Genomic DNA, 57,671 nt, shown 5'->3' with positions numbered 1-57,671 from the left:
CAATGCCCCCGGCAATGCCGCCATCTGCCGGCCAGGCCGAAAATAAGCCCGCATCAAACAATGAAGAGATCGTTAACGGTCCGAGCGCGAAAAATGCGAAAATCCGCATTCAATGGCAAGCTCAAGATCAGAATAATGACAAACTGAGATATGGCCTGTTCTTCAGAGGGGACGGCGAGCAGAAATGGAAGCCGCTGAAAAAAGACATCAACGAGAGCTTGTACGATTGGGATACTGAAACCGTTCCCGATGGCGAGTATCAGGTGAAAGTTGTCGCCTCAGATCAACCGGCCAATCCGGAAACTCTCGCCTTGGAGGACGAACGAATGAGTGACTTTTTCACCATCGATAATACCTCCCCTCAAGTTGAAGGATTGACCGCCGGCAAAGTGAAGGCTACAAGACGCTACCGCGTCTCCGCCAGTATCTCAGATCGTATCAGCCCCCTCAATGCTGTCCATTACAGCATCGATGCGGGTGAATGGCGGCCGGTCTTCCCCGAAGACGGAATTTTCGATTCCTCGGAAGAAACGGTTGTCTTTCAAACGGATGAACTCGAAGAGGGAGAGCACACGGTGGTCTTGAAAGCTGTCGATTACTACGGCAATATCGGCGCAGGCAAAATCACTTTCATCGCACAATGACAGCAAGAACAAGCAAAGAGCGAGGCAGAATCCTGGTCGTGGACGACGACCTGATTAACGCCGAGCTCTTGCAAACCAAGCTTGCCGCCAGCGGATATGATGTCGCAGTCGCCCATACCGCCGAAAAAGCCTTTAGCGAAGACAGGCGATTCCAGCCTCACCTGATCCTGCTGGACGTGGTGATGCCGGAGATGAGCGGGTTCGAATTGTGCAGACAGATCATGAAAATCCACGAGAACAAATACGTGCCCATCATCCTGGTCACCTCAATGGACGATCTCAGGAGTAAAGTGAAGGGACTCGAAAGCGGCGCCTACGATTACGTGACCAAGCCCTTCGATTCACAGGAGCTTCTGGCTCGCGTCCGCTCCGCCATGCGAACCAAGACGCTGTATGATGAGCTCAGCGCCACCCGCGAGAAACTCACTGAAGCCGAAAAACTCGCCGCGCTCGGCGAGATGGCTATCATGCTTCACCACGAAATCAACAACCCGCTTCAGGCCGTCGTCCTTTCCGCCGAAAATATGCAAAGCGACCTCCAGGAGGGTGTTCCATTATCCGGGGAAGATATCGAGATCATTCTCAAGAGCTGCAGCAGGATTCAGGAAGTGCTCCAGCGCATTACCCGCCTGAAGCGCGTGCGCTCAGCTCCGTATGTCGGACAAATGGGAATGCTTGATCTGGGCAAATCAACGGATGAGGAGAAATCTGAATAGACACTTATCGACATCACCGTCATAATTTCCTGCCGGACCGCTTGAGCAGTAGCGAATTTGTCACCACCGATACCGATGAGAGCGCCATCGCCAAACCCGCCCAGCGCGGCTCCAGAAAACCAAGAGCCGCAATCGGAATGCCTATCGTATTGTAAATCATCGCCCAGAACAGATTCTGCTTCACCTTTCGCAACGTGAGCCGGCCCAACCTGATTGCTCGAACCACATCCATCAGGTCGCTCTTCACCAGCACGACGTCGCCCGTCTCCTTGGCGATGTCCGTGCCCGATCCAATCGCGATTCCGATGTCCGCTTGCGCAAGCGCCGGAGCATCATTGATGCCGTCACCAACCATGCCGACCCGCTGATTATTCGATTGGAACTTCCTGATCGCCTCTATTTTTTCCCCCGGCATCACTTCCGCCTCAACCTCTCCTATTCCGAGATCGCGCGCAATAGCGTCGGCCGCCCTTCTGTTGTCACCGGTGATCATGCACGTCTTCAAGCCGAGCCGGCGCAGTTCGTCAAGCGCGCGGGCGGCATTTTGTTTCGGCGCATCGGCGAGAGCCACAAGGCCCCTGAGCTTGCTTCCCGAAGCCACATATACTATCGTCTTGCCGTCCGCCATCAGATCGGCCGCCGCCTCCTCTCCCCGGCCCATCTCAACGGAATATTGGCGCAGCAGCTTCAGGTTTCCTACAATTAACTCGGCATCGGCTCCATTATTCAGCCTGCAAATAATCCCTTTCCCGCCGGCTTCTTCACACGCCGACGGCTCCTCGATATGCAGGCCAAGTCTCTTTGCCTCTTCGGCTACGGCGCGGGCCAGCGGATGCGACGACTTGCTCTCCGCCACCGCCGCCAGCTCCAGCAACCCCTTCTCATCGAGCGATCCATCGAGCGCAACGACATCAGTCACACGAGGCGCGCCTTCGGTGAGCGTGCCGGTCTTATCGAAAACGATCGTCTGCAGCCGCGAGATGTTTTCCAGCACCGACGCCCGCTTGAAGAGGATGCCGCGATTGAGCCCGATTCCGCTTCCGACCATGATGGCCGTCGGTGTAGCGAGGCCAAGCGCACACGGACACGCGATAACCAGAACGGCTATTGCCGCCGATAGCGCGAAAATGAAAACGCTGCCTCCCCCGATTGCCGCCGGCGAGCCGAAGCTAAGCCACAAAATGAACGTCGCAGCCGCCGTCACCACGACTGCCGGCACAAAATAGTTCGAAACAACGTCCGCGAACCGCTGGATCGGCGCCTTGTCGCTCTGGGCCTCCTCCACCATCCGTACGATCTGCGAAAGAACCGAATCCCTGCCGACGCGCGTCGCCCGAATCGTGAGAAGACCTGTCCGATTGATCGTCGCTCCGATCACTTCGTTGCCCGGTTCCTTGTCCACCGGAACCGACTCGCCGCTGATCATGGATTCATCAATGCTGGAACTTCCCTCCACAATCACGCCGTCCACCGGAATTTTCTCGCCCGCCCGCACCACAACGACGTCATCGATCGTAACCTCGGACGCTGAGACTTCGCGCTCCGTCCCGTTCACCAGAAGACGAGCACGCTCCGCCTGAAGCTCGAGCAGTTTCCTCAGCGCCCGGCTCGCCCGCCCCTTGGCGCGAGCCTCAAGCATTTTGCCGAACCGGATGAAAACGATCAGTAAGGCGGATGTCTCATAAAATAGATGCGCCGAAGGCATATACGAGGGGAAAAAGGTTACCGCCGCACTGTAGAGGTACGCCGCGCTGATTCCGAGGGCGACAAGTACGTCCATATTGGCGAATCTGTTCTTCAATGAATGATAGGCGCCCGAATAGAAAGTCAATCCGGCAGTGAATTGGAGCAGCGTCGTGAAAACAAATAATACATACGGCTCAGCCGTCCCGAAAACATTCACGTACATCGAGGAAACTATTGGAATCGATAGGATAATGCTGTACAACAGCCAGTACAGATCGCGCTTGTCTTCCGGCTCCTCCTCGAGCTCCTCTTCAGGCGTATAGCCAAGATCGCGAACGACCCTGAAAATTTGCGATTTATCGATCTGAGATGAGTCAAATTCCACCGTCGCCCGCTCGGCCGCAAAATTCACCGACACCGATCTGATGCCGGCAGTCTGGCGGAGCCTGCTCTCGATCGTGCCCGCGCAGCTCGAACAGTGCATCCCGGACGGGCGGAATATGAGCGTCTCCGCCTCGCCGTCCCTCAGCGCCGCCCCGTAGCCGAGCGATTCCACTTTCTTCTTAACGGCTTCGGCATCGACGGCGCCATCGGCATATTCTACCGTCAGCGTCTCCGCTACCAGATTGACCGAAGCGGAAACAACGCCTTCGACCGCCTGCACTCCTCGTTCTATCGTGCGCGCGCAATTGGCGCACGTCATGCCCGATATCTTGAATCGGCTCCTTCGCGCAGGCGAATCTCGTGAAGCAATCGAATCGCCTCCAGACCCGGTCTCGTCCGACTCCCCTGAATCCTCGTCTGTTTCATAACCGGCCTCGATGATCGCCCGACGAATGGCGCCCGGATCGGTTTTCTTCTCGTCGTATCGAACATCCGCCGATCGCCGCTCGAGCGAAACGTCCGCACTCTCCACACCCGCAACATTCTTCAAAGCTTTCGTGACTGTCTGAACACAGTGGTTGCACGTCATGCCATTGACTGCAAATGTCTTCGCTCGCATCTCTATCTCTCCTCCATGTCGCCCTCTGCAACTATGGCCGTTATCGTTGGCGTTATCTTGCCCCGCCTGGCGAGCCAGTCCGCCGAAACGCGAGAAACCAGCACGCCGACTCCCAATCCGGCTACCGCTCCAAGACCGGCCCACGTGTCGCTGCGCTCCTCCCCCGGCAGATAGTACCCAAGCACAACGCCAATAAACATGGCGATAATGGGCACTATGTACGCGAGAAAAGAGGCGCCGATCAACCCGCCGCTCGACAACTCGATGCGAACCCGCTGATCAACCGATACCCCGAGCGGATCCCGGGCCTCAATGATCCTGGCGCCGCCTGTTCCGTGCACACAACTTGAGGCAACTTTACAGCTCGAGCAAATGCAGCTTTGCTGGACCTCCACGTGCGCGTGGCCGGGGCGCGTATCAATGACTTTCCCAACTTCGGCTTCCATAGCTTACCTTTCTGCAATCTACATCTTAAGACGAAACAGCAGCTTGATTATCTCCTCAAGTTTGGCGTCCTGCTCGCGCTCTGAACCCGAGCGGACGGCATCCCCAACACAGTGCTGAAGATGCTTCTTGAGGATGTTCGCCTCGACAACCTTTACGGCCGCTTCAATTGCCTGGAGCTGATACAGTATATCAATGCAGTAACGCTCCTCTTCGATCATCCGCTGTATCCCCCGTATCTGCCCCTCGATTCTCTTCAGGCGCGCAACTTGTTCTCTGTGAGTGGTGGCCACCTCAGCCATTTACGTTCTCCTGAATTTCGTTTTCCGAATACTCCCATTGCTTTAATTATACCATACCCCCCTTAGGTATGCAAGCCGGCAAGGCCTGTCCGGGCGAAGGGGGCTGGCTCCAATCACGGAATTCGCGTTGCTGGAGCGCAGCGACAGCCACGCGCCTCGCGTGGTCCCCGAAACTCGCCGGATTTCTCACCCCCTCTTTTTCCGTTCATGTAAATATTTCAAAATGCCCTGAATTACTTGATAATTCGGCCTCTTTTCCTATATACTCCATAGGAACTAATCCCGCTGGAGGAAAGAATCTCAATGAAGCCAAAAGAAGTGCCCCGTGAGCAGTTGCGCTTGACCCGCTGCCGCGAGGCGTGTCCAGCCGGAATCGATGTGCCGCGGTATATCCGCCGCATCCGCGAGGGCAAGTTCGACGAAGCGCTGGCGGTAATCCGCGAGCGCATCCCCTTTCCATCCGTGTGCGGCCATGCATGCTTCAGCCCCTGCGAAGCCGGATGCGCGAACCGGCAGTTCGGCGACCCGATCGCCATCCGGGCGCTCAAGCGGGCAGCCGCCGAAAAAGGCGGAGACCTTTGGCGCAGGAACCTCAAACTGGCACCCAAAACCGGAAAACGAGTGGCGGTCGTCGGATCTGGCCCGAGCGGACTGACGGCGGCATATTATCTCGCGACGCTCGGCCACGCCGTGACCGTTCTCGAAGCGCTCGAGGAACCCGGTGGAATGCTGCGCTTCGGCATTCCGAAATACCGGCTTCCCCGCGAAGTTCTGGACGCCGAAATCGAGCAGATCAGGCAGATAGGCGTTGTGATAGAGACGCGCCGGCCGGTCGAGTCGGTCGATCAACTCTTTCAACAGGGATTTGATGCAGTCTATCTGGCTTGCGGAGCACAAAAAGGAGCCGCGCTCGGTATCCCGGGAGATGACTTGCCAGGCGTCATCGACGGCATCTCCTTCCTCAGAAAAGTGAATCGGGCACAGAAGCTTGCGCTGAATGGCACGGTTGCGGTGATCGGAGGTGGAAATACCGCTGTAGACGCCGCCCGTTGCGCAGTCCGCCTCGGCGCCCGCGAAATTTTTGTCGTTTACCGCAGATCGCAAGCCGAAATGACTGCATACCAGGAAGAAGTTACAAGCGCAGTCTTCGAGGGTGTCACTTTTCTCTTTCTTGCCGCCCCCGTTCGCGTCGAACCAAAAAGCTCGCGGCTGGAGTTGTCCATGCTCCGAATGGAATTGGGAAAGAAGGACGCCGGCGGGCGGCCTGCTCCCATTCCTGTCCCTAACAGCGAATTCAGGATGACCGTTGACACCGTGATCGCAGCGGTCGGTCAAACCCCCGATCTCGCCGAATCTATCGGAGTAAAAGCCGGGCGCGACACGAAACGAATTGCAGTCGATCCGGATACCTTGTCCACCGGTACGAACGGACTATTCGCCGGAGGCGATCTGGTGAGCGGGCCGGCATCCATTATCGAGGCGATCGCCCACGGAAGAAAAGCGGCATCATCAATTGATAAATTCCTCGGGGGACCCGGCCAGATTGATCAGCCGCTCGCGCCGGTCGAGGAGAGCGTCGTTCTGGAAGATGGCGCAGCACAGCAAGAACGCATTTCGATTCCCTGCATTCCCTTGAGCGACCACCCCAGCAGTTTCCGCCCAATCGAAATCGGGCTGACAAAACAAATGGCAATGAAAGAGGCGGCCCGTTGCAGAAACTGCGATGCCCGCCTTTATGAAGTTGAAGTGCATACGGAAGGATGCAAAGAATGCGGCTACTGCATCGAAGTCTGCGGCCTGAATGTGTTTGAAGCAGGACAAAAATTCAATAACCGCGGATACAGGCCGGTGTTTGCCTCGCGCAGCAAACAGTGCGTCGGGTGCATGGCGTGCTTTTACGCCTGCCCCGATTTTTCAATCGAAGTGGTCGAGAAAAAATGAGGCCGTTGTTGATTCCACGGCTCGCTGCAATACCAAGATAATGCGGAAGGTAGAAGGAACGAGCGGATGAAACGCTATTTGGAAACGGGAAACTTCGGCGTGGCGCAGGCGGCAGTTATGGCAGGATGCCGCGTTTTCTGCGGATACCCGATCACTCCGGCAACCGAGATAGCCGAAGCCATGTCCGGACTGCTGCCCCGCGTCGGCGGATTCTATGTGCAGACGGAGGATGAGACTGCCGCAATGCATATGGCGATTGGAGCGGCCCTCGGCGGTATGAAAGCCATGACCGCCACCTCAGGTCCCGGCTTCATCCTGTACGCCGACCCCTACGGCTGGGCGATTGGATGCGAGATCCCGCTCGTCGTCCTCAACTCGCAAAGGGTTGGGCCCGTCAGCGGAATTACCGGCGCTCCCGGCCAGGGAGAATTCTACCTCAGCCGCTATGTGACGCAGGGCGGCAACTTCGAGACAATCGTGCTCGCGCCGAACAGCGCGCAGGAAGCTTTTTTCCTGACTATTGAAGCCTTCTATCTCTCAGAACGCTTCCGGACCCCCGTCACCGTTCTCGCCGACCAGCTTATCACCGACGGCTGGGAAGACCTCAGCATCCCTGAGACCGACGAGGAAAAGCAGGCGATGGGGCTTCGTTTCGCCGAGAGAAAAGCGCATCCGGGCCCGCAGTTCTATCCGCCGACCGACGAGATCGATATTCCGCCCGTCGTCCTTGGCAAGGACACCGGCGCGCTCTGCTCTGATTGGACGCCGACCGAGGAAGGATACGACATCGAGACTGTCGAGGCGCAGCATAAACATGCCTATCGGCTGATTTACAAAATACGAAATCATCGGGATCTCATCACGCGGCACGAGTCCCTGTTCCTCGATGATGATCCCAAAATCATCGCGGTGGCCTTCGGCACGCCTTCACGCGTCGTCAAGACGGCGGTGAAAAAGGCGCGCGCGCAAGGAAAGAAAATCGGCATGATCAGGCCGATATCGCTGTGGCCGTTCCCGGACGAACTCTTCAAGCGAAACGCAACATATCTGTCGGTCGAGTTGAATTATGACGGCCAAATGGTGCGCGAAATTCAGCGAGCCGCCCCGCGCGAAAGTTCAGTGCATTTCTTCGGCAAATGCGGAGAACTGCCCACTGTGGCCGAATTAAGCCAAATATTCGACGACCTGCTCCAAGGCAAGCCGCCCCGCCGCCGCGGCTGGGAAACGGAGGCGTGGTAATGGATTATCTCGCGACCGAATACCTGCGCTCAAGGAAAATACCGAGCACCGCTTGTTCGGGCTGCGGACTCGGACAGTGCCATAAGGCGCTCGTCAAAGCGATCGACGGTGTCGGCTTAACGGTCAGTGATATCGTCTGGGGAACCTCCATCGGCTGTGCGGGCCGGCAAACGTTCGCCACCTGGAAAGGCGACAGCTTCGCCGGAACCCATGGACGCGTGTACGCGATTGCCCGCGGTCTGCGGCTGGCGCTCCCGCCGGAGAAGCGGATCGTTCTCACCGTGGGCGACGGAGATGCGTTCGGAATCGGCTTTAATCATCTACTCCATGCCGTCAGAACGAACGCGCAAATGACCATCATGGTCTGCGACAACCTCGGTTATCAATCAACCGGCGGACAGTTCGGATGGACGACTCCGCCGGGCGTTGTGACCGACAGCAGTCCCTACGGAATGTTTGAACCGAACTGGGTCCAGCCGGAACGTGATGTCCTGCGCATCCTGAAAGAAGCCGGCGCCACCTTTCTCGCGAGGCACGTGAGCATGGACGGCGCCTCTCTCGTCGAGAGCCTCACAAAGGCGCTTCAGAATAACGGGCTTTCGCTGGTCCACGTGGTCTATCCGTGCACCACCAACTTCGGAAAGAACGCGCTCGGCACGAGAAAACCAGTCGAGATATTCAATTGGATCAAACGGCACGCCGCGCCTCTGGGCAAGGAAAAAGAAGAAACCATCTGGCGCACCGGCATTTATCATGATGCGAGCAACTCGAGGCCGGAGTTTTCGACCCTCATGCGCCGCAAAGTCGATGAAATTCGCGGGAGATATTCCTGATGAACGAGCGCACCGAAATTCTTGCAAGCGGATTCGGAGGCCAGGGAGTCGTCCGCCTCGGACAGATCATCGGCGAAGCGGGCGTCCGACAGGGACTTCGCGTCAGCATGCTGAAAAGCCACGGAACCGAAATGCGCGGCGGCTATGTCCGCAGCCAGGTCGTGCTTTCACCAGAGATTATCGACAGCCCCATTTGCGAATCCCCCGACTGCTTCATCGCGCTCTCGGGCGCCGCTTACAACCAGTTCAAACGCCTGATGCCGGATTACGGACTGATTCTCTTCGATCCGGCTTTCGTCAATGAGACCGACTCAACGCTTCAATGCAGGCAGAAGGCGGTGCCGGCAAACGAACTCTCGGTCAAACACTTCGACGGCCCCCTGTTCGCAAACTCGCTCATGCTCGGCGTAGTCGCCGCCGCCGTTGACATCCTCAAACAGGACATCGTCCTCAAGAGCCTCCTGAGCGTCATGCCGAAATTCCACGACCAGAACCGCGAGGCATTCCGCATCGGCTATGATTTGTTCCGGAAATGAGCACTTACCCCCCAGCCCCGGTGCCCGCCGCAATGGTAAAACAGCAATGCGCACCCTCAGACACGTCGTCGATGAAAGAGCCGAGCAGCACCCGCAAAAAATCTTTCTGATTGCCCCCGAACCCCGCCTCGAGCTCACGTATGGCCGCTTGAGGCGCGACTCGATCACATTCGGAAAACGCCTGCTGGAAATCGGGCTTGCCAAAGGCGACAAGTTGTCCTACATGATGGGAAACGGCTATCAGACCGTCAAGATATTTCTCGGCGCGATGTATTCCGGCTTCACTGTCGCGCCCCTCAACCTGCTGGCCCAGCCGTCTCAGCTCGCCTACGTCCTCGATCATTCGGACACAAAACTCGTTTTTTTCACAGAGGACCACAAGGAAAAACTGGAGGCGGCGGTTTCCAAAATCAATCGCGGCATCCAACTTGTTCCGGTTGATAATGATTCGGAAATGATTTTCCCGGAGACTCAGGATCGCATGGATTTGTCTCTGCCGGATGTCGCTGAAGACGATGACGCGCTCTTGCTCTATACATCCGGCACGACCGGCCTTCCGAAAGGAGTCGTTCTCTCCCATAAGAACCTCTTGGCAGGAGGCCGCTTCACGATGATGGCTCACGCGCTCGGGCCGGACGACCGCGCCTTGTGTTCATTGCCCGTATACCACATCAATGGCGCCGTCGTGACCGTCATCGCTCCCCTCCTGAGCAGAGGAACCGTTGTCATGCCGCACCGGTTCAGCGTCAGCAACTTCTGGGAACAGCTATCGCAATACAACTGCACGTGGTTCAGCGTTGTGCCGACTATCATCTCATATCTGCTCAATTCAACCGATCTCGCCGGCAAAAACCTCGATCTCTCGCGGGTGCGCTTCGGCCGATCGGCTTCGTCCGCTCTCCCGCCCGCTCTGCATAAGGCATTCGAAGAGAAGTTCAACATCTCCATCATCGAAACCATGGGATTGACGGAAACGGCCGCCCCTATATTCTCCAACCCGCTCGACCCGGCCAAAAGAAAGTACGGGTCGCCCGGCTGCGCCGTCGGAAATGAAGCCAAAATCGTGGATCGTGAAGGCAATGAAGTCCCATACGGCACGCAGGGCGAGATCGTGGTACGCGGCGAGAATGTGATGAAGCAATACTATAAGGCGCCCGACATCACCGCCAAGGCGATCGAGCCGGACGGCTGGCTCCATACCGGTGACATCGGATACATGGACGCGGATGGATTCGTCTTCGTTACCGGGCGGATCAAGGAACTTATCATCAAGGGTGGCGAGAACATCGCGCCGCGCGAGATAGACGAGGCGCTGTATTGTCACCCGGCGGTGCTTGATTGCGCCGCCGTCGGCATTCCCGACGATCATTATGGCGAGGAAATCATGTGCTGCGTCGTTCTCAAGCCGGGCTGCCATGCGACAGAACAGGAACTGCAAAATCATTGCCGTGAATTACTGGGAAAATTCAAGACGCCCAAACTCATCAGACTCCTCGAGGAACTCCCGAAAGGCCCCTCCGGCAAAATCCAGCGCATGAAATTGCGCGAAATGCTCTAGAAAAGCATCTAGAATTATCGGCGACTCCACGCCTCCGATGCGTCCCCGCCGTCGCCTGCGCCCCCGTCTGACCTGTCCGACGTGTCTGACCCGGCCGACCTGTCCTACTCGTCCGACCTGTCCGTGTCCGTCCGTGTGTCCGTGTCTTCACTACCCTCTCACCACTCCAAATCCGACGCATATCCCAGCTCAACCAGCAGCTTCCCCGCAACCTCTTTTATGGCTTTCCTCTCTGCGACGGCGAGATCTTTTTTCCAGCGACCGGCGGAGCCGGTATAGAGCGGCTTTGATACCTGCTCGGCGCTCGACTCGCCGGCAAGGTTCCGCTCCTTCTCATAATACGCGAGCACTGTTGGATCCCACGGCTCGCCAATATGTATCAGCAGCCGCCTCAGCGTGTCCTCCGGCGAAATAACCAAATCCTCGTATTTTATCTCAAGGTACCGCGGGCGTATCGCCGGATTCGCGCCCGCGCGCCTGCCCATTGTCACCGCCGATACCCAATATTCCGCCGCTTTGCGGGAATCGCGGGTGTAATCGACGCGCTGGCCCGTTTGCGGATTGATCCAGTTCATGGTGAGCAGCGAACAGACAACATCGCGCCCGTCACGGATCACATGCACGAGCGGGCTCTCCGGAAACAGTGCGTGCAGGTGGTGAAAGAAAAAAACGTTGTTCGGCGATTTTTCGGCAATCCGCCTTTTGCCCGACTGCAGCCTGTATTTCTCCAGAAGCGAAAGCAGCATCTGCCGGAACACCTGGTTGATATCTGCCGGCGTCAGAAGGTATTCTTTCAGCGGCGGATAATGAGCGGTCTGAAACTTGTGCCACAAATCCGCCACAATCGGCGTCACTTTCAGTTCAGGGCCGCAGGCTATGTTCGGGTGCGAATCGAGGATCACGCGGATCAGAGTTGTTCCCGACCGGCCCGCGCCGCCGATAAATATGGGTGAATTTGACACCAACAATCCTTGCTTGCCTTTTGTGGAAACGAAGTTAAGGCTGGTAATAAACTACGGCCTTCTTCCTTTGCCGAGGATCTCCACCATTTCCCGGTGGATCCTGCCGTTGCTGGCGAGGATCTCTTTGGAATAAATCGAAAACGGCCCGCCACCCATATCCGTCACCTCTCCACCGGCTTCCTTCACCATGAGCGATCCGGCCGCCACATCCCACGGAAACAGCTTCAACTCCCAAAACCCGTCAAAGCGCCCACAGGCTGTATAACAAAGATCGAGTGCAGCCGAGCCGGCCCGGCGCACCGCCTGCGCACGAGGCAGCATGGCGTTCCAGTTGTCCACGTTGTTCGCCTCGCTCTCGCGCAGGTCGTACGGAAAGCCGGTCGCCAACAGCGAATTGTTGACGCTCGTGGTTTCCGAGACCGCTAGTTTCTTCCCGTTCAGAAATGCGCCCCCGCCGCGCACAGCGGTGAAGAGGTCGGAGCGGGTCGGATCATAAACGGCGCCCACTTCTATTGTCCCGCTTATTTCCAGCGCGATTGACACGCAGAAAAGCGGAAACCCGTGCGCGTAGTTCGTGGTGCCGTCCAGCGGATCGATGATCCACCGAAACTCCGCGCTCTTTTCGGGCATGTCGCTTTCCTCGGCCATGATCTGATGTTCGGGGTAAGCTTTCAGAATCTTCTTCTTTATCAATTCCTCCGACCTCACGTCCATCTCGGTCACAAGATTGATCGCTCCCTTGTGTTCTATTCTGCCGACCGACCCTAATGTTTTAATCAAAATTTTTCCCGCGGCCCTGGCCGCATCAACGGCCAGCTTTAAATACTGTTCCACCGGTTGCTCTTCAATTGGATCCTTCATAGAACCAGGTTTCTCCTCATTCGAATGTCTTCCGATGAGAGCGGTAAAGATACTCAAAATCTCCCGCAATGCCGAGCAAAAGCCACAAAACACATCGTTAGCGCTCTTCAAGCGCGAGCGAAGCTATCCGTCCGCGCGAGACTATGCGAGTATATCTGAATGCGATAATGATGGCAAGGATGGCAAGACGCTTCTTATTAGATTTGGACACGCTGTTTAACTCCGTCTCACCTGCTACAAAGAGCATCTTTTTGGGTGAAAAATGCTCGAGGACGCCTTGAAATCCGCCTGCGGCCTATGATAGGATTAAATAACGTTATTCTGGGGGTTGTCGAAGGATTGGTAAGAATGCGGATGACAAAGATTCTATGGCTGGCTGTTCCATTGGTTTTCCTTCTTGTTATTGGAGTAGCAATTATTGGCCCGGGCCGGAAACCACAGCCGGAGGTCAAAGGCCGCATTATCGTGGTTCAGGCTAATCCGTCCGATCCGGAAGATATCGAGCGCGCCCGCAAAAAGGCAAACGAGATTCACGAGCTCCTGAAAACGGGTGCGAATTTTGCCGAACTTGCCGGGTCCAAATCAGAAGCACTCAGCGCAAGTCATCGCGGCGATATGGGTTGGATCGGCAAAGGCGTCCTGCCTAAGAATCTCGAAGACGTCCTCTTCAAGCTGGAACCGGGTCAATTCAGTGAGATCATCATGGATATCGGCGGAGAAAGCGTGGTTTTCCGGATCCTGTATGTCGAAGAACGCCGGAACTTTTAACCGCTGCTTCGTCAAACCATTTCGTACCGCTCACGCCCGGGAAAACTGTTGCAAATTAATAGAGTACCCGCTATAATAATCACAAAGTTGTAATAGGACTGGCACTTGGGGTACCGGACAGCCTGTCGACGGCGAAAGGGGTCGGCCGCGGATGGCGTCTCCAAAAGTCGGTACGAATGAACTCGCAAGGCTCCTCTCCAAGCAGCAAGAGTCGGTGGTTCGGCAGACGGTTACCGATATTTTCGCAGTATCGTCGCTTCGAAAAAAGATCGCGGGAAGTCTATCCTCCGAACGATTCTCCGAACTTGCCGAAGATATTTACGTTTCACTGATCCCCGCCCTTTCATCTCAGAAGAGGCCGGCGACGCCTTCTTTCCGGTTGAAGAAAGCCCGGAAAAAATACCTCAAAGATCTTTCGCCGCACGAAGTCCAACAGCTTCAGCTCATCCTCTTTCAACACGCTCAGGCGGCGGTCCTGAAAGAATTGCTGCGACAGCCGGCAAAATTGCATCGGCTCTCGTCGATCCTGACCAGAAACATTCACCATCTCCTCCTGCAAAGCAGTGTGGCCGGCGAAAAGAGACAGTCGCGAGAGATCAGCCGCGCCGAAAACAAGTATTCCCGCCTGCTCAAAATGGCGAGCGATGCGATCGTGCTGGTCGAGTATGAGTCGGGTATGTTTGTGGAAGTCAATGAGGCGGCTTGCAGGCTGACCGGCTATACGGAGACGGAGTTGAAACAGACCGGCCTGAATTCGCTCGTCTCCGTCTTCGACCTGAACCTTATGATCGAAAAGATAAACGACGCCGTCGAGCAGGGAGCCGTCAGGTTCGACAACCTCTCCATCTTTTCGAAAAAACGGAATCCAATTCCTGTCGACGTGAGCGCCACCGCTGTTCTCATCGACGGGAAAAAATATATTCTTGCCATTATCCGTGACATAAAGGAACGGAAAAAAATTGAATTCGAGATCCAGCAGAAGGCCCTGCGCCTCCAGTTGATCAACGAAGTGGCGCGCGCGATCAGCTCGGCGGATCTGGCTATCGAGGCGGTCCTCACCAGTATTCTGAAAAGCATCGCCCGCGTCATCAAGGTCGAAGCAGGTTCCATCCTGAAGCTCGAAGACTCTCAACTGATTTTCCTGGCCGCCCTTGGTGAAAAAGCCGAATGCGTCAAACCGTTCCGCCTCAAACTGGGGCAGGGCATTGCAGGATGGGTGGCCGAGCACGAGAAAGCGGTTATCGTCCGCGACGTCCACAAAGACGAGCGCTATTATCCGCAGGTGGAACAGGCGACCGGCTTCGTCTCCAAATCAATTCTCGCCGCACCCATGAAGATCGGAAATGAGATCGTGGGCGTCATTGAACTCATAAACAAGGTGGGCGGCGCATTTACGAAAAAAGACCTCGAACTGATGGAGGTGATCTCAAGTTTCGCGGCAGTCTCGCTCAGACATGCGACGCTGTTTCACGAATGCACGGCCACACAGCTTCGCCTGTCGCAGTTGCGATCTCCCATAACCGCTTCAAGACTGGCGGGCGTAGTGGCCCGGGAAATGAAGGACCCCCTCGGGATTGTCAAAAACTATATCCGCATATTGGACGAAAAAACAGCCTCTGCCGAAAGTAAAGGCGAATTGGCCGTCCTTTCGGAAGAAGTGGATCGTATCGCGAATATTACCGACCAACTCCTGAATTTCTCCGAAGCCTATTTCGAAGAACCCAGGGATACCCCGATCAACCTCCTCATCGAGAACACAATCGCATCGGCTCGCGATAAGCTTCAGGCGGCCGGCATCAAAACGAAACTTGAGCTCGAACAAACGCTGCCCGAAGTCGTCGTCATCCCCAACCAGATGAATATGGTGTTTTCCAATCTTGTGCGCCTCGCCATGGCCGAGATGCCGCACGGAGGCACCCTCGCCGTCTGTACTCGCAGGGACGATCCCTTCTTGTGCGTCGAGTTCTCTAACTCCGCAGCCCAACATTCGCCGGCCGAGGCAAACGAGCTTTTCCTTCCTAGCGGCGTCGCGAAAGGACTTGTCCCGAAGGGGCTGGGATTGTACATGGTCCACAACATAATCCAGAGCTATGGCGGCGATATCAAGGTCGTCAACACGGGTGACGGAGGGAGTGTCTTCAGCGTCAGCATTCCCTTGAATCCCCCCTCATTTCTTCAAGAGGCGTCGCTATGAGACAAGCGGACGTTTTCTCCGGCATGACCAGGCAAACCTTGACCAGAAGGTTTGTCACCATCATGGCCGTGGGAGCCGGATTCGCCATTCTGTGCAGCGCCCTGTTCAGCTACTATCATGGCTACAAAATCCGCAGCGAAGGAGCGGGCGTCGCCGTACAGCGGGTGGCCGAAGGCCGGGCAAGTGAGATCCATACCGCCCTGAGCGCCGGACTTTCCCTGCTCGTAAGCCTGTCGCAATCCGACCGGTTACAGGAAGCAGTCAGCGACCAGAGCCAGAGGTATAGATCGCTTTCCGCCCCGGAAATCGCAGACCTCGCCATCAAGGAAATGGCGCTGTGGAAGGTATCCAGTCGCCCTCAGGCTGAACTGCAAGCCCTTCAAAATAATGAACTCGCCGCTGCCCTGCAGGCCGTGGCCATCGCATATCCGGGCTTCCGGCTCTTGCGCGTGATCGACCAGGCGGGAATCGTGATCGCGGCGTATGGCGAGTTGCACGGGCCCAGTGTCATCCAGGAAGAATGGTGGCAGCAGACAGAGGCGTTCGAACGCGACCGCCCGCGACTCTATGAACCGCTTTTCACCGAAGAACCCGCTTCCGTCGTCGTGCCCATGACCGTCCCCATTTTCCCTTCCGCGACCGGGTCCGCGCAATGGATCCTTTACGCTGAATACAGCCTCGACCACATGCTGATCCATGAAAAGTCACAGGAAATAACCGCCCTGCTCATCGGGGCAGGCAACGAGCGAAATCTGTGGGTTTTCAAGAATGACAGCCAGACCCCTCGCATGGTGAGAATCACCAGTGGACTCCAAAAGTTCGATTTCGGCGAGATCGGCCAGTCCCTGGTTCCTCTGGATCAGTTGGGAATTACCGCATTTGCCGGCTTCGCGCCCGTGTTGCGGCCGTCTTCCTCCCCGCCTCTCTTCACCTACGACGGAAGCGACTGGAGCGCAGTCGTCGCAATCCCGGAAGATATAGTCATGCGTCCGCTGAATTCACTTTTCTTCCAGGCGCTCATCTTCAGCGCGATCGTGCTGGTGTCGCTCTCGCTGAGCGGCTTGGCGATGGCCAGACGGGCGCTCAAACCGATCCGCGTCCTGCAACTGGGGGTGCAGGAGATTGGACAGGGAAACCTCGAGCACCGCATCGACATCAGAAGCGGCGACGAAATCGAACTGCTCGCCGTCGAATTCAACCGGATGGCGGACCGCATGCAGCGCGCGCAGGAACAGTTGCAGCGGCATAGCAAGGAACTCGAGCAGAAAGTCAACCAGTTGAGAAGACTGCAAGCCCAGTTGATGCAATCCGAACGCATGGCCGCCACCGGCGAACTGGCCGCGCAGATCGCGCACGAAATCAATAATCCCCTCGGCATTATCAAGAATTACGTCGGTATCGCCAAGCTGCTGATGCCCGAGGAAGACCCTAACCGCGAGAACATGAAAATCGTCGACCAGGAAATCAACCGGATTGCCGGCATCGTACGCAGGCTGCTGCGGTTCGCCAAACCGGGCGCCGAAGACATCCAATCGGTGCAGATCAACCAGGTCCTCGAAGAACTGCTGGCTCTGCTGAGAGGCCAATTGTTCCGGCGCAAGATCGAGGTTACCTCTGAACTGGCCGAAAACCTGCCCGAAGTCAACGTCTCCACCGACCAGATCAGACAGGTCTTCCTCAATTTGATAAAAAACGCGGAAGACGCAATGCCCGAAGGAGGAAAAATGACTGTTCGCACCCGCTACAGAAAAGGGCGGGTCGAAATCGATGTCGCTGATGACGGATGCGGAATTCCGCCGGAAAATATCAAGAATATCTTCGAACCGTTCTTCACGACCAAGGGCGTGAAGGGAACGGGCCTCGGCCTCTCGGTTTCATACGGCATCATCAAGAACTACAACGGAGAGATCAGCGTGGACAGCGAGCCCGGCCGCGGCACTACCTTCACCATCCAGCTTCCAGTCGTCAGCGACAAGGTGTTTCAGGTTATCCAGTCTTCATAATGCAAGAGAGGGGGTTTTCAGGTGGCCGAGAAGAACCGAATTCTGGTGATAGACGACGAAAAAAGGATGTGTGACAGCATCAAAGTCCTGCTGTCAAACATCGGATATGAAGTGGACACTGCCGAAAATGGGCGTTCTGGTATTGAGAAGCTGAAAAATCATACATTCGGCCTCGTCATCACAGATCTCATGATGCCCGAACTCGATGGCTTCGCCGTCATGAAGTACATCAAGGAGAACTGCCCAAACACGCTCGTGATCGTCATTACCGGCTACGCCTCAGTCGAGTCCGCCGTCAGAGCCATCCGCAGCGGCGCGTATGATTACATCCTCAAACCGTTCGATTTCGAAATCATTAAGATCTCGGTCGAGCGCGCCTGGGATAAGCTCAAGCTCGAACGGGAACTCGAAAAGACTCGAAAACTCGCCCAGGTCGCCGAGCGGGCCATCGCATTGAATAACGAACTTAATAACCCGCTTTCCATCACCTCCGGCTTCGCACAGCTCCTGCAGATTCGACTCGAAGAAAGCGGTGACAACACCACGAAGCGCCAGGTGAATTCCATTATCAAAGCCTCCGAAAGCATGCACCAGATGAACCTGCAGTTCCGGCGGTTCGCCCGAAGCCTGCTCAATGACAATTCCGGCCAGGATTTCGAAATGCTTTAGGACCGAGAGGGAGAAGCGCATGGTTGATAATAGGCAGATACTGATTATTGATGATAATGAAGAGGTCCGCCAGCTGTTCTGCGACATCATCGAGATCCTCGGCTATGCCCCGAGGCCCGTCGGCGGCGGCGTCGCCGCCCTCCAACAACTGAAGGCGACTCACTTCGATCTCGTCATCCTCGACATGCACATGCCCGACCTGAACGGATTGGACACCTTCAAGGCGATCCGTCAGTTCAATTCAAGTGTCCCGGTGCTCGTCACCACCGGATTCGGAATGGACAAGAACGTGCAGGAAGCCCTCAGTATGGGCGCACTTCTCTGTCTGGAAAAACCTTTCAATGTGAACCGCGCACTGAAAGTCATTCGCGAAATCGTCGAAAAAGAATCCCCGAGGAAGTAACGTTTTCCCTGTCCCCGCAGAATACGCCGCTTCTTCTCTGCCACCCACACTGATGATCGATTGACTGTCGTTTTCGCTCCATGTTATAATTTTCTTGGTATTGGATAACTTCTTTCATACGACCTTAACTCGATGTCAGTCATGGAGGCTGATTGTGAAATTAGAGGAATTTACGTACAGTCTCGTTATGAAAACACTGGAAATTCTGGAAAAACAACACAATTATAAAGTTTCGGATGCCATCAAAAAAGAGATCGCCGAGGCCGTGGTGAATGACATGGACTCCCTGATCTCAAAATAGCAACGGCCCAATACCCGCCATGCGCAGGCTACCGGCACATCCTCATTTCGCCTTATGGCAGTAAGCGCCGCCTTCCATGACCCGCCCAAGTTGAAGCTCGCCCGGCGCCTCATGGTGGAGCGACAATTGCGCGGTCGCGGAATCCGCGATGAACGCGTCCTGGCAGCAATGCTCCTGGTGCCGCGCCATGAATTTGTTCCGCAGGAACTCAGGCACCAGGCTTATGAGGACCACCCGCTGTCCATTGGGGAGAATCAGACGATCTCTCAGCCTTACATGGTGGCCGTCATGACGCAGGAGCTGATGTTGCGGCCTTCCGATGTCGTGCTCGAGGTCGGCACGGGCAGCGGCTATCAGGCGGGCGTCCTCTCCAGATTGACGTCATTTGTCTACACAATCGAGCGGCGCCAGCGCTTGGCCTGCCTTGCGTACGCTACCCTCAAACAGGTAGGGTATGCCAACATCGCCGTCTTCTGCGGCGACGGGAGCCGGGGACTCCCCGAACACGCGCCCTTCGATGCGATTCTCGTTACAGCCGCAGCGCCGGAAGTGCCGGAGGTGCTCCTGGAACAGTTGGCCGATGACGGCAGGCTCATCATCCCGGTCGGCCAAAAAATGATCCAGGTGTGCAAACGGATCGTTCGGCGCGGACGAAAGTTCGAGGAAACCGATCTCACCAGCTGCGTTTTTGTGCCGCTGGTTGGAAGATTCGGATGGGAGATTTAATTCCGGATGAATGACCGGTTCATTGATATACGCGGTGCCAAGGAACATAACCTGAAAAACATCGATCTGCGCATTCCGCGCGATAAACTCGTCGTGATCACGGGACTGAGCGGCTCGGGCAAGTCCTCTCTTGCATTCGATACCATATACGCCGAAGGACAACGCCGCTATGTCGAGAGCCTCTCAGCTTATGCTCGCCAGTTCCTCGAGCAGATGCAGAAACCCGACGTCGAACACATCGAGGGTCTTTCACCCGCAATCTCCATCGAACAGAAAACGGCCGGAAGAAACCCCCGCTCGACGGTCGGAACGGTCACTGAAATTTACGACTATTTGCGGGTCCTGTATGCCCGCATCGGCACGCCCCATTGCTACAAGTGCGGCAAAATCATCTCTTCGCAGACTGCACAGGAAATTACCGACCAGATCGCCTCCCTCCCGGAAGGAACGCGCCTCATCCTGCTCGCCCCGCTCGTGCGCGGGCGAAAAGGCGAGTATCGCCACATTTTCGAGAACGTCCGCAAAGAGGGCTACGTGCGCGTGCGCGTAGATGGCAAGATGTACGATGTCGCCAGCGAGGAGATCAAACTCGCCAAACGCAAAGCCCACGATGTTGACGTCGTCATTGACCGCCTCGTCGTAAAGCACGGAATTCGCTCGCGACTGAACGACTCGGTTGAGACCGCTTTGCGGCTTGGCAAAGGCATCGTGAGCCTCTTATCTGAGGAGCCCGCCGGCGGTCGCGCCAAGAGCCGGGAAAAGATTTTCAGCGAAAAATTGGCATGCATCGAGTGCGGGATCAGCTATCCCGAACTCGAACCGCGAATGTTCTCATTCAATAGCCCCCACGGCGCATGTCCGGCATGCGGCGGATTAGGAACCAGCTTGGAGATCGAGCCCGAGCTCGTAGTGCCGGACCCGACTAAAAGCATTCGACAGGGGGCCATCGAGCCCTGGCAAACGATTCAGAAAAACTCGCGCTACTTCACCCAGATGCTTGAACAGGTGAGCCGGCATTACGGCTTCGACATCAACACCAGCTTCAAGAATCTCTCGCCGAAACATCGTGATATCCTCCTCTACGGCACTAATGAAGAAGAACTCGATTTTGCGCTGTCGCATGGGCGCAACAAGTATGCCTTCCATAAGACCTACGAAGGCGTTATCCCAAACCTGAAACGGCGGTATAAGGAAACCGATTCGGTCGCGATCAGAGAGTGGATCGAGTCCTATATGAGGCCGCGCCCCTGCACTGCATGCGGAGGCGCCAGATTGAAGCCCGAGAGCCTTGCCGTGCGGGTGGGCGAAAAGAACATCGCCGGGGTGACGGCTCTGTCCATTAAGGAGGCGCGGCAGTTCTTCGGCCGGCTTAGGCTCTCGAAAGTGGAATCACAGATCGCGGGGCGAATTCTGAAGGAAATGCGCGAGCGGCTCGACTTCATGCTCAATGTCGGCCTCGATTACCTCACGCTTGACCGACCCGCCGGCACGCTTGCGGGCGGTGAATCACAACGAATACGGCTGGCCACACAGGTGGGCTCCGGATTGGTCGGAGTCCTCTACATCCTGGATGAGCCGAGCATCGGACTGCACCAGCGCGACAACCACCGCCTCCTGCAAACGCTGCTCAGGCTGCGGGACATCGGAAACACTGTTATTGTTGTCGAGCATGATGAGGCCACCATGCGGACCGCCGATTACATAATCGACCTCGGCCCGATGGCAGGTGTCCATGGCGGCGAGGTGGTGATTTCCGGCACACCGGACGAAATCATGATGTGCGACCGCTCGATGACCGGAAAATACCTGACCGGCGAGCTCCAGATCGAAATGCCTGCGGTGAGGCGACAGGGAAACGGCAAAAATCTCGAATTGATCGGCGTGCGCCACAATAATTTGAAGAATATCGACGTCTCATTCCCGCTCGGTCTTTTCATCGCCGTCACGGGCGTATCCGGCTCCGGCAAATCTTCACTCGTCGACGAAACGCTTTATCCCGCGCTGGCGCGAAAGCTCTATCGATCGAAAACCAAACCCGGACCGTATAACGACCTAAAGGGCGCCCAGTATATCGATAAGGTGATCGATATCGACCAATCGCCGATTGGTCGAACCCCGCGATCAAATCCCGCCACCTACACCGGCGTCTTCACCCATATCCGCGACCTGTTCTCCCGCGTGCCCGACGCAAAAGTGAGAGGATACAGGCCGGGCCGCTTCAGCTTCAACGTGAAAGGCGGACGGTGCGAGGCCTGCAAAGGGGACGGCCTGATCAAGATCGAGATGCACTTCTTGCCCGACGTGTACGTCACCTGCGAGGCCTGCGGCGGCCTGCGCTATAACCGTGAAACGCTCGCTGTCAGGTATAAGGGAAAAAATATCGCCGAAGTTCTCGATATGACGGTCGAGGACGCGCTCGCGTTCTTTGCAGAAATCCCCGCTATCAAACAGAAGATGCAAACGCTTTTCGACGTCGGCCTTGGCTACGTCAAGCTCGGGCAGTCATCCACCACACTTTCGGGAGGCGAAGCCCAACGCGTGAAATTATCCACCGAACTGTCCCGGCGCGATACCGGGAAAACACTCTATATCCTCGATGAGCCGACAACCGGTCTGCATTTCGACGACATCAAGCGGCTCCTGGCCATCCTGGCGCGACTGGTCGACGCCGGCAACACAGTTATTGTTATCGAGCACAATCTCGATGTTATCAAAACAGCCGACTATATAATCGATCTCGGACCGGAAGGAGGCGACGAGGGAGGCTTTCTCATTGGCGCTGGCACTCCCGAAGAAATAAGCGCCTCCCAAAAATCATATACCGGACGTTTTCTCAAACCCGTTTTAGAAAGAAAAAGTGTCGTCGGAACCGGCAGTGCCATCTAATCCCCGGCTGTCATCACAACCCGCCGCTTCGCCCGCAGGCTCTCCGCCTGTGCCGGAAACAATGCGGGATGAAGTCGAAACGATAGAAAGCGCATCCCGCCTTCGCCGGCTGATCCCCTTCACCCTCCTTTTTCTGATCCAATTGTCCTTCTTCTCGCTCTTGGCAGTACGCCGGCTCATTGACAGCGACGAAGGATTCTATCTCTACATCTCGAAAATCGTCTTCTCTGAAGGAGCGATACCCTACAGAGACGTCTTCTATCAGCAGATGCCGCTTTTGCCCTACCTGTACGGCTGCTGGATGCGCCTGTTCGGCTATACATGGGAAGCAGGCCGTATCTTTTCTGCTCTCCTCTCAGCCGCAACCGGCGCACTTCTCGTGTGGGCGGTCGAAAAGACAACAAGTAGCCGGCTGCTCGCTGTCGCCGCTTTCCTGCTATACACGCTGAATCTCTCCGTGCTCCTTTTCTTCCTTACCGCTAAAACGTATGCTCTCTCGACGTCCCTTCTCTTCAGCAGCATCATCTTGCTCGGAGAGTACAAAGGAAAATATCGATTCGGCGCCGCAGGGTTTCTCCTGGCGCTCAGCGTGCAAACCCGTCTTTTCTTTCTTGCCGCCGCGCCTGCGTTGCTCTTTTTTCTTTGGAAACAGATTGATCGGCGCCGCCTCGCAGCCTTCAGGGATTTCTCGACTGGATTCGTTCTCGGGCTGATTCCGTCCCTTATCCTCCTTTGTCTGGCGCCCCGACAGTTCCTCTTCGATAACGTGACGTATCACGCCCTTCGTGATCCCGCGGGATTTGTCGGGGACCTGCCGCAAAAGTTCGAGGTAGTGCGAAAACTTGTCTTCAGCCCCGGAACTTTTCGCCCCACACAATTGTCCCTTCTGTTCGCCGCGTTTCCGGTTGCCATTATCGCGTGGAAACGCATGAGCGACAGCGGAAAATTGGCCGCGGCTGCAGCCGCGCTTCTCGGAATCGCCTCGCTGCTGCCCACGCCAACCTTCGGACAATACTTCTGCGTACTCGTCCCGTTCCTGGCCCTCTCGCTGCTCCAGGCTATTCACGCCTATAGTCGTCCTCTGCCGGCAGCAATGCGGAAGATAATATGCGCTTCCATTGCCCTCATTGCACTCCTCGCCGCGACAGCGGCGGCTCCACGCGTCCATTCCTTATTTTTCAAAGGTCGTAATGTTCCCGGCATTCCAGACGGAAGCGATCCAAACGACTGGTCTATCGCCACCGCTAACAAAATAGCCGCTATAGTCGAATCATCGAGCGAGGGATCGCCGGTGGTAAGCTCCTGGCCCGGTTACCTCCTTTCTGCCGACAGAACCATCTATCCAAAAATGGAAAATCAGATTTCGATCGGCGTTTCCGAAGATATTCCCCCTGAAACCGCCGACGCTTTAAAGTTGCTGCGCAAAGACGATCTCCGCCGCGCCATCGCCGACCCGCGCGTGCAGGTGGTCGTTGCCGGCAACTGCATGCACTGGTGGCAAAGCATCTATCTTGAGGCCGTGGCGCAGAACGGGTATGATCTATTGACGAAAGAGGCGAACGCATTGATTTATATTCGACCGAGACGGGATTCGCCTACCGGTGGGGGAGCAGGCTAGCTCGTACATATGCGCGAAATCATCCATATAATGATTACTCTCGCGGCGATTGCGCTCGCATATGCCGCCCCTTTCTTTCATCTGCGGCGGCTGAATCGCTTCAGCTCGATTGATGCCGCCGTCCTCGCGCCCGCAGCCGCGTCGCTTCTAATCGGAGGAATTGCTTTTGTCACTCATGCTCTTGGCCTCCCTCAGTTCGCGCTTCACACGCTGATTCTCGCGCTAATGGTCCTTTCAATTATTCCAGCGCTTCGAGGAACAACCGGCCCCGAAAAAACATACAGGCTGCCATTGGTGATAGGCACGCTGTTCCTGGCGCTTATCCTGCTGCTTCAGGCGGCATTCCCGATCTATCTCGGTGGTTTCTGGTACTTCGATTGGTGGCAGCACTACAGTCTTTCGCAGATGTATCTCGGCAAGATCACCCACGACCACCTGTGGCTCGGGATGTACAACTTCGCCTCCCGAACTCCGCTGCTCAACCTCAACACCGCTTTCTTCCTCTCGATCTTCGGCGATCATTTCTGGGTCTATCAGCTTGCGGCCTCTCTTCTCAACTCGATCTTCGTGTTGCCGGCCTTCGCGCTCTGCGCTCATCTCACCGGCAGAAAAAGAACCTTATTGATTATGGCCGCCCTGTTTTTCTCGCCGTCGCTCGTCCACAATAGCTGGTATCCCTGGCCAAAACTGTTTGCCGCATATTTTGCACTGGCAGCCGCATATTTCTATCTGATCAATCGGAAACAGCACCGGTTCCCCGATATACAAGCTGCCTTACCGGTTTTTGTGCTGATCTGGGCCGGATTCCTCGCGCATCAGTCTTCGTTGTTCTCTACCGTCGTGATTCTCGTGGACATGTTCTTGCCCGCTGTAAAAAGAGAACCGGCAAGAGCGCTTCGGATGGGGATCGCCTGTGTCGTCTGTTTTTTCATCATCGACGGCATCTGGTTTGCCTGGTCCACCCGCTTCTTCGGGGTTGCTGGAACGTTTCTTTCCTATTATGAGCGTCCAGCCGCTGTGGGTGGATTGGCTGGATATGTCACCCTTTTTACGTATCATGTCCTTGCCGCTATGTTCTCGCCGCTCTTTCTGTACGACATCGCGGGGCAAAATCTCGACTACCTGCGATTCCTCCAGAACCTGCAGGCGCTCTCGTACAACTCTGTTTTCGGCATCGGCACTGCGACGCTTTTTGCATCGGCGCTGGCCGCCATCGTATACAGAATCTCGCGCACGCGGGAAGATGCCCCATTTGTGCAATCGCTTCATGGAAAGCGCGTTCGCCTCCCGCTGCTCGTGCTTTCACTGTGGGCGGCATTGATTGCGGGCTTCCTTCTGGCGGGACAGAATTTCGGGCAGAACTTTTTCCCCCGCTATTTTAATCACCCGGATTTCGCGAGAAAAATGTTCGCAGGCTACTTCGGAGCAGGTGCAGTTGCTTTAGGTTTGGCATTTTTCGCTCTCTCGGTCAAGAAAAGATCCAGCGCAGAGCGGATCCCTGACGATGATAAACTTGCCGGCGCATACCTGTTGTACTGGATGGCGATTGCCGGCTATCTTGGCGGAATAATCACAGTTCACGAGATATATATACACGGAACAATAAGCGCCGGCAGTGCGACAGCCGTTGTTCTGACATTGCTTTTCCTTGCGCGGATCGCAGCCGATTTCCCGAGAAAACTGAAGCTCCTGCTCGTCTTGCCGATTATGGCGGAGAACTTGCTGATACTCTGGTTCCCTCTCCTGATCATCCGCAATAACTGGGGCTGGGCTGGTGAAAAGAATTGGGCCCTGAAGGAGCAGAACCAGCTTTCATTTCTGGCGGATATTCTCGCCGATCATTGGAAAATGCTGGGCGTTGCCGGCATCGTTCTGCAAGCGACTCTGCTGTCCATTTGGGCGCTCGCAAAAACGAAAAACAAAGGTGAAGAGTCAGGGCGCTCGATCACGTGATCCTCATGGAAATCTTCTCTGAAAAAATCGAGATCGAGGGCGCAGGCGAGCCCGTACAACCGGTGGCCTTTACCTGGCGCGGGAAAGAGTTCCACATTCAGAAAATCATCAGGATTTGGCAGGACTGGGGATTCCCTCCCGGTTCGCCCAAGCGGAAAACATGGAAGCTGCGCCGCCACCGCACGTATTTTCAGGTGCTGACTCGGGAAGGGCGCGTCTTCGAAATCTATCTGGATCGAAAGGGCCCCGATCTCGAATGGATTCTGTATCGAGAACTGGATAAATGAGAAGGCGTTCGGCTGGAACTGAGCCCTCCCTCATCTCCCGGAAAAGTCACCACGTCTTGCGAAACTTTCCGCCACCCTCATTTATTAATTTCGTGAACCCGTGCTTCTGGAGGTTGCCGTCGGAAAGGATCGACTTCTCGCTTCGCCCCGTCATCAGGTTCGGCGCGCAAATGACTCTTTCGATCGCCGCGCCGCATTGGGGGCAGATTGACAAAGGCGCTTCTTGTATTCCTTGCTTTTGCTCGAAGGATTTTTTGCAGAAAGAACAGCCGCCGTTCCTGGCCTTATAGATATATGTCGGCATTGCTTCACCTCCCGCAAACAAACGTTTTTCTACTAACTATTCTCGCGAATTTTGATTCACATGTCAACCGGATGATCGTTATTGCCTTCAACCGTTGTTAATCGCCATGATATAATTAATGTCAATGGGGGGCCGCAAGATCTCAAAACGCCAGATGAATTCACTACCTCGAACCACATATATCGCCTGCGCGGGCGCCGCCTTATTCTTCTTTCTTATATATCGTCATTTTCTGGCCCCCGACATCGTTACCGGTGACAGCGCAGATTTGGTGGCTCAGTCGTACCTGATCGGCGTCTGCCATCAAACCGGTTATCCGATCACAGTGGTCGCGGGAAAACTGTTCTCTTTTCTGCCTGTCGGCACCGTGGCGTATCGGCTCAATATGTTCTCCGCAGCAAGCGCCGCGATAACCGTCATGCTCGCCGCCTTGACCATTCGCGTCCTGCTGGAAAAGGATTCATTAGCGATTTTCGGCGGAATAGTTCTTGGGTTCTCCCCCGTCCTCTGGTCGCGAGCCGAGTCCGCGAACGTGCATGCTTTCGCGGGTATGTTGACAGCCTCGTACATCCTCCTGTTCAGCCTGTTCCTAATCCGGGGATCACGCCTCCATTTCCTGGCCGGCATGCTCGTCTTCGGCCTGAGTTGGACGGCGCATATGCAGAATCTGCTGCACCTGCCCGCTATCGGTTGGCTCGTGCTCACAAAAAGAAATGAGTTGCAGCCAAGGAATCTGTTGTTGGGAGGGTGCCTCTTCGCGCTGGGGCTTGCTCCATATATCTGGATGATGCATCGCGCGACCGTGGCGCCGCCATTCGATACGTTTTCTTCTCCGACGACTCCCGTGAGTCTCCTGTATTACGTCCTCGGACTCTCGCACAATCCGGCTTCGTTCAGCGGCTTTGGGACAATCGCCAGGAGCTCCCTCTATCTTCTGAAAGTCTATCTGGGCAGCTTCCATATCATGATTCCTTTATTGATCGCCGGCATCCTCACGTTCTGGAAACGCAACTGGCGGATATCTATTTTTCTCGGCTTGATCCAGGCCGCAAATTCGCTCTACCTGACCAACTTCAGCTATTACTTCTCCTTTTTTCATTACCTCATTCCCAGTTGCATCGTTTCCGCTGTCTGGATCGCCGCCGGGGCTGATGCGATGCGCGATTGGATCAGCCGCAAGTCCCCGGCAGGCTCTCATGTCGCTTTCTGGACTCTGCTTGCCGCCTGGGCCGTCACCGCATATCTCATCTTCCCCTCATCCCGATTCCTCCAATGGAGCGTTGAAGCCGGCTGCTCATTCCCGACAATCGACTGGCGTCGTGAGCGCAGGGGCAGGGAGTACATCAACCTCATCAACGAGCGACTCCCGGAGAATTCGGTCATTGTCACTTCATGGACTTACTTCACGCTCATGAAATATGCGCAATACGTCGAGGGCATACGACCCGACCTTGCCCTCGTGCTGCATTCCGAAACCGATGATTATCGCGAGCGGATCGCGGCAAACCCCGAGGCCATGGCGGCCCTGAATTCGTCACGACCCGTCTTCTTCATGACCGGGAGAGGAATACATGAAATCCCTTCGGATCATCCTGGAGATTTTCTGTAAAACATCGGCGCTTGCTTTGCTTGCCGTTCTGTGCGCCCTTCTTACAGCCGGATACCTCGCTTTCAAACCAACGAACGCGACCGCCGAAAGAACAGCGTGCTCGTTCAATGGGAATCGGGCCTTTGAGCATCTTCGTTCTCTGGTGAAGCTGGGGCCGCGGGTGCCCGGAACTCCCGCAGCGGCCAGGGCACAGGACTACATCTTGAATCACCTGCGTGTCAATGGTGTTGATGTCAAGGAGCAGCCGTTCGAGGCTCGAACGCCACTCGGCACAAAGAAGATGAAGAATATCATCGGCGTTTTGCCCGGCTTATCCAGCGACGTAATCATAGTGGGCGCCCATTACGACACTAAATTATTCAATGGGTTCGAATTCGTCGGAGCAAATGACGGCGCCTCGGGAACGGCGGTCTTGCTCGAACTTTCGCAATGTCTGCAGCCAAAACAAACGGGGACGACCCTGTGGCTGGTTTTCTTTGACGGCGAAGAAGCCTTCGTCAAATGGAGCCCCGCCGACAGCCTGTACGGAAGCAACCATTATGTCGATCGACTTCAGGCATCGGGTGAGATCAAGAACGTGAAGGCGATGATCCTCCTTGATATGGTGGGCGATTCGCATCTTTCAATCGAGACCGAACTGTATTCAACGCGCTGGCTGAGAAACATCGTGTGGAATACCGCCGAACGCATGGGTTATCAAAAACAATTCACTACCGCGCCGGCCTGGATTCAAAACGACCACCTCCCCTTCCTGAAGAGAAAAATTCCGGCTCTGAACATCATCGATTTTCATTATGGCCCCGCGTCACGTACAAATGAATTCTGGCATTCGCCGGAGGATACCCTCGACAAGGTGAACCCTGAATCTCTGCAGATCATCGGAGACGTCGTCGTGGCATCTCTGCCGCAAATAACCGTCAGAATGGGGAAATACCCTTAGATCGCGTCCAAAAAAGTTTTCCCTGTGGCAGGTTTACGCAAAGGTAAGCTTGAGGAGTCTTCTCTACAGCAGGTCGTCCAGCATTCGGCGGGCTACGGTGCGATATATGTTTTCATCGTCCTGCACGGACTGAGCATCCAGACGTTCTTTGGCTTCGGCAAGCTTCTCGGGGCGAACGTCAGGGAGCTTCTTCGCAAGAGACACATAACGCGCAACATCGGCGGCCTTCTGGGCTTCCGGCGAAATATTCACCTGATCCGCCGGCCGAACATCCTCCGTCGAACGCCGCCGCTGCTCTTCCTGCCGCGCCTGATTCAGCGATGGTTCGTGAACGCCATCTATTCGGTTGATATCCACGAACGCTGCTCCTTTTCTTGTCCTCGTGATTCTCTCACTATATCTATCGGCACAATTCCTGATTTCTTTAGCGCCTGCGCCAAATCTCAGGCGGTTCCCGGCTTCCTTAGCTCTAAACCCTCTTGATTCATAAGGTTATGCACTTCCACCAGTATCTCGGGAACAGCTTTTTTATCCAGCCGCAAGGTCTCCCAGGCTGCTTGATCGATGCCGGGATCGCTCCCGCCGCCCGCTCCGATCTGTTTCTTTCTGACCAGATAATCGGAAACATGCGTCACAATCGTATAATTTTGTACCTTCTCAGACGCCTTCAGCGGCAAATGATGGTACGTTAGCGCCGAAATAATGTCCTGAGACAGGTTCCACCTTTTTGCCAGGAGGCCGCCCACGTCCGTATGAGTGCAGCCGATAACTTTCTTTTCCGCCTCAAAGAGCGGGATGGCCTCATCCCGGCTTACCTCCAGCGCCTCCTGGAATTGTGCCTGCAGATACTGCCCGAATATGATCTTGCCCAGATCGTGCAACAGACCGCAGATAAAGAAGTCGTCGCTGCGCCGATCCAGATGAAGAGCTTCGCGCGCCAGAATCTGCGAGCAATAACCCGTCGCGAGCGAGTGCTGCCAGAACTTCTCGCGGTCAAAGAGCCCGCACATATCGCTGTCATATGGAGTGTCAAAAACCGTGGCCGTCGTCACGAGGTTGCGGATAATGTTAAACCCCAGCATCGTGACCGCATGGTTGATCGTCGTAACCTTGTTGCGGAGCCCATAATAGGCCGAGTTGGCCAGGCGCAACACTTTCGTCGCCGTTGAAGGATCGTGCGATATGATTTTCGCTATGTCCGCGGCTGATGAGTCTGCATTCGCGATGGCGGAATTCAGTTGCGCCAGGACCACCGGGATCGTCGGAAGCGTAACGATATTTTCGATTAGTTGCTCGGGCAGTTCCTCTTGCATCATATATTCGTTTCAATCAGCTCAGCCTGGGATGGTTTGGGTGCGACAGCGTTTCTGGTCCTCTTCTTAAACCTTCCGCCGCATCTTCAGAAATTCCTCCTTGCGATACATCTTTTCAAGGAGTTACCCTACCAAAAAATGGAATTGGTTGTCAAGAATCATCTGAATTCGTTTATTGTCGCCGTCAAATTCGGACGGTTTGCGCACAGACCTCTAATACCCCATTTTCTTCAACATCTGCAGGTTTTCAATCGCTTCGGGCAGCGGTCTCAGCTTCAGTGCTTTTTCCCAGTGTTGTCGGGCGAGATCATATCGTTTTTCCCTCGCATACAGAATCCCCAGGCTGTTGTGAGCCTCGGCGCTCGCCGGATCAAGTTCGATCGCCAGCAGGAGATGGTCCTCGGCCTCACGAAAATTGTTCGCATCCATGTAGCTGAGTCCCAGGGTCACCCGCGCCGCCGCCGAGGAAGGAGAAAGCGCTACCGCTTTCAGCGCGGCGGAGACCGCCGGCAAAGGCTCCTTGCGAGCCCGGTACACGGCGGCAAGATTCATGTATGAGCCGGCCGAATCAGGATCAAGCCGCAGCGCCTGTTGAAGTTCCTCAGTCGCCCGATCCAGCCACAATTTCTCCTTGTATGCAAGCGCCAGACTGTTGCGGAACATCGGGAGATCCGGCGCCAGCACAACCGCCTCCTTCAAATGCTTGAGCGCCTCTTCCACATGCCCGCGTTCCAGACATACATTTCCCAGGTTCAGTCTCATTCGCGGATTCTCCGGATGCATCTGAACGATGTACCGATAGAGGCGCAGTTCGTCCTGCCAGATGAAGTTGCGCTTCATCGACAGCAGCGACAGCAAAAAAAGGATACAACAGAGCAGACCAGCTACCGCTCCTTTCGAGAAGAGGAAGACGCCCGAACTGCCGATCTTCTGAAGAAACACATCGAAAGCGACCGCAATGCAAAGGAAAATGCCGATAGAGGGCAGATACAGAAAATGGATTGGCGTGAACAGATGCGTATGAGCGGCCTCCGGATATATGGGAACGATGTTGCTCATCGGAAGGAACACAATGAGAAACCAGAGGAGGCCGAAGACAGTGGCATTCGTCCGCCGGGATTTCCAGGCAAATACTGCGCCCATGCATGCGAAGAGAAAACCGAGCAAGGTACGGATTTCTCCGATCGAGCCTAAGGGGGTCCGGGGTTCATAATCGAGGTGCAGCGGGAAAAGCAGGATCAAAAGATAATCAAGGAAAACGACCGGAAGAGTAATCAACCTGGCGAGCGGCTTAATGAAAAAAGCAGAAAGAAATCCCGTCCCTGCTCCCAGCACTGCTGTACGTATTCCCACGTACATGAAAGCCAGCAAGAAAAAAGGCGTGCAATTTATGAGAAGGCGGAGGAGGCCATTTTTTCTTCGCTCTGGAACCAACCGGTCCATAACCAGGAGGATGAGCGGAAGTCCGAGAGTTTCCTCTTTCGAAAAGAATGCGATCGCGCATGAGATCAATGCCCCGAAATACAGTGTGATCGCCGCTCTCTTGCTTTTCGACTGGCAATAGCGGAGATACAATAAGAGCGAGAGCAGGAAGAAAAAGGCAGAAAGGATTCCCGTTCGATCAGCGATAGCCACCACTCCTTTGTGCGCCGGATGAACGGCGAAAAGAAGCGCGGTCAGAAATGCCAATCGCCTGTTCTGCGTCAGGCGGAAAAGGAGAAAGAAGACGATGAGCGCATTCGCGCAGTGAAGCAGGAGATTCGACAGGTGATAGCCCCACGGGCTGAATCCCCAAAGCTGATAGTCCGCCATGAATGATGCGATAACCACCGGACGATAGTACATCCCCAGGAATGGTTGACGAAACAGACCGGGCAGATGCTTCCAACTGACAATGAGAGGATTGCCGAGAATGATCGCCCTGTCATCCCAGACGAAACCGGCCTGTAGCACATTCAAATTGGCGATAAAGGCCATGCCGAAGATCAGCACCGCCGGCAGGAATAATTCACTTCCCGCCGCGGCAGCCGCGAAAGATATTCCCGAAGACCGCTGCTTCTCGGCCCACGATTTTTTAGGATGCATGGTCACAATATGATCTCTCAGAAGATTTCGCGGTCGCAGATTCAATTTCGCAGGCGCAGCGCTTCTTTTCGATACGCCTGTGCCCGCTCGATATCTCCCCGGCGCTCAAGCAAGTCTGCAAGAACGCCGTACGCTTCAGCATCCTGCGGATCCGCGGCTATGGCGCCCAGCAACTCTTCCTCCGCTCGCTCCCATTCTCGCATTTGGACCAGGATCAGCGCCGTGTTGGTTCGAAACAACGAAGAGGAAGGCGCGCGCTCCACGGCTTTTTCACTTGCCTCGAGCGCCTTTTGCAGCCACCCCTTCTGCACATATGCCACCGCCAGATTCGCATATGCGGTCGCGTCATCGGGCTTCAATTCGATCCCTTTCAGGAACTCGCGCATCGCATGGTCGAGCATGCCGGCGTTCAAATATGCGACGCCGAGCCCGTTGTGCGCCTTTTCAGAATTCGGGCTGAGCGCGACGGAACGTTCATACAACTGAATTGCCTTCTGCAATTCGCCCGCGCCCATGTACGCGACCGCAAGGTTCAGCGCCATCCTGTCAGGGTGCATCTCATTCGTATGACTGAAAAGACTGATGTCGCTCCTCCACATGACGTTTCGTCTCAGCGAAAGCATGCAAAAAAATAACGTGATCAAGACGATGGCAAGCCGAAAGACGGCGCTGCGGAAACGATAGGAAGTGCTCCCGACCACCGTAAATATCTTTTCCAGACCGACTCCCGCACAGAGGAACGCGCCGATGGATGGCAGATAGAGAAAATGGACGGGGTTGAATAATTCCCGTTCGGCCTCCTCCGGAAAAATCGGAATCACGTTGCTCATGGGTCCGAAAACAATAAGGTACCAGAGTATCCCATACGCTATGGCGGGCGCTCGCTTGTAAAGGAAGAGCGCCATGCACGTCACAAGCAGAATCACAGCCATCCCCGCCCATCCCCCGGCATCCGCCACAGAGGCAACCAAGGGAAATCGCGCTTCGTAATCAATCCGCAAGGGAAACACAAGCAGCGAAAGGTAATGGAGCAAGAGCGATGGAATGGTCATCATCCGCCGCACAGGCTCGATCAAGAACGCCGCCGTTAAACCCACGGGCAGATCGACCGCGCGCCCCCTTAACCATACGTACAGCACGGCCACCAGGAGAAACGGAATGTAAGGAACCGCCCCGCGCAACGGATTCTGTTTCAGTCTCTCACGAAAAAAGACAAAGTCCGTTACGCTAAGCATCAGCGGAAGCGTCAGCGCCTCTTCCTTGGAAAACGCTCCGAGTGCAAACAGAGCCACCGAAATCACATAACAGCCAACCGCGCGGCTAATCCGGCTTGCGTCCCGAAATGCTATATACAAAAGTAGCGCCGCAAGAAAGAAAAAGGCCGCGAGCAGGCCCGTCCGATCTGAAATGTAGGCAACTCCTTTGTGCACCGGATGAATGGCAAAAAGAAGACTGCCCAGAAATGCGGCTCTTCGGTTGCTCGTGAATCGCTGTGATAGGAAGAACACCAATAAGACGTTTGCGCAATGAAGAACGAGATTGGTCAGGTGATACCCAAGCGGCTGCAGCCCCCAAACTGCATATTCAGCCGCAAACGAGAGAAGCACTACCGGCCGGTAATACTTGGTGAGAAAGGGCTTGCTGAAGATGTCGGGCAGCGTGCCCCACTGCTTGATGGTCGGATTCCCGACAATCAGCGAGCCGTCGTCCCAAATGAAGCCACCCGCAAGAACGGTCAGATTCGCGGCTACCGCCGCCCCGAGAAGCAGCAACACTGGCCAAATACAGGCGTTCCCTTCACGGTGCTGACCACAGACTTCCCGGCTTGCTCTTCCCGTCTCCGGTATCGTTTGATATGCCATAACTTAGACAAAATTATACCATACATCTCTTGCAGCCCTCAATCCCAAAATATGGGGACAGCAAAATATGGGGACAGAGACCATATTTTTATCGTTTATATATTTAACTTCATTACATTTAAAATATGGTCTCTGTCCCCATATTTTGTTCGTTATTCAATATTTTGAACTTATCAGACAGTCGCAACCGATCGTCACTTTCGTCGGATGCTCGTCATTCCTTCTTCTCCTATCTCCGCAACGATTCGTTCTCCCACGCTGGGACGCCATTCATCGCGGAGCGAAGAATCTCTCTTCAGATGTCTCTGTCAGGCCCGGCAATTCTCAATTGACGCTCATCATGCCGAATGTTAGAATAAAGGCGTAAATGTTTTTTTGAAGTCGCTCCAATCGGAACACGTTAGGACTCCCGATGACCAAATCTGCGAAAGAGTTGCGTCCGAGCCTCAACCTGATCACTCTCTTGAGAGCCGATATCAAGAGCGGAATCGCTGCCGCCGCAGAGGCCGGTTTCGAATTCGTCGAACTCTGGGTTGACCCGCTGGAGACATATCTGAAGAACAATTCGATAGAGGATTTGCGAAAGCTGCTCGACGAGAGCCGCATGCGCGTATCAAGCATCGGGGATATCGAGTCGATTACTTTTTGCACGCCTGCTCAGGCCGCGGAACTTCGCGGTCGTTGCGCGCATCTCGCCGCCGTTGCGCGCGCACTCAATTGCCCATACCTCGTCGTCAGCGGCTCGGTCAAGCCCAGAGGAACCGGCTCCGACGCACTCGCGGAGGAAATTAGATTATCGCTCGGAGCTGTGCTCGATGTTGTCGAGCCGGAGGGCGTCGGCGTCGCACTGGCCTTCAGGGGGTTCTCCTGGTGCTCGATCAATACCCTTGCCGGCGCGATCAAGGCGGTGGAATATCACAAGGCGCGGCGAGCCGGACTTGTTCTGGATACTTTTGATCTTCACATCGTCGGCGCCGAACCCGGGATTATCACCTCGCTCGACCCCGCAAAAATCTTCGTCATGCGGCTGAGCGATTGCGGCGACGTGCCGCTTCCGCTTATTACCGATACCGCCCGACTCCTGCCGGGCGAGGGAAAGGCAGACCTGGAAGCCATGCTCTCGGCAGTCGCGTCCTCAGGATTCTCGGGAGCCGTTTCCCTGAAAGTCCTTTCGCCGAGGCTGCTGGATATGAGCGCCATCGAAGTGGCAGGCGCAGCCATGGCCGCGGCTGAAAAATACGTGTCGAATGGCAGCCTTCGATAAGTCGATTGGTTCTGAATCATGACGGGCGTCTTCTTTGATCTGGATAATACTCTTATAACAAAAAGCACCGGATTGCTCTGGTACAAATTTCTTCGTCAGAACGGACGCGCAAGCTTCCTCGATACCGCCAAAGCGCTTTATTTCTGGCTTCGATACCGGATGAACACGCTCGATATCCGCTCGCTCGCCGAACGCGAAGTCCGTAAGATCACCGGAATGTCCGAGCCTGAAATGATCGAACTCTGCGACCGCTGGTTTCACGAGATGGTGCGCCATTACATTTCTCCGCGCGCCGTCGAGGTGGTGAACCAACATCGCGCCAAGGGGCACGTGCTGGCCATCCTTTCCGCGGCAACCCCGTACACGGTGAACCCGGTGAAAAAATATCTTCGGATCGATCACGGACTGTGCACGCACCTTATTGTCAAAGACGGCTGTTTCACCGGCAAGCTCGTCGAGCCGTATTGTTACGGAGAGGGAAAACTGTATTGGGCCGAACAGTTCGCCAATGAAAAAGGCCTCAACCTGAGCGACTGCTATTTCTATACCGACAGCTATACCGATCTCCCCGTGCTCGAGCGCGTCGGCTACCCCTGCCCGGTGAATCCCGACCGCATGCTCGAGGCCGAAGCCGCCAGGCGCGGCTGGTCCGTCACCAGATTCTGAAGAGGACAACCATGGAAGACAAGATCAGGCTGACAGCGCTGACCACCAGCGGCGGGTGAGCTTGTAAGGCCAGCCAGGCCGACCTGGCGCAGGTCCTGCGCCTCCTGCCCCCCGCGACCGACCCGAGGATACTCGTCGGCGCCGATACCGCCGACGATGCAGCCGTCTTCCGTCTCGATGACAAAACCGCGATTGTACAAACCGCCGACTACTTTACGCCCATCGTGGATAATCCATACGATTTCGGACGGATCGCGGCCGCAAACTCGTTATCAGACATCTACGCCATGGGAGCAAGGCCCCTTTTCGCCCTCAACCTCGTCGGATTCCCCACGAAGGATCGCCCGATCTCGCTCCTCGCGGAAATCCTTAGGGGCGGTATCGACAAGGCGGCGGAAGCGGGCATAGCGATTGTGGGCGGCCACACCGTCGTCGATCAGGAGCCGAAATACGGACTCGCTGTCACCGGAATCGTCGCGCCCGATAAGATCGTGAGAAATTCAACCGCACGCGCCGGAGATCTCTTGATCTTGACCAAGCCGCTCGGCACCGGTATCATCACCACCGGAATTAAAGCCGGCGAGGTGCCGCCGGAAACCATCCAAAAAGTGACCGCCCTCATGGCTGCGCTGAATAAGAAAGCCTCGGAAGTGATGGTCGAGGTCGGCGCGAACGCCTGCACCGATATCACCGGTTTCGGGTTGCTCGGACATCTGCATGAGATGATTTCCTCAAGTAAAGTGGCCGCCCGGATCAATGCCTCGAAGGTGCCCATCATGGAGGAGATCTGGAGACTCATCAAGGAGGAATGCGTGCCCGGCGGCAGCTTGTCGAACAAGAAATATGCCGATGACGTGACCCGATGGCACGAAGACGTCAAGGAGCCTGTCCGCCTCGCTCTCTGCGACGCGCAAACCTCCGGGGGCCTCCTCATCGCCGTGTCGCCGGAAAAGGCGTCACAGATGCTCTTCACGTTGCATGAGGCCGGCATACAGGCCGCTGTCGTCATCGGACGAATCGAAAAAGACCCTGCATGCTGCATCCTTGTCGAGCCTTGACAGACGCCGCATAGACGTAACTCGCACGAAGAGGCTCGACTTCATGAAACAGTCTGCCGAATTCCAATGAGCTGGAGGCTCGAATAATGAAACGCCTGCAAAAATACATCGACCGAGAGGTAAAGCTTGAACCGCTGAAGGACGTGCCGTGGTTGTCATCACTGGGAATTGAAGTGCGCTACGTGCCGGAGACACTCGAGGAATTCGATGAAATGGAATTCGGTCTCGGACATGCTATCGGTAAACCCACCATCTTCACCCTGGTGCTGGTGCAGGGCAAGCTCAAACGGGTCTCGCTCGGATGGATTCCCGAAGAGGGCAACGAGGATGAACTGCACGCATTCTCAGAGCCTGAACTGGCGGAAGTCCTCGAACAGAAAGAAACCTCCCTCACCAGCTTCTTTGATAGAATAACGGCGGCATAGGTTCTACCTTGAGTATATTCAGTATCTGAAAATGGCCGCCAGAGGCGAACCGCCCGGCACCTCTTCCGGCTTCACCGCATACACTGTCCCGCCATTGAGCACTGTCTGGATGGCGGCAACATCAAGCAGGTCCTCATCGCCCGGCTCTTCCTTCTCGTGCACGTGCACCCCTCCATTGGTGAAAACGCCCCAAACCTGCAAGCCAACCGGTACAAACTTACATTCCCAGCGGCCCCCAAGCCAGAGACGTAGCGTGTCCACCCGCCCCTGTGACGCACCCCGAAGAATCTCCTTGATATCCTTTGACGCGTGCCCCGTCCCCAGTTCCTGCATGAATCGCTCGCCGGCCTTAGCCTGGGTCTCGGAAAAATGGGGTGCAACCACTGCCCACGCCTGCTGCCGCAGCTCTTCAGGTTTCAATATCTCCGGGTTTCCACCGACCCCATCATCAAGCAGGTACTGATAGCTATTGGCCGCCCGATAGATGGAAAACAGATACTCCACGCCCGCCAGTACCAATGGCGCCTGATCTCTGTACAGCACCTTTTGAAGGATGCGATCCACCTGCAGAAAGTACTGCATGATCCGGTCCTTCTCATCATCCGTTCCGGAGCCGTGGCCGTGAAAAATCGCCGGTCTCTTGCCCTCTTTCGCGCCCGATGAAAAAGCCCGGCCGCCTCCCTGTATCGCCGGCGTTCGCGTGTGGAATTGAAGATGCTTTTCCAGAACGTCGTATTTCAAAGCATCCGCAAGCCCTCTGGGCATCCCATCAACACGCACCTCGTGGGCTGAATAACGCGTGCAGTGAAACAAACGCGCTTCATTCTGGCTCAGGGCAAGCACATAGTAACGCCCATCGCCGGTGAACAGCGCCAACATGGGCTTGAGGTGAAATCGATCGGTCACTACAACCAGATCGGTAAAGGGAACCGGTACTCGAAACGCACGAGTGTCGTCGCGGGTGATAAACATTGCCAACCCATCGCTCTGATGCTGCCAAAACGGCCCTTCACCTAAGTAAGAACGAGCCTTTTTGAGAAAACCGCCTGCCTCCGGGCGTCGCATCCCGAGCGCGATTAATTCTTCCTCCGCTTTTCCTATCAGGTTCTTCAAGAGGATAGGATTCTGCCGCGTTTCCTTCGCCATTCGCTGCATCGGCATGTACAGCGACACGCAGTATTCCTCTCGTTTTTCCGCAAGTATCCTCAAATCATCGAGCGTTATAAGATCTATATATTCCATGCGATTCCTCCTTCTCCTGCAAAACCCGCCGGGCGACGGGATTCTTGATAGAGTCTCTCGCTGCACATTCTCTGGACCCTTGTTTTTCCTCCCTACTTAAAACTTAACATTCCTTTCCCCGGCCCTCTATCAGAGTTCTTACCGGAGAGAAAGGCCTTGGTCTCGACTTCATTGAAACGGTGAATGAGATATGGTAACATGCTCTTGAGCACGAAAGACCCAAACCTGTCGCGAAGGTTTTCCCGTGAAAGTCAGACAAGATAACACAAACAAAAAGGCAGCCGCCTCGCTGCGACCTCCCTTGCTCGAGGTCATCTGCGACACCATGGCCGATGGCTTGTTCACCGTCGATCTCGATGGAACCATTACGTTCTGGAATAAGGGTGCCGAAAGAATCACCGGCTACACCGCAGAAGATGTCATCGGAAAAAACTGCGACATTCTTGAGGGAGATAATTGTCTCGGCACCAACTGCGTTGACGGCATCCGCAGTTGTGGATTATTTGAAAAAGGCGAGGTCTCTAACAACGAGTGCACCATCCGAACCAAAGACGGACACTTCGTGACTCTCCTGAAAAATGCGCGAGTGCTTAGGGACAAAAACGGAAACATCATCGGCGGAGTCGAAAACCTGACCGATATAACAAACCTTAAACGGGCCCAAGAGGAAGTCCGCCTCCTCCGCAGAGAGCTGAGGGAACGCCACAAATTCGAGGGTATCATCGGCAAGGACGCGCGCATGCAGGAGGTTTACAACCTCATTGAAGACGTGGCGCCCACATCCGCATCCGTCCTCATCTTCGGCGAAAGTGGAACCGGCAAGGAACTCGTTGCCAGCGCCCTGCATTTCAAGAGCCTCCGCGCGGACGGTCCCTTCGTCAAGCTGAATTGCGCCGCCCTCTCGGAAAATCTGCTCGAAAGCGAATTGTTCGGCCATGTCCGCGGCGCTTTTACTGGCGCCATCCGCGATAAAATTGGACGCTTCGAACTGGCAAATGGCGGCACCCTTTTCCTGGATGAAATAGGAGATATTTCTCTCAATGTGCAGGTGAAACTGCTCCGCGCACTCCAGGAGAAAGTGATAGAACGGGTCGGAGATATCAAGCCCCTTCATGTAGACGTCCGCATCATCGCCGCCACGCACCAGGACCTCAGACAACTCATGAAAGAGGGAACCTTTCGGGACGACCTCTATTATCGCCTCAAGGTCGTATCACTCTTTCTTCCCCCTCTATCCGAACGAAAAGACGATATCCCTCTTCTGGTTGAACACTTCATACAGAAATTCCGCCAACAGACCGGGAAACCTGTCGGGGGAATAAATCCCGACGCACTTCGAACCCTGATGTCATACGCGTGGCCCGGTAACATTCGCGAGCTTGAAAATGCGATCGAACATGCCTTCGTGCTCGCCAAAAGCAGGATCATCACGCCGGACCTTCTCCCCATAGAGATTTCGCCGTGCCCTGTTTGCCACGCAACCGATTCCGGCACCCCCTCAGTTACCGGCACCATCACCAGGGAAACACTCCAAAGCGCACTCGCCAAAGCCGGATGGAACAAAGCTAAAGCGGCCAGACTCCTCGGCGTCACGCGCACTACGGTGTGGCGCAACATCAAGAAATATGGCCTTCACGAGAATCCTTCCGCAGAACCGTAACATGCAACGATAGCATTGCAAAGCTTAATCGTTACATGTAACGCTGTCTATTTTCCGCATGCCACAGCATCAGAATCGGAGTCAAATCATAAGGTTCTGTCTATCAAATAGTTATGTCGCACATATCCCTTCTTCTTTTCTCCCGGCTTTTTGGCACGTGTATTGCCAATTTATGATGCATGAATATTACGGTACCCCGGGAAGCAGAAAGAAACGCATGAAGGAGGCATCGTCATGAAGAGAAGATTGCTGCTCCTCATAATCGTGTTGGGAATAACGGCGAGCTTCATGGCTTGCGGCGCGACAACAAGAACCAATTCTAAAATCGAGAAGTTGGGAATGGGGGATTCGAGCCAGTCTCAAGTTCAAACGGCTTCGGCTGACCAGCCCGATTGGTGGCTCTATGACACCCCCTTTGGATACTGAAGTGAAATCTTTGAGAGCCGCCCCCTCAAGGCGGATAAGTAATGGAATCTTGCTGTAATGGCGAATCGGACATGTGCGGATTCGGAGGAGGGTATTGCTTTGCCGGGCATCCCGCAACTATCAGACCAAGAACTGCAAAGGCTGTGTTCCTGCTCGGGCAGACCCGTTTTCGTTGCGTGTTTCACACCATCATGCGTTCCATGTAAACGGATGCTGCCGATGCTTGATGCCCTCCGTGAAAAACTCTCGAGCAGCCTCAATATCGTGAGGGTGAATGTTGAGAAATATCCTTTGATAGCGACTACATACGATATAGCGGCTGTGCCTACCTTATTAATCATCGTGGACGGTACGGTGAGAGAACGCATTGTTGGTGTTGTCGATTGGAAGGACTTACTGCGAAAGGCTTCTGAGTATGCCGCAGCGCACAGCTCGGCGGGATTCCCGAAAAGTCCTGACAAATTCGAAATAATGAACAGGGATTACGAGTTCTGCGAGCAAATAGGCGAAAGCCAGTCAAGCAAGGTGTACCGCGCCATCCACAGACCAACATCAAGGATGGTGACGATAAAAGTCCTTCTCCCAAAGGCTCATGCCGGCTCCGGAAGAAAATATTCGGAGCCCGAGTTTCATTGTCCCCTGAAACACAAGAACATCCTCCAATGCTATGATTTCTTCACAGATGGCAAATTCGGATATCTCGTGACGGAGTATATGAACGGGTTCAATCTCCGGCATTGCATCGAGGAAAGCGCGAAGTCCTTCCCCGACCCACATATCCGCTTCAACCACCTGATGGATACGGCCCAGAGAATATGCGAGGGCCTCATCTATCTTCACGACCAAAGGATTGTCCACGGCCAGATCAAGCCGGAAAACATCCTGGTATCCCGGGACATGATGGGGCCTTTTTTCCCGGTCCACAAGGAGGTCAAAATTTCAGACTTCGCATTGGCGAGCCTCATAAAGGGGATCTTCCACTCCTCAGCCCATGTGAAGGGGGGCGACATGAGGTACATGTCGCCGGAACAGATCATTAAGAGAAAAGCGACGTTTCGCTCTGACATTTTTTGTCTGGGGGTCACTCTGTATGAGCTGTTCACAAGTCATTCTCCCTGGAATGGGCGCTCGGGCAAGGGCGATTTGGTGGCGAGAGTGCTCTCGCCTCATTTCCGTCCACCCTTCCCATCGCACCTTATTCCGTCGCTTCCAGGGCAGCTGGATTCGATTATCGTGAAAATGCTCGAAAAAAACGAAAAACGTCGCCCCGCCAATATCGTCGAAGTCTGGCTTGCGCTGGAAAAAGTCGGAACCCGGAAGATATGACTTTCAAAGCCGCAAAAGAATCGGGACTGCCCAATGCCAAATGTAAAGAGTTAGGGGCTACACTAAAAACCGCATTGACCAGGAGGTAGTAGCGCGATGAAGTGCAGTAATCATCCCGACCGGGAAGCGACCTTTCGCTGCCAGAAAGACGATGTCTATCTATGCCAGGAGTGCCTGACATGCCGCAACCCGGATATCTATTGCAAGTACAGAACCGGTTGCATCATATGGGAGATGCAAAAGTACGGGGAAGCCGAACTTGCCCCTCTCCAGAAAGAGTCAGCCAAGAGCTTCAAGGTGAAATTCCTGCCTTATGAAAAGGAAGTGGTTGTCCAAGAGGGGAAAACTATCTTTGAGGGAGTTGAGGAGGCGGGACTTTTCCTGAACAACTCATGCGGCGGTCGCGGAATCTGTGGCAAATGCAAGGTTCGTATCGAAGGGGGAAAATATCTTTCTGCATCCAATCCCTATCTCACCCCTGACGAAATCAAAGACGGTTTCACGCTGGCATGCACCACCCGGGTAACAGATGACCTCACGGTCACCATACCACCGCAATCCCAGCGACGCAAGATAAAAATCCTTGACGATGCCGCCGCCGTTACATCCGTCCTGTGCAGCTCGTCAACAAAATTGAGCCCGTTGACCGAACGCGCCTCGGTTGATTTGCCGCCGCCTACAATTGAGGATTCCTCTAGCGACCTCGATAGGGTGGTCCGGGCGCTGCGAAGGGCGGGGCATCTCTCAACTTTCTTTCGCGTCGATTTGCCGGTAATCCGCAAGCTTGGCGAAACGCTGAGAAAAAACGATTGGCGCGCCACAATCAGCCTGTACAAAGACGATGGCGTTTGCGAAATAGTCGATCTGAAAAATACCACGACCTCGGGTAACGGCTACGGAGTTGCGGTGGATGTCGGCACAACTTCTGTCGTTACCTATCTTGTCAATCTGTCGGACGGAAGAGTGGTGGCAGCCGCTTCAAGCCAGAATGCGCAGGTGGCGCATGGAGAAGATGTCATCTCGCGAATCGTTTGCACGCAAAGCACTCCCGGCTGTCAGGAGAAGCTGCATCGGCTCATTGTGGGCACTTTGGAGGGATTGCTGAGGGAAATCGTAACGTCTGCAGCCGTCGCGCCCGCCGATATCGACAGCATCTCGATCGCAGGAAATACCACGATGATGCACCTCCTGCTGCAAATCGACCCTCAATACATCCGACGCGAGCCGTACCTGCCTACCGCGACGACATTTTCGGTACTGCGCTCAAAGGATATCGGGCTGGGCTACTGTCCAAACGCCATAGTTCATATTGTTCCCGGAAATACGGCGTACGTGGGAGGCGACATCGTGGCGGGTGTCCTCGCCTCAGGCATGCAAAGGGACCCCCGCACGACTCTGTTTATAGACGTTGGCACCAATGGCGAAATTGTCCTCGGCAATTCCGATTGGCTGATGACGGCCTCATGCTCCGCAGGACCGGCTTTCGAGGGCGGTGGAATCCGCTGCGGCATGCGGGCGGAAGAAGGCGCCATCGAACACATCAACATCGACCCGCTTACCCTCGCGCCGACCTATGAGGTCAATGGAGACCTGCCCCCGAGAGGCATATGCGGCTCCGGCATGATCGACCTGCTCTCCGCCATGCTTCAAGCCGACATTATAGACCGCAGAGGAAGGTTCAAGGAAAGAGGCGCCAACCAATACGTCAGGCAGAGCGAGGCCGGGCCGGAGTATGTGCTGGTACCGGCTGAAGAGTCAGAGCTGGGAGAGGATATCGTGTTCACACAGGCCGACGTCGATACCCTGATGCGAAGTAAAGCCGCTATTTATGCCGGCTTTGCCACAATGCTGGCCCGCGTGGGTCTGACGTTCGCACAGATCGACCGGATCATGATCGCCGGCGGATTCGGCCGATACATCAAGATACCGCAGGCAATCGCGATCGGCATGTTGCCCGATTTGGAAGAATCCAAATTTCAATATCTTGGCAACAGCGCCGTACAGGGGGCCTACCAGGCATTGCTCTGCCATGAAAGCAGAGACGAATGTAATCGAATAGCCGGCATGATGACCTATCTCGACTTCAGCACTTCACAGGAATTCATGGACCAGTATTCGGCGGCGCTGTTCTTGCCGCATACAAATTTGCAGTTGTTCTCATCAGCAAAGAATGCAACCATTTCGTGACAGCATGGATCATGGTAAGATCAAGAAGGAGGAGAAAACATGGGCGAGACAATGAATTTCATCGTGATCGGCGCCAGCGCCGCAGGCCTCAAGGCTGCTTCAAAGGCACGCCGCCGCAACCCCGGCATCAAAATCACCGTCCTCGAGAAAGGCACCTTCATCTCGTTCGCCGCTTGCGGGCTCCCCTATTATGTCGCGGGAGCGATTCAAAAGCAGGAGGCTCTTTACTCGAATATCATCGGGATACCCCGGACCCCGGAATTTTTCCTCAAGATGAAGGAAGTGGAAATCATCACGCATCAGGAAGTCACCTCCATCGACCGCAAAAACAAGAAAGTCGTGGGGAAAAACCTGGATACCGGCGAAGGCTTCTCTCTCCCATATGACAAGCTCCTTCTGGCTACCGGCGCTCAAGCGGTTGTGCCTCCTATTCCAGGAATCAACCTGAAGAACATCCATACACTGCAATCCATAGAAGATGCCGAAGCGCTCCGCGGTCTCGTCGGCAAAGGCAAGAAGGGCGTGATTATCGGCGGCGGCTTTATCGGCCTCGAGGCGGCGGAAGCCCTCGTTGAGCGGGGCGTTGAAACCACTATCGTGGAAAAAATGGACCAGATAATGCTCGGCCTCGATTATGAAATGTCGATCATGGTAAGGAGACACCTCGAGGATAAGGGCGTCGTGGTGAGGACATCCGACGGCGTAATTGAATTCAAGGGAGACAATGCCGGCAATCTGAGCCAGGTAATCACGGAAAAAGGAGTCCTGAAAGCCGATCTCGCCGTCCTCGGCATCGGCGTAAGACCGAATGTGAAACTCGCTAAAGAAGCCGGCATCGATGTGGGCGAGACCGGCGCTATTCGAGTTGACAAATACATGCGAACGTGCGATCCTAACATCTTCGCGGCCGGCGATTGCGTCGAGACCTACAACCTTGTCACGAAAAAGCCTGCCTTTGTCCCACTCGGATCGACCGCAAACAAACAGGGCCGCATCGTTGGCATCAACGTCACGGGAGGCGCGGAGACGTTTCCTGGCATATTGGGAACAATGGTGTTTAAAACCTTCGATATGAATATCGGAAGAACCGGACTCAGCGAGAGAGACGCCCGTAAGCTCGGTCTTGATGTCGAGACTGTCATCGTCCCAATACCCGACCGCGCCCATTACTATCCCGGCGCCAAACTCATCGCCACAAAACTTTTGGCCGAGAAAGCGGGCGGCAGACTGGTCGGCGCTCAGGTGGTCGGCATGGGCGATGTCGACAAGCGAACCGACATCTTTGCAACTCTCATAAACGGTGGAGCCACGGCTGAATCCATCGGCAATCTTGACCTCTGCTACGCCCCGCCGTATTCCTCGCCGATTGGGCCCGCGCTTACCGCGATCAATGTCATGCGCAATAAGCTGTGCGGAGAGGCAAGAGGAATCTCCCCCCTGGCAGTAAAGGGAAAGCTCGATAGGGGCGATGACTTTGTATTCCTTGATGTACGCAACCAGAATGAATACGATGAGGTGCGCATAAAAGGCACAAAATTCATTCCACTCGGCCAATTGAGAACGCGTTTGAATGAATTGCCGAAGGATAAGGAAATCATCGCGTTTTGCAAGATAAGCCTCAGGGGATATGAGGCCTGCAAAATTCTCGACGCAGCCGGATTCAAAGACACCAAATTTATGGACGGCGGAGTAGTCACCTGGCCCTTTGAACTCGTTACGGGAAATGGAGCTAAATAAACGGACCTTAGGCAGACCCGCGCAAAAGCGTGTCTGATTGCTCCTCGCCGATCCGATGAAAACGACTCTCAAGGAGTATCACAATGAAAATATGTATCTGTGGAAAAGGAGGAAGCGCCGAGCAGGGGAATACGGTGGCGGCAAGATTGACGGAATTGCATATTCCGGTCATCGGCACGGTAGGATTTCATTGTGAGATCCAATCTTCTTGTCTCACCGGACGCCGCCTGAATCTTGACGGCGCAGCGGCTGCCGAGGTGGCAAGGATAACCGGCAAATTGCTCAGCCGGCACTCGCGCGACCAGGACGACGGTAAAAGGGTTGTACGATGACAAGTTCATATTACGAGTCATGCAGAAGCGACTTTTGGAAGCGCGTCTTCCAACAAGAGGTAGACTATCTCCGGAGAGAACTAGCCGGTTGCAAAAACCTCCTGAGTGTTGGCTGTGGACCAGCGATTATAGAGGGCATGCTTGGTCATTACGGATTTGACGTCACGGGGCTGGATATTTCTCAAGAAGCTCTGAATCAAGCTCCCGATCAAGTGAGGACCGTGCTGGGCTCAGCGGAGCAGACTAATATCGAAAGCTCAAGCTTCGACGCAATAATATACGTGGCGTCTCTCCAGTTTATAGACAACTATTCTGAAGCGCTCCGCGAAAGCGAGAGGATCCTCAGACCTGGAGGAACCATCCTTGTTATGCTTCTGAATCCAGAATCGTTCTTCTTCAAACAGAAAAGGAGGGATCCTGAGTCCTACGTCAATAAGATCAGGCACGTGAACTTGAAAGCCATCGAACAGGCGATTTCCCAAATCTTCGCACTGGAAAAAACGGAATACTTCCTCGGAATAAGAGGACCCGAACTTTTTAAATCGGCGGACCCGGCCCATTCAAGCCTGTATTGCGTAAAAGCGAAAAAGAGAATTTGATCGGTGCCTATGTGCCGTCCAGCGCGCCTTCAGTTCGGCGTTTCCGCGCTAGTTTGACCAGGTAATCGTCAACCGCCGCATGCAGCGACGCGGCCGCAAGAAAGGCGCAATGCTGATGATCGGGAGGAAGCCCTCCAAGCTCCGTTAGGATGCTTTCACCCGTGATTTCAAGCAGGTCATCCGGCGCCTTGCCAAAAGACATTTCCGCGGCATAAGAGCCGCATACCACCGTCGCGCCGCAGCCGTCAGTGAGGAACGAAGCGCTGAGAACGGCGTTGTCTTGAAATTTGAGAAAAATTTCCATGCTGTCGCCACATATCCCTTTTACCGTGGCATGCCCATCGGCATCATCCATCGCTCGCATGTAAAGAGGATGCTGCCAGCGCTCGACGACTTTATCTCCAAAGCCCCGCTTTGTCTCATCTAAAATATACTGCTGTAATTGCTCCAGAAAAGCATCAAACGCATCATTCTTTCCGACACCTGCATCAGTCATCCCTACACCTCTAATACAGCTCTGACAGAGCTTGTTAATCCTGTTTCCCTTCAAAAACTTCAACTACATAGCCCTCGGGCAAATGAGCCGTCCCCTTGAGACAAGGAATGCCCACTTCCTCCGAGATTCCGCGCAGGAGCATGTCTAAATGATCGCAAAATCCCCCGCCCATTACCCATTTTCCATCTTCTCGATGAGCGAACGCACAGGTGCAGAAATGTATCGCCTCCGCACCTTTGCTTTTCAATATCTTTGCCATGGCGACGACTTTATCGCCAGGACACCGGCAGGTGAATACACCGATCAATTCGGCGCTTTCATAGAATGAAAACGCCTGTTCGGTGCCTTTCAAGCTTTTCAGACAACTGGTAATTGGACAATGTTCTTCTTTTTTTCGCAGCGGATGATGCCGATTCTAGTCATTTTCTGGTCCCGCCCTTTCTCAGAAGCGCCTGGTGATATCATTACGTCCTGCGGAGGTAAAGCTCTCGAAGACTTGTCGCCCCTTCGGTTGTCGCCCCGTCCTCGCCCGGCCTGTGCGATATGCCCGAAGGGGTCACCTCAATGCATTTCTGCACTGTCCGCAGGCGTAGGAAATGCATTCCCGCAACGACCGGCGTTCGCCGCGTTTGACGGCGCCGCGCCAGGAATTTTACATGTCGTTCGATGGCAAGGATTTAAATTAATCCTGAAAACCGCCATCCATTGGCATGATCACTGCCTGATCACCTTTTTAGAAATGAAAATGCAATGAGCTTGCCAAGAAAGGATTCCAATGACACTGAAGGATCACATAATGCGGGGCCTCGCGCAGGTAATCGATCCGGAAACCGGACTGAATGTCGTTCGCATGGGTTTGGTTCACGAAGTCAGTATCGATGAAACTCAGGGAAATGTACACGTCTTGTTCCGGCCAACCTCCTACTTTTGCCCGCTCGCCTTCAGGCTGGCTGTCGACATCCGTGACGCCTTGAAGGCAGTCCCCGGCGTAAATTCCGCAAAAGTTGAGGTCGCGGACTTCATACACGCAAGGGAGCTAAATCAGGTATTGTCGGGCGGCAAAGCTCGGAATTCTGAAATGAGAGAGACGTGATCTACTCCAGTTGATAATACATGAGTGACAATCGCGAAAAGACCATACCTCGGCCCGGATATCTCCACCGCCTCTTTTCGCCCGAATTAGACTGGATTCAAGTTGAAGTTACCACCTTCTGCAACGCAAGATGCATTTATTGCCCACACACGATCTTCCGCGAGAAATGGGCAAACCGGCATCTGCCCATTGACGCCTTTAAACGCATCCTTTCTGCCGCTTCCCGCACACAACTCATTTATCTGCAGGGCTGGGGCGAGCCCTTCATGAACCCCGATTTTTTCGCAATGGCCGAGATGGCAAAGAAAGCAGGTTGCCGCGTTGGAGTGACGACAAACGGAATGCTGCTTGACGATAATGTCATCTGGACGTTGGTGCGGCAGCAGATTGATGTGGTCGCCTTTTCATTGGCTGGTAGCGATGAGATGAACGACACTTACCGAAAAGGGACTCGTCTGGAAACGGTATTAAGAGCAATTCGAGAACTGAACCGTGAAAAGGAAGCCAATAAGAGCATCCGTCCGGCGATACACATAGCGTACTTGCTGCTCAATTCCGCCTTTGACAGCCTCCAAAAGCTGCCGCGCCTGCTGGATAATGCCGGGGTTGCTCAAGTAGTCATCAGCACGCTTGATCTTGTGCTTGGCAAGGAGCTTGAACGAGAAGCGGTCCGCCCCAGAACGAACGATGAATATGAAAAGGTGCGGGCCAGATTGGACGCGATCGCCGCCGAGGCGGGACGTCTGAATATTGACGTGCATTACCAAATCAGGCATCCCGGCAAGCGCCGTCCGGTTTGTACCGAAAACGTCCTGCGCGCCCTTTTCGTTTCCGCCGACGGCCGGGTTTCCCCTTGTGTTTTCACCAACTTGCCGCTGTCCGATGCGGCGGCGCGGATGGTCGAGGCAAATGGGCGACCTTTGGAACCTCTCACTTTCGGCAACGTCAGCGAGCAATCGCTCTCCCGGATTTGGCGAACAAGAACTTATGCCGCTTTCAGGCATTCGCATGCGGCCGGAAAAGCCGCCATTTGCCGCGAGTGCCCAAAGCTTTTTATCGGCTGACGCGCTTTACCGATCTTCTTGCACATGGGTATCCTGAAATATTATTCCGCCGGCCAATCCACTCCAGACGGAGGTGAACCGATGCCGAAAAAGAAAACAGAGTTGCCGCTTGTGGTTTTGATGCTTGTTATCCTGGTTTCGACAACGTCTTGCTCTTCAATAGCCTCGAAGCAAGAGCCGATACAACTCGACGAGAAAATGGTTTATATCCCGCCCGGGACTTTCTTGATGGGCAGCCCCGACGCGCAGGGCGAAAAAAATGAGCGCCCTCAACACGAGGTATCAGTATCTGGTTTTTGGATGGATGCCTGCGAGCTCACCAATCGGAGATTCAAGGAATTCATTGACGCGACCGGCTATGTCACCGACGCGGAAAAACGCGGTAAGGCCTGGATTTGGGACGAACAATGGAAAGAGATGGCCGGAGCCGATTGGCGGCATCCCAAAGGGCCTTCAAGCAGCATCGAGACCATCATGGACCATCCCGTCGTTCAGGTAAGCTGGAACGACGCCACCGCCTATTGTAACTGGGCGGCCAAACGCCTCCCAACCGAAGCTGAATGGGAATACGCTTGCCGGTGCGGCACCCTGACGGCCTACTCCGCCGGCAACACGATTTCACACGATCACGCGAATTATTTCGGTTCCGAAGAATTGGACATTTGGGACGGCACCTCTCCGGCCGCAAGCTTCCCGCCTAATCCATTCGGCATCTATGACATGCACGGGAACGTGTGGGAATGGTGCCTGGATTATTATGACGACGCCTTCTACTCACGCAGTCCCGGGCTTAACCCCCTGAATGAGGCCTCGGCTCCTTACCGGGTCATGCGGGGCGGCGCGTGGGATTATTGCCCGCTCGGTATGCGCTCGGCTTACCGCGGCGCCGACTTTCCCTTCAGCGCCAGCGACGCGAGAGGATTCCGCTGTGTAAAACCGATCGATTCTCCGGAATGGCAATCCACTCCTCCGCAAAAAGGAGAGACGAAGGGCATGGGTGACTGAAAAGACATGGTTCAGCGGAAGTTACCGAAGGGAGCAAACAACTCTTACCTGTTCCCCAGCTCGAGCAGTTTCTCTTTGTTGAGCTGGAGCGAGGAGCGCGAGTACTCGACGAGCGAAATGACGCCCGAGTCCATGCGGATGGCATCGACCGGACATGCCTCCACGCAGAAGCCGCAGAAGACACAGCGGGTGTAGTCGATGTCGAAGGAGATCGGCTGCTTCATGACGCCCGGATCGGGATGTTCGCCGGGCTCAATCGTTATGCAGCGGGCGGGGCAGACGGTTGCGCAACACATGCAAGCCACGCAGCGCGACGACCCGTCCTGGCGCTGCATCAGGCGGTGACGTCCTCGCCAGCGCGGACTGATAGGCCGGTTCTTGTCGGGGTACTCAATAGTGACCGGATTCTTGAACGGGTTCGACAGGTTCTTGAAGAAGTGGCGAGAGGTTATATAGACTCCCCTGAAGATTTCGGGAAAATACAGGCGCTCGAGGAAATTCAGTTTCGTTTTGATTGATGATGCCATTGCCTGTTCATCTCCGGGCCCGGCACGCTTGCGCGGCTCAGGCCTTCTTAATCTTATTGCAGCAACAGGATAACTACGCCAGTCACGAAAATATTTGCGAGCGACAGCGGAAGCAGCATCTTCCAGCCGAGCCGCATCAATTGATCATATCTGAACCGCGGCAGCGTCCAGCGCACCGTCAACTGAAGCCAGCACAACGCGACCACCTTCACCGTGAACACGCCCATCTGTATCAGCGCCACAATCAGGCCCGACTTGAAGAAGCCGAGCAGCATATCGGTCGTGACCCACGGTATCTGCCATCCGCCGAAAAACAGCGACGCCACGATCCCGGCAATAACCACCAGCTCGGCAAACTCACCCATGAAGAACATGCCGAATTTCATTCCGCTGTATTCGAGGAAATAGCCCGCCACCAACTCGGATTCGCCTTCAGGCAAATCGAACGGCGTCCGCTTGGTCTCGGCCATTGCCGCCGTAAAAAACAAAAGGAATGCGACAGGCTGAGTGACAATGCCCCACGCCGGGATGAAGCCGAACAGCAGATTCCCCTGCGCGCGCACGATCTCATCGAGCCGAACCGACTGGTACACCATAAGGATGCCGATGATCGTGAGTCCGAGCGTGACCTCGTACGAAATCATCTGCGCCGCCGAACGCAGCGCCCCAAGCAAAGACCACTTGTTGTTCGAGGCCCACCCGCCCAGAAACACACCGAAGATCGCGGTCGACATCACCGCCACAATGAACAGCAGACCGATGTTGATCTCGGACACGACAAAGTTGATTTCATACCCGAATACCGGCAGCTTGTCGGCAAACGGGATAACCGCGTACACCACGAACGCCGGAAACAGCGCGATGAATGGCGCCACCGTGTGCACGATGCGGTCGGCGCCGGCAGGAATGAAGTCTTCCTTCATCATCATCTTGATGCCGTCGGCCACCGGATGCAGCAGTCCGGCCAGTGTGATGCCGAACACGTTTGCGCGGTTGGGCCCGAGCCGGTCCTGAATAAAGGCGCTCTGCCTGCGTTCCGCCCACGTCAGCAGGCCCGCCAGGTTGAGCACGAACAGAGTTGCGATTGCTATCTTGATTGCGAGAATGATGGCTTCAACCATGTTACCTGTCCATTTCGCCGCCGATCATGTTCACCATGCCAAATGTGGGTATGATGTCCGCTATCATGGCCCCTTCCAGCATCTTCGGCATCGCCTCGACAATCGGGAAGCACGGGGGCCGGCAGCGGCACTTCCAGGGTTTTTCCGAGCCGTCGGAAACGATGTAGAAGCCGAGTTCGCCGTTGCCTCCCTCGACGGCGAAATACACTTCTCCCTTCGGCGGCCGAATCCCTTTGATGATGATATTAAAATGATGCACGAGGCCTTCGATCGAGTTGTACACTTTCTCCTTCGGCGGCAGCGTGACCTTGGGGTCATCCACCGCGATCGGGCCCTCGGGCATTTGCGCGAGCACCTGGTCGATGATGCGGATGCTCTGCTCCATCTCGAAGACGCGCACCATGAACTTGTCGTAATTGTCGCCCGCCTTGCCGAGCGGCACCTCGAAGTCAAGCCGATCGTAAACGAGATACGGCATCGCCTTGCGCACGTCGTAATACACGCCGGCCGCTCTAAGACACGGTCCGGTCACGCCATAAGCGAGGCAATCTTCAGCATTGAGCACGCCCGTTCCGCGCATGCGGTCATAGAAGATGCGGTTTTTCTCGAGCAGGCCGCGCATGTCGTCGATAAGTGACTGCACCTTGTCGAGAATCTTTCGCGTTTGAGGCCGGAAACCTTCCGGCAGGTCGTAGGCCACTCCGCCAATGCGCGTGTACGTGGTCGTAAGCCGCGCCCCGCACAGAGACTCAATCAGCTCCCACAACCATTCACGACCCTGTATGGCGTACAACATCGCCGTAAATGCCGCCAATTCCATCGCGCTCGCCCCGACACACGTCAAATGGTCGGTGAGCCGCGATATCTCGCTCGCCAGCACGCGCAAATACTGGCACCGCTCGGGCGTCTCAATTCCGAGCATCTTCTCAACCGCCATCACGTATCCGACATTGTTGATGAACGGCGAAACGTAATTCAGACGGTCGGTGTAGGGAATCACCTGATGATATGTGCTGTTCTCGCACATCTTCTCGAAGCCGCGGTGCAGATACCCCACCTCGGGAATCACCGTGTGAATGTCCTCGCCGTCAATGTCGATCAGCAGCTTGACCGTCCCGTGCATCGCAGGATGCGACGGCCCCATCTGCATCGTCATGCATTGCGTATGAAGTTCTTTTGTCAGGTCTTTGATCAGGTCTGCCATGTTCCTTCATCCGGGCGCGGCCCTTACCGCACCCCTTTCATCTCCTCGCGCAGTTGAACAAGGGGCTGCTCCTTATCGATCGGATAATCCTTGCGGAGCGGATGCCCGACGAACTCGGGGTACAGCAGGAGGCGGCGCAAGTCCGGATGCCCATTGAATTTGACACCGTACATATCGTAGGCCTCGCGTTCAAACCAGTTGGCGCCGACCCATATGCCGCTGATCGTGTCGATGGTCGGATCCTCTTCCGGCACGCGAGCCTTCAGACGCACCGCGTGCGCATGTGAAATCGAATACAGATGGTAGACCACCTCGAACCGGGGTGTCTCGTTGATATAATCAACGCAGGTAAGGTCGCGGAACAAATCATAATCCAGATCCTCTTCCCTGCGCAGGAACCGGCACACGTCGGCAATATCCCCACGCTTGACGGCGACGGTATCCATTCCGTCGAATGGCGACGGCACAACCTTTATCCGGTCGCCAAAACGCTCCTTCAGTTTCCGTATCGTTATGCTTTCAGCCATTCGATAACCTCAACTCTAGTTCCTGCGCGAGAGGATCGATTCGGTATCCACTTTTGCCTGCATCTTCATGATGCCGTCCAGAAATGCCTCCGGCCGCGGAGGACAACCGGTGACATAGACATCAATCGGAATAATGCGGTCGGCGCCCTGCACCACCGAATAATTCCGATAAAATCCGCCTGAACACGCGCATGCGCCCACTGCCATCACCCATTTCGGCTCGCACATCTGCTCGTATACCAGTCGCAGCACCGGCGCCACCTTATGACTGATGGTGCCCACCACCAGCATCAGATCGGCCTGACGCGGCGAAAAACGAGGAAATTCAGCCCCAAAACGCGCAATATCATAATGCGACGCCGCCGCGGCCATATACTCCATGCCGCAACAAGCGGTGATGAACGGGTAGCAGAAGAAGGACCACTTGCGGCCCCAGTTGATGACCTTGTCCAAGCGAGTGGTGATAATCCCTTCGGGCAGAGCCGATTCTATTCCCATTCCAGCGCTCCTTTTTTCCACACATATGCGAGGCCGCCGACCAGGATCAGGATGAAAATGAACATCTCGATCAGGCCGAAAAGCCCAAGGTCTCGAAAGATGATCGCCCATGCATACAGAAATACGGCCTCAACGTCAAACAGAATAAAAAGAATCGCTACCACATAGTATTTGATCGATATCTGAACGCGGGGAGTGCCCATGGGGGGATTGCCGCAATCGAACGGGTCGAGCTTCTCCTTCGAGAGCCGCTTCGGCCCGAGCAGCACCGATACCAGCAAGAATCCTATTCCGATCAGGAAAGCGACGATAAACATCGCAAAAATAGGGATATGCACACTCATCGAGTTGAATGTCTCCTATTCGAACACTGATTTTACGTCAACTGCTGGGGTGAAAGTGTTTGATATCGAAATAATACTATCAGAATTTGTCAAAGGCTGTCAAGAAAAAATTGGACAGAAAATTTGGAAGAATGCCGGTGTTCGAGAGAAATCTTCCTTTTCGTTCTAATGCTTTTCCGCAGGCGCTCTTCAACCCCAAAACCTTCCACCCGTTCAAAGGGACTTTAAAGGGTACTCCTACAGGTCTAACACAATCGTCCCCAAGGTCGGCTCTTGAAAGAATTCTCTCTTATGTTCTTTTTTTTATCCACAGATATCACTAATTCGGAAAGAATGTGTTATAATTCCTTCACTGGCAACCGCGACGGGGAGACCCCGATGAATATCCATCCTCAGAGAAGCATCTCTTTTCTTCCTATCTGCTTATGTCCGAATGCCAAGGTTCTTCCCGCTGCACTCGAACCCCATCTGAACACGGAGGCCTCAGATGAAGAACCTGGAGAAAACGAGCGCTGAACTTCAGGCAGAAGTAAATATTTTACGCGCCCGATTAGCCGAATCCGAAAATTTCCGGCAAAGATACACAGAAGCGGATAAATTGAGGCGCGACCTGGAGGAAAGTGAAAGAAAATATCGCTCGATTGTCGAAAGCTTTCACGGAATCGCCTTTCGGGGCGATAGGAACTTCATCCCTGAATTTTTTCACGGCTCCGTGGAACAAATCACCGGCTATACCCGGAAGGACTTCCTCGATCTGAAGGTGAAGTGGGACAGTCTCATCCATCCCGAAGACCTCCAGCAGGTGCTGGCAAGCGCCGAGGAAATGGCATCTAGATCACAGAACCACTTGCAGCGGGAATACCGCATCCTCCACAAAAATGGAACAATACGTTGGGTTCGCGAGCATATTCGAACTGTTCGCGACGAAACGGGAAATCTCTCGCGGGTGGAAGGCGTTATTTACGATATCACGGAATCAAAGCTTTCCGAGCAGGCGCTTAAATTAGTTGAGGAACGGCTGGACCTCGCGATTTCCGGCTCAAAAGCCGGCCTTTGGGAGGTGGAATATGATTTTACGGATTCGGGCATGCCCGTGCCCCGGAAAGTATTCGCGTCTCCGGAAATGAAGCGCCTCATCGGCTTTAATGACGATGAATTTCCGGATTCCGTCGAGGCGTGGCAGGCTCGAATAGTCCCGGAAGACCTTCTCTTAATAGAAGAGGCGACGCGCTCCATACTCGCAGGGCGTACGGACAATCACGACTTAGATTACCGTATCCGGCATAAAGACGGCGGCATTCGGTGGATTCACAGTTGTGGCAAATGTTGGCGGGACGAAAGCGGCAGGCCTGTTCGGCAAGCAGGGTTGGATTGGGATATAACCGAGCGTAAGGCAATTGAAGACCAACTGAGACAACTGGTTGCCATTGTTGAAGAGACGCCTGATCTTGTTGGTACGGCCGACCTCCAGGGGCGGGTGCTCTACTTTAATAAATCAGCGAAGCACACACTGGGCGTTAGTCCGGATGAATATCTTCCAAACCGGAACATTACCCAATTCTATCCCAAGTGGGCACTTCAGATCATCTGCAACCAAGCCATTCCAATAGCATTAAAGGAAACTGTCTGGCGGGGCGAAACCGCTGTGCTGAAAGGAGATGGAAGAACAGAGATCCCGGTCTCGCAGGTGATCCTGGCACACGCCGACTCCAGAAACAACATCCGCTACATGTCCACCGTCATCCGCGACATCAGCCGAATAAAGGAAACCGAGGATGCGCTGCGGAAATCGGAAGAGCGTTACCGGCATCTGTCGGAGAAACTCGAGGCAATGGTCAAGGAGCAGGTCGACAAGCTGCGAGAAGCGGAGAATCTGGCTGCGGTCGGCCGGACGATATCGATGCTCGCACACGAAATCAGGAACCCGCTCAACAACATAACGCTCGGCCTGGATATCCTCCGCTTGCAGCTGAAGCCGGGAGGAGAACATGAAGAGACCCTTGGAGAGATTAGACATGGCATCGAGATATTGAACCAACTTATTGAGGAATTACTGGATTTCTCGAAACCGATCCACCTGACTTACGCACGCCGCTCTGTCGAAGCCCTCGCGAAGGAGGCATTGAGACTCATTTTGGACACTTTGGGCTTGGGTTTGGTCAAAAATCTGCAAAAACCCCTTATTTTTTGGGGGTTCGATTTTCCGGAAGTCGAAATGTAGTGC

Annotated in this window: 52 protein-coding genes and 1 pseudogene (1 of these 53 running past the window's edge); 34 read left to right on the top strand and 19 right to left on the bottom strand. The window is 54.9% G+C overall.

Features of this window, described 5'->3' with window-relative positions:
- Together C4520_05380 and C4520_05375 are read left to right on the top strand one after the other, a co-directional pair.
- On the top strand, positions 1 to 644 hold the 3' end of the coding sequence (locus C4520_05380) for a hypothetical protein (protein RJP23873.1). Its footprint begins 1,591 nt before the window's first position; the window shows 644 of its 2,235 coding nt (coding positions 1,592-2,235); the start codon falls outside the window, past its left edge; the stop codon is at positions 642 to 644.
- Positions 641 to 1,360: a response regulator gene (locus tag C4520_05375; GenBank protein RJP23872.1), complete on the top strand. Its 720-nt coding sequence runs from the start codon at positions 641 to 643 to the stop codon at positions 1,358 to 1,360. The genes C4520_05380 and C4520_05375 overlap by 4 nt, the downstream gene beginning before the upstream one ends.
- A 19-nt stretch (positions 1,361 to 1,379) precedes the next feature.
- On the opposite strand, the gene C4520_05370 is transcribed toward C4520_05375, so the two are convergent.
- The 3 genes from C4520_05370 to C4520_05360 are packed head-to-tail and all read right to left on the bottom strand — an operon-like array spanning position 1,380 to position 4,786.
- On the bottom strand, positions 1,380 to 4,049 hold the full coding sequence (locus C4520_05370) for a heavy metal translocating P-type ATPase (protein ID RJP23871.1): 2,670 nt from the start codon (positions 4,047 to 4,049) through the stop codon (positions 1,380 to 1,382).
- Between the two features lie 2 nt (positions 4,050 to 4,051).
- A complete protein-coding gene (locus C4520_05365; protein RJP23870.1) occupies positions 4,052 to 4,495 on the bottom strand; it encodes a hypothetical protein in 444 nt (147 codons plus the stop codon).
- An 18-nt stretch (positions 4,496 to 4,513) separates the two neighbouring features.
- Complete coding sequence (locus C4520_05360; GenBank protein ID RJP23933.1) at positions 4,514 to 4,786, bottom strand: transcriptional regulator; 273 nt, start codon at positions 4,784 to 4,786, stop codon at positions 4,514 to 4,516.
- Between the two features lie 312 nt (positions 4,787 to 5,098).
- On the opposite strand from C4520_05360, the gene C4520_05355 reads away from it, so the two are divergent.
- The 5 genes from C4520_05355 to C4520_05335 all read left to right on the top strand — a co-directional run bounded on the left by C4520_05355 (position 5,099) and on the right by C4520_05335 (position 10,902).
- On the top strand, positions 5,099 to 6,736 hold the full coding sequence (locus tag C4520_05355; protein RJP23869.1) for an FAD-dependent oxidoreductase: 1,638 nt from the start codon (positions 5,099 to 5,101) through the stop codon (positions 6,734 to 6,736).
- A gap of 66 nt (positions 6,737 to 6,802) precedes the next feature.
- Complete coding sequence (locus C4520_05350) at positions 6,803 to 7,975, top strand: 2-oxoglutarate ferredoxin oxidoreductase subunit alpha (protein ID RJP23868.1); 1,173 nt, start codon at positions 6,803 to 6,805, stop codon at positions 7,973 to 7,975.
- Positions 7,975 to 8,808 (top strand): 2-oxoglutarate ferredoxin oxidoreductase subunit beta, encoded by an 834-nt coding sequence (locus C4520_05345; protein ID RJP23867.1) that lies wholly within the window; start codon positions 7,975 to 7,977, stop codon positions 8,806 to 8,808. Before C4520_05350 ends, C4520_05345 begins: the two co-directional genes overlap by 1 nt.
- Positions 8,808 to 9,344 (top strand): 2-oxoglutarate ferredoxin oxidoreductase subunit gamma, encoded by a 537-nt coding sequence (locus C4520_05340; GenBank protein RJP23866.1) that lies wholly within the window; start codon positions 8,808 to 8,810, stop codon positions 9,342 to 9,344. The genes C4520_05345 and C4520_05340 overlap by 1 nt, the downstream gene beginning before the upstream one ends.
- 46 nt (positions 9,345 to 9,390) lie before the next feature.
- Entirely contained in the window at positions 9,391 to 10,902 is a 1,512-nt protein-coding gene (locus C4520_05335; protein ID RJP23865.1) for a long-chain fatty acid--CoA ligase, read from the top strand.
- 158 nt (positions 10,903 to 11,060) lie between these two features.
- On the opposite strand, the gene C4520_05330 is transcribed toward C4520_05335, so the two are convergent.
- Together C4520_05330 and C4520_05325 are read right to left on the bottom strand one after the other, a co-directional pair.
- Positions 11,061 to 11,912 carry a sulfotransferase gene (locus tag C4520_05330; protein RJP23864.1) on the bottom strand — a complete coding sequence of 284 codons (852 nt, stop codon included), beginning with the start codon at positions 11,910 to 11,912 and terminating at the stop codon, positions 11,061 to 11,063.
- Between the two features lie 3 nt (positions 11,913 to 11,915).
- The gene (locus C4520_05325; protein ID RJP23863.1) at positions 11,916 to 12,725 is read right to left on the bottom strand and encodes an inositol monophosphatase; all 810 of its coding nucleotides are present in this window, start codon (positions 12,723 to 12,725) and stop codon (positions 11,916 to 11,918) included.
- Positions 12,726 to 12,980: 255 nt separating this feature from the next.
- Here C4520_05325 and C4520_05320 point away from each other — a divergent pair, with 255 nt between their 5' ends.
- From C4520_05320 to C4520_05275, 10 genes are all read left to right on the top strand, one after another.
- Positions 12,981 to 13,493, top strand: a complete 513-nt coding sequence (locus C4520_05320; GenBank protein RJP23862.1) for a hypothetical protein — start codon at positions 12,981 to 12,983, stop codon at positions 13,491 to 13,493.
- A 151-nt stretch (positions 13,494 to 13,644) separates the two neighbouring features.
- Positions 13,645 to 15,687 carry a PAS domain S-box protein gene (locus C4520_05315; GenBank protein ID RJP23861.1) on the top strand — a complete coding sequence of 681 codons (2,043 nt, stop codon included), beginning with the start codon at positions 13,645 to 13,647 and terminating at the stop codon, positions 15,685 to 15,687.
- The gene (locus C4520_05310) at positions 15,684 to 17,690 is read left to right on the top strand and encodes a sensor histidine kinase (protein ID RJP23860.1); all 2,007 of its coding nucleotides are present in this window, start codon (positions 15,684 to 15,686) and stop codon (positions 17,688 to 17,690) included. Before C4520_05315 ends, C4520_05310 begins: the two co-directional genes overlap by 4 nt.
- A 21-nt stretch (positions 17,691 to 17,711) precedes the next feature.
- Positions 17,712 to 18,359: a response regulator gene (locus tag C4520_05305; GenBank protein RJP23859.1), complete on the top strand. Its 648-nt coding sequence runs from the start codon at positions 17,712 to 17,714 to the stop codon at positions 18,357 to 18,359.
- The gene (locus tag C4520_05300) at positions 18,325 to 18,762 is read left to right on the top strand and encodes a response regulator (protein ID RJP23858.1); all 438 of its coding nucleotides are present in this window, start codon (positions 18,325 to 18,327) and stop codon (positions 18,760 to 18,762) included. Before C4520_05305 ends, C4520_05300 begins: the two co-directional genes overlap by 35 nt.
- Before the next feature lie 412 nt (positions 18,763 to 19,174).
- The gene (locus C4520_05295) at positions 19,175 to 19,789 is read left to right on the top strand and encodes a protein-L-isoaspartate(D-aspartate) O-methyltransferase (GenBank protein RJP23932.1); all 615 of its coding nucleotides are present in this window, start codon (positions 19,175 to 19,177) and stop codon (positions 19,787 to 19,789) included.
- 6 nt (positions 19,790 to 19,795) lie between these two features.
- A complete protein-coding gene (uvrA, locus tag C4520_05290) occupies positions 19,796 to 22,675 on the top strand; it encodes an excinuclease ABC subunit UvrA (protein ID RJP23857.1) in 2,880 nt (959 codons plus the stop codon).
- 61 nt (positions 22,676 to 22,736) lie between these two features.
- Positions 22,737 to 24,293: a hypothetical protein gene (locus C4520_05285; protein ID RJP23856.1), complete on the top strand. Its 1,557-nt coding sequence runs from the start codon at positions 22,737 to 22,739 to the stop codon at positions 24,291 to 24,293.
- 9 nt (positions 24,294 to 24,302) lie between these two features.
- Entirely contained in the window at positions 24,303 to 26,246 is a 1,944-nt protein-coding gene (locus C4520_05280) for a hypothetical protein (GenBank protein ID RJP23855.1), read from the top strand.
- On the top strand, positions 26,243 to 26,533 hold the full coding sequence (locus C4520_05275) for a hypothetical protein (protein RJP23854.1): 291 nt from the start codon (positions 26,243 to 26,245) through the stop codon (positions 26,531 to 26,533). The genes C4520_05280 and C4520_05275 overlap by 4 nt, the downstream gene beginning before the upstream one ends.
- A gap of 46 nt (positions 26,534 to 26,579) precedes the next feature.
- On the opposite strand, the gene C4520_05270 is transcribed toward C4520_05275, so the two are convergent.
- A complete protein-coding gene (locus C4520_05270; GenBank protein RJP23853.1) occupies positions 26,580 to 26,837 on the bottom strand; it encodes a hypothetical protein in 258 nt (85 codons plus the stop codon).
- Between the two features lie 118 nt (positions 26,838 to 26,955).
- On the opposite strand from C4520_05270, the gene C4520_05265 reads away from it, so the two are divergent.
- Together C4520_05265 and C4520_05260 are read left to right on the top strand one after the other, a co-directional pair.
- Positions 26,956 to 28,446: a DUF2723 domain-containing protein gene (locus C4520_05265; GenBank protein ID RJP23852.1), complete on the top strand. Its 1,491-nt coding sequence runs from the start codon at positions 26,956 to 26,958 to the stop codon at positions 28,444 to 28,446.
- Positions 28,409 to 29,386 (top strand): M28 family peptidase, encoded by a 978-nt coding sequence (locus C4520_05260; GenBank protein ID RJP23851.1) that lies wholly within the window; start codon positions 28,409 to 28,411, stop codon positions 29,384 to 29,386. Before C4520_05265 ends, C4520_05260 begins: the two co-directional genes overlap by 38 nt.
- A gap of 63 nt (positions 29,387 to 29,449) precedes the next feature.
- Here the strand turns inward: C4520_05260 and C4520_05255 are convergent, their stop codons facing one another.
- The 4 genes from C4520_05255 to C4520_05240 form a co-directional block, all read right to left on the bottom strand.
- Positions 29,450 to 29,743 carry a hypothetical protein gene (locus C4520_05255; GenBank protein ID RJP23850.1) on the bottom strand — a complete coding sequence of 98 codons (294 nt, stop codon included), beginning with the start codon at positions 29,741 to 29,743 and terminating at the stop codon, positions 29,450 to 29,452.
- Between the two features lie 86 nt (positions 29,744 to 29,829).
- A complete protein-coding gene (locus C4520_05250) occupies positions 29,830 to 30,702 on the bottom strand; it encodes an HDOD domain-containing protein (protein ID RJP23849.1) in 873 nt (290 codons plus the stop codon).
- Between the two features lie 210 nt (positions 30,703 to 30,912).
- Entirely contained in the window at positions 30,913 to 32,829 is a 1,917-nt protein-coding gene (locus C4520_05245; GenBank protein RJP23848.1) for a tetratricopeptide repeat protein, read from the bottom strand.
- A complete protein-coding gene (locus C4520_05240) occupies positions 32,826 to 34,646 on the bottom strand; it encodes a tetratricopeptide repeat protein (GenBank protein ID RJP23847.1) in 1,821 nt (606 codons plus the stop codon). Before C4520_05240 ends, C4520_05245 begins: the two co-directional genes overlap by 4 nt.
- Positions 34,647 to 35,058: 412 nt before the next feature.
- Between C4520_05240 and C4520_05235 the strand changes: the two genes are divergently transcribed.
- The 4 genes from C4520_05235 to C4520_05220 all read left to right on the top strand — a co-directional run bounded on the left by C4520_05235 (position 35,059) and on the right by C4520_05220 (position 38,059).
- Complete coding sequence (locus C4520_05235; protein ID RJP23846.1) at positions 35,059 to 35,910, top strand: sugar phosphate isomerase/epimerase; 852 nt, start codon at positions 35,059 to 35,061, stop codon at positions 35,908 to 35,910.
- Between the two features lie 18 nt (positions 35,911 to 35,928).
- The gene (locus tag C4520_05230) at positions 35,929 to 36,576 is read left to right on the top strand and encodes an HAD family hydrolase (GenBank protein RJP23845.1); all 648 of its coding nucleotides are present in this window, start codon (positions 35,929 to 35,931) and stop codon (positions 36,574 to 36,576) included.
- Between the two features lie 11 nt (positions 36,577 to 36,587).
- Positions 36,588 to 37,634, top strand: a complete 1,047-nt coding sequence (selD, locus tag C4520_05225) for a selenide, water dikinase SelD (protein ID RJP23844.1) — start codon at positions 36,588 to 36,590, stop codon at positions 37,632 to 37,634.
- 86 nt (positions 37,635 to 37,720) lie between these two features.
- Positions 37,721 to 38,059: a hypothetical protein gene (locus C4520_05220; GenBank protein RJP23843.1), complete on the top strand. Its 339-nt coding sequence runs from the start codon at positions 37,721 to 37,723 to the stop codon at positions 38,057 to 38,059.
- Between the two features lie 18 nt (positions 38,060 to 38,077).
- Here C4520_05220 and C4520_05215 read toward each other — a convergent pair whose 3' ends face one another.
- On the bottom strand, positions 38,078 to 39,292 hold the full coding sequence (locus tag C4520_05215) for a hypothetical protein (GenBank protein RJP23931.1): 1,215 nt from the start codon (positions 39,290 to 39,292) through the stop codon (positions 38,078 to 38,080).
- A gap of 334 nt (positions 39,293 to 39,626) precedes the next feature.
- On the opposite strand from C4520_05215, the gene C4520_05210 reads away from it, so the two are divergent.
- From C4520_05210 to C4520_05180, 7 genes are all read left to right on the top strand, one after another.
- Positions 39,627 to 40,961 carry a PAS domain S-box protein gene (locus C4520_05210; GenBank protein RJP23930.1) on the top strand — a complete coding sequence of 445 codons (1,335 nt, stop codon included), beginning with the start codon at positions 39,627 to 39,629 and terminating at the stop codon, positions 40,959 to 40,961.
- A 234-nt stretch (positions 40,962 to 41,195) separates the two neighbouring features.
- Positions 41,196 to 41,387: a hypothetical protein gene (locus C4520_05205; GenBank protein RJP23842.1), complete on the top strand. Its 192-nt coding sequence runs from the start codon at positions 41,196 to 41,198 to the stop codon at positions 41,385 to 41,387.
- A 57-nt stretch (positions 41,388 to 41,444) separates the two neighbouring features.
- Complete coding sequence (locus C4520_05200) at positions 41,445 to 42,713, top strand: hypothetical protein (GenBank protein RJP23841.1); 1,269 nt, start codon at positions 41,445 to 41,447, stop codon at positions 42,711 to 42,713.
- 96 nt (positions 42,714 to 42,809) lie between these two features.
- Positions 42,810 to 44,900 (top strand): DUF4445 domain-containing protein, encoded by a 2,091-nt coding sequence (locus C4520_05195; protein RJP23840.1) that lies wholly within the window; start codon positions 42,810 to 42,812, stop codon positions 44,898 to 44,900.
- A gap of 51 nt (positions 44,901 to 44,951) precedes the next feature.
- Entirely contained in the window at positions 44,952 to 46,637 is a 1,686-nt protein-coding gene (locus tag C4520_05190; protein RJP23929.1) for a pyridine nucleotide-disulfide oxidoreductase, read from the top strand.
- Positions 46,638 to 46,720: 83 nt separating this feature from the next.
- Positions 46,721 to 46,969, top strand: coding sequence for a hypothetical protein (locus tag C4520_05185; GenBank protein ID RJP23839.1), 249 nt, complete (start codon positions 46,721 to 46,723; stop codon positions 46,967 to 46,969).
- A complete protein-coding gene (locus tag C4520_05180; protein RJP23838.1) occupies positions 46,966 to 47,568 on the top strand; it encodes a class I SAM-dependent methyltransferase in 603 nt (200 codons plus the stop codon). Before C4520_05185 ends, C4520_05180 begins: the two co-directional genes overlap by 4 nt.
- Before the next feature lie 7 nt (positions 47,569 to 47,575).
- Here C4520_05180 and C4520_05175 read toward each other — a convergent pair whose 3' ends face one another.
- Together C4520_05175 and C4520_05170 are read right to left on the bottom strand one after the other, a co-directional pair.
- On the bottom strand, positions 47,576 to 48,064 hold the full coding sequence (locus tag C4520_05175; GenBank protein ID RJP23837.1) for an iron-sulfur cluster assembly scaffold protein: 489 nt from the start codon (positions 48,062 to 48,064) through the stop codon (positions 47,576 to 47,578).
- Between the two features lie 34 nt (positions 48,065 to 48,098).
- Positions 48,099 to 48,487: pseudogene (locus C4520_05170) on the bottom strand (CGGC domain-containing protein).
- 352 nt (positions 48,488 to 48,839) lie between these two features.
- On the opposite strand from C4520_05170, the gene C4520_05165 reads away from it, so the two are divergent.
- Genes C4520_05165 through C4520_05155 form a run of 3 tightly spaced genes read left to right on the top strand, consistent with a single transcriptional unit; the run spans position 48,840 to position 51,226 of the window.
- Positions 48,840 to 49,157, top strand: a complete 318-nt coding sequence (locus C4520_05165; GenBank protein ID RJP23836.1) for a metal-sulfur cluster assembly factor — start codon at positions 48,840 to 48,842, stop codon at positions 49,155 to 49,157.
- A 20-nt stretch (positions 49,158 to 49,177) separates the two neighbouring features.
- Complete coding sequence (locus C4520_05160) at positions 49,178 to 50,221, top strand: radical SAM protein (GenBank protein RJP23835.1); 1,044 nt, start codon at positions 49,178 to 49,180, stop codon at positions 50,219 to 50,221.
- 24 nt (positions 50,222 to 50,245) lie between these two features.
- A complete protein-coding gene (locus C4520_05155) occupies positions 50,246 to 51,226 on the top strand; it encodes a formylglycine-generating enzyme family protein (GenBank protein RJP23834.1) in 981 nt (326 codons plus the stop codon).
- Between the two features lie 44 nt (positions 51,227 to 51,270).
- Here the strand turns inward: C4520_05155 and C4520_05150 are convergent, their stop codons facing one another.
- The 6 genes from C4520_05150 to C4520_05125 are packed head-to-tail and all read right to left on the bottom strand — an operon-like array spanning position 51,271 to position 55,447.
- Entirely contained in the window at positions 51,271 to 51,753 is a 483-nt protein-coding gene (locus tag C4520_05150; protein RJP23833.1) for an NADH-quinone oxidoreductase subunit I, read from the bottom strand.
- Between the two features lie 53 nt (positions 51,754 to 51,806).
- Positions 51,807 to 52,862 (bottom strand): NADH-quinone oxidoreductase subunit NuoH, encoded by a 1,056-nt coding sequence (gene nuoH, locus C4520_05145; GenBank protein ID RJP23928.1) that lies wholly within the window; start codon positions 52,860 to 52,862, stop codon positions 51,807 to 51,809.
- Positions 52,863 to 52,875: 13 nt separating this feature from the next.
- On the bottom strand, positions 52,876 to 54,066 hold the full coding sequence (locus C4520_05140) for an NADH-quinone oxidoreductase subunit D (protein ID RJP23927.1): 1,191 nt from the start codon (positions 54,064 to 54,066) through the stop codon (positions 52,876 to 52,878).
- 35 nt (positions 54,067 to 54,101) lie between these two features.
- Entirely contained in the window at positions 54,102 to 54,605 is a 504-nt protein-coding gene (locus C4520_05135) for an NADH-quinone oxidoreductase subunit C (protein RJP23832.1), read from the bottom strand.
- Between the two features lie 15 nt (positions 54,606 to 54,620).
- Positions 54,621 to 55,103 (bottom strand): NADH-quinone oxidoreductase subunit B, encoded by a 483-nt coding sequence (locus C4520_05130; protein ID RJP23831.1) that lies wholly within the window; start codon positions 55,101 to 55,103, stop codon positions 54,621 to 54,623.
- Positions 55,094 to 55,447 carry an NADH-quinone oxidoreductase subunit A gene (locus C4520_05125; protein RJP23830.1) on the bottom strand — a complete coding sequence of 118 codons (354 nt, stop codon included), beginning with the start codon at positions 55,445 to 55,447 and terminating at the stop codon, positions 55,094 to 55,096. The genes C4520_05130 and C4520_05125 overlap by 10 nt, the downstream gene beginning before the upstream one ends.
- Before the next feature lie 487 nt (positions 55,448 to 55,934).
- On the opposite strand from C4520_05125, the gene C4520_05120 reads away from it, so the two are divergent.
- Entirely contained in the window at positions 55,935 to 57,668 is a 1,734-nt protein-coding gene (locus tag C4520_05120; GenBank protein RJP23829.1) for a PAS domain S-box protein, read from the top strand.
- Positions 57,669 to 57,671: the final 3 nt, after the last annotated feature.

This window comes from Candidatus Abyssobacteria bacterium SURF_5 (assembly GCA_003598085.1).
Lineage (GTDB): Bacteria > Abyssobacteria > SURF-5 > SURF-5 > SURF-5 > SURF-5.
This window is presented reverse-complemented; position numbering and strand designations above follow the sequence as displayed.

Excerpts from the sequence above, each read along its gene's own strand:
- C4520_05285 (RJP23856.1), top strand. The coding sequence starts at position 22,737 with ATGCGGGATGAAGTCGAAACGATAGAAAGCGCATCCCGCCTTCGCCGG.
- C4520_05345 (RJP23867.1), top strand. The coding sequence starts at position 7,975 with ATGGATTATCTCGCGACCGAATACCTGCGCTCAAGGAAAATACCGAGC.
- C4520_05120 (RJP23829.1), top strand. The coding sequence starts at position 55,935 with ATGAAGAACCTGGAGAAAACGAGCGCTGAACTTCAGGCAGAAGTAAAT.
- C4520_05340 (RJP23866.1), top strand. The coding sequence starts at position 8,808 with ATGAACGAGCGCACCGAAATTCTTGCAAGCGGATTCGGAGGCCAGGGA.
- C4520_05265 (RJP23852.1), top strand. The coding sequence starts at position 26,956 with ATGTCAATGGGGGGCCGCAAGATCTCAAAACGCCAGATGAATTCACTA.
- C4520_05230 (RJP23845.1), top strand. The coding sequence starts at position 35,929 with ATGACGGGCGTCTTCTTTGATCTGGATAATACTCTTATAACAAAAAGC.
- C4520_05260 (RJP23851.1), top strand. The coding sequence starts at position 28,409 with ATGAAATCCCTTCGGATCATCCTGGAGATTTTCTGTAAAACATCGGCG.
- C4520_05355 (RJP23869.1), top strand. The coding sequence starts at position 5,099 with ATGAAGCCAAAAGAAGTGCCCCGTGAGCAGTTGCGCTTGACCCGCTGC.
- C4520_05350 (RJP23868.1), top strand. The coding sequence starts at position 6,803 with ATGAAACGCTATTTGGAAACGGGAAACTTCGGCGTGGCGCAGGCGGCA.
- C4520_05155 (RJP23834.1), top strand. The coding sequence starts at position 50,246 with ATGGGTATCCTGAAATATTATTCCGCCGGCCAATCCACTCCAGACGGA.
- uvrA (RJP23857.1), top strand. The coding sequence starts at position 19,796 with ATGAATGACCGGTTCATTGATATACGCGGTGCCAAGGAACATAACCTG.
- C4520_05125 (RJP23830.1), bottom strand. The coding sequence starts at position 55,447 with ATGAGTGTGCATATCCCTATTTTTGCGATGTTTATCGTCGCTTTCCTG.
- C4520_05310 (RJP23860.1), top strand. The coding sequence starts at position 15,684 with ATGAGACAAGCGGACGTTTTCTCCGGCATGACCAGGCAAACCTTGACC.
- C4520_05335 (RJP23865.1), top strand. The coding sequence starts at position 9,391 with ATGCGCACCCTCAGACACGTCGTCGATGAAAGAGCCGAGCAGCACCCG.
- C4520_05175 (RJP23837.1), bottom strand. The coding sequence starts at position 48,064 with ATGACTGATGCAGGTGTCGGAAAGAATGATGCGTTTGATGCTTTTCTG.
- C4520_05180 (RJP23838.1), top strand. The coding sequence starts at position 46,966 with ATGACAAGTTCATATTACGAGTCATGCAGAAGCGACTTTTGGAAGCGC.
- C4520_05190 (RJP23929.1), top strand. The coding sequence starts at position 44,952 with ATGAATTTCATCGTGATCGGCGCCAGCGCCGCAGGCCTCAAGGCTGCT.
- C4520_05370 (RJP23871.1), bottom strand. The coding sequence starts at position 4,049 with ATGCGAGCGAAGACATTTGCAGTCAATGGCATGACGTGCAACCACTGT.
- C4520_05130 (RJP23831.1), bottom strand. The coding sequence starts at position 55,103 with ATGGGAATAGAATCGGCTCTGCCCGAAGGGATTATCACCACTCGCTTG.
- C4520_05220 (RJP23843.1), top strand. The coding sequence starts at position 37,721 with ATGAAACGCCTGCAAAAATACATCGACCGAGAGGTAAAGCTTGAACCG.
- C4520_05280 (RJP23855.1), top strand. The coding sequence starts at position 24,303 with ATGCGCGAAATCATCCATATAATGATTACTCTCGCGGCGATTGCGCTC.
- C4520_05160 (RJP23835.1), top strand. The coding sequence starts at position 49,178 with ATGAGTGACAATCGCGAAAAGACCATACCTCGGCCCGGATATCTCCAC.
- C4520_05195 (RJP23840.1), top strand. The coding sequence starts at position 42,810 with ATGAAGTGCAGTAATCATCCCGACCGGGAAGCGACCTTTCGCTGCCAG.
- C4520_05240 (RJP23847.1), bottom strand. The coding sequence starts at position 34,646 with ATGGCATATCAAACGATACCGGAGACGGGAAGAGCAAGCCGGGAAGTC.
- C4520_05205 (RJP23842.1), top strand. The coding sequence starts at position 41,196 with ATGAAGAGAAGATTGCTGCTCCTCATAATCGTGTTGGGAATAACGGCG.
- C4520_05375 (RJP23872.1), top strand. The coding sequence starts at position 641 with ATGACAGCAAGAACAAGCAAAGAGCGAGGCAGAATCCTGGTCGTGGAC.
- C4520_05185 (RJP23839.1), top strand. The coding sequence starts at position 46,721 with ATGAAAATATGTATCTGTGGAAAAGGAGGAAGCGCCGAGCAGGGGAAT.
- C4520_05150 (RJP23833.1), bottom strand. The coding sequence starts at position 51,753 with ATGGCATCATCAATCAAAACGAAACTGAATTTCCTCGAGCGCCTGTAT.
- C4520_05325 (RJP23863.1), bottom strand. The coding sequence starts at position 12,725 with ATGAAGGATCCAATTGAAGAGCAACCGGTGGAACAGTATTTAAAGCTG.
- C4520_05200 (RJP23841.1), top strand. The coding sequence starts at position 41,445 with ATGGCGAATCGGACATGTGCGGATTCGGAGGAGGGTATTGCTTTGCCG.
- C4520_05295 (RJP23932.1), top strand. The coding sequence starts at position 19,175 with ATGGTGGAGCGACAATTGCGCGGTCGCGGAATCCGCGATGAACGCGTC.
- C4520_05315 (RJP23861.1), top strand. The coding sequence starts at position 13,645 with ATGGCGTCTCCAAAAGTCGGTACGAATGAACTCGCAAGGCTCCTCTCC.
- C4520_05235 (RJP23846.1), top strand. The coding sequence starts at position 35,059 with ATGACCAAATCTGCGAAAGAGTTGCGTCCGAGCCTCAACCTGATCACT.
- C4520_05135 (RJP23832.1), bottom strand. The coding sequence starts at position 54,605 with ATGGCTGAAAGCATAACGATACGGAAACTGAAGGAGCGTTTTGGCGAC.
- C4520_05250 (RJP23849.1), bottom strand. The coding sequence starts at position 30,702 with ATGATGCAAGAGGAACTGCCCGAGCAACTAATCGAAAATATCGTTACG.
- C4520_05210 (RJP23930.1), top strand. The coding sequence starts at position 39,627 with ATGGCCGATGGCTTGTTCACCGTCGATCTCGATGGAACCATTACGTTC.
- C4520_05270 (RJP23853.1), bottom strand. The coding sequence starts at position 26,837 with ATGCCGACATATATCTATAAGGCCAGGAACGGCGGCTGTTCTTTCTGC.
- C4520_05300 (RJP23858.1), top strand. The coding sequence starts at position 18,325 with ATGACAATTCCGGCCAGGATTTCGAAATGCTTTAGGACCGAGAGGGAG.
- C4520_05365 (RJP23870.1), bottom strand. The coding sequence starts at position 4,495 with ATGGAAGCCGAAGTTGGGAAAGTCATTGATACGCGCCCCGGCCACGCG.
- C4520_05165 (RJP23836.1), top strand. The coding sequence starts at position 48,840 with ATGACACTGAAGGATCACATAATGCGGGGCCTCGCGCAGGTAATCGAT.